This window comes from Synechococcus sp. W55.2, from assembly GCF_047461635.1.
GTDB lineage: Bacteria > Cyanobacteriota > Cyanobacteriia > Thermostichales > Thermostichaceae > Thermostichus.
The window spans coordinates 1-51,074 of record NZ_JANSHM010000013.1; the positions used below are offsets into that span (position 1 = coordinate 1).

The following is a 51,074-nucleotide window of genomic DNA, read 5'->3' on the forward strand; positions in this document are numbered from 1 at the left end:
CTGGTAGTAATCCGTACTGAACATATTATACATTATTTTCAGTATAGTTGAGCTTATTATTGACTAGAGTCATGCTCTCCCGGTGGTCTCTATGCTGAAATCGCTGCCTGCTCGCCCATTGTCCTGCTTTCTTGTAGCCGGCCTGCTGTTGGCAGGGGGCGTTGCGTTTTTGGCCCCCCGTTGGTTCCCGGCTCTGGCCAACGAACAGGCTGTTCCTGAGGCCGAACTGGCGCTTCGGCCCCTCTTGCCTCCGGGATCCCGGATCCTCAGCTCGCGGCGATTGAGCGACACAGAAGCGGAAATTTGGGTGGAGTCTCGGGGGGGAACCAGCCCTGTGATCATGCGGCTGAATGCTGCAGGGACTTGGGAACAGGATATGAGCGCCACCTTGGCCCGCGGAGCCAGCCAGATGCAAGCTCTCGCCCGGCAACAAACGGTGAACTTGCCTGCCGGCTTTGGCCAGACCGCCCCCGATCAACCCCCGCCGCCGGTGCCCTCCCTTCTGCAGGCTACCCAAGCTGCCTCTAGCCTGATCCCGCCAGTGGATCGAGAGCAGGAAACTCAGCGGGCCTTGAGTGGGGCTGGCCGTGTGGATCCCTTTGTGCCCCAGAACATTCGCGCTCCTGAACCGCAGATTGTCCTGCCGCCCCTGCCTCCACCTCCGGTTTTGCCCCCTCCTGGCAGCGGCAATGGCGCCCCTGTAGCCGTGGCTACCCCGATCCCAACGCCTACCCCTGACCCAGCTGCGTTTGCCCGCAGTGTACAGGTTTCCGGGATGATACAGATTGGCGGCGAGTCCTTTGCTCTGGTTTCTGGCCCAGGTGTCATTCCCGCTGTGGTGCAGGCCGGGCAAAACTACCAAACCGCCAAGGTGGCCGGAGTATCGGTGCCAGAGCGACGGGTTGTGCTCTCCGAAGGGGGAGAAACGGTCGTGAAGCAAATGGAAGACACCAGCGTGATTGTGGGTGCGCCCTAGCGTCAGCGGTAGCAAGACACCGGTGGTACAACAGGCTTATTTCCAGCAAAACGGTTAGCTGGGTTGATTCCCATTGAACGGGCTTAGAGCAGCCGTAGCTCTCAAGATCTGAGCTGGGAAGAGCGGAGTTGCCAGATCTCCAGATTTTGAGAAGATTTTGAGACCTGGGCAGCAAGGCCCAGAAAACATCAAAAGCGGGGTTCGCTGCTGAGGCGGGAGGGCTGCTGTTTTAGGTAGCGCAAAAACTCCCGCAGCTCGGCGTCGCTGAGTTGGTGGCGAGATTTCTTCTGAAAGCGACGTTCCAAAAACTCTTGTCCTTCCTTGCGGCCCCAGCCAATGCGCTGCATCTCCACATCCGTTTGGGCAATGATGTCCGATAGGTCATCCCCATAGGCCGCCGGCTCACTTAGACCGGGCAGCTCTGGGGAACTTGGCTTTGCAGGGATCCCTATCGACTCGGGGGCTGGAGAAGCAGGGGAAGACTGAGCGTGTCCGTTGGCCAACTCAGGAGTTGGCAGATAAGGCACCCTGGCGGCAGCAGAATCCATGCCCAAACTCAAAGAGGAAGTGGGGCGACCAAATCCTGCGTGGTGGAGGGCGCGCTTCAAGGCAGCATCTTCCGCCTCTTCGACGGTGTTCGAGCCAGCCATGCCACTGCCCAAAACCGTGTTGTTCACCACCACCTGGGCTCTGACAATGTAGATCCCTTCTTCCACCCGCAACAGATCGGTGAGCAAGCTGCCCATGGGGTACCGCTCTCGAAAGTCTTGGATCATGTTGGCGTCAGAACCTGTTGCTGCTGAAGCTCTGACTACAAGCTAGCCCGAAAGTTAACTTGGCATCCAGATCTCAATCCAATCCCACCCTCAATATCGACATTGAATTGATATAAAGCGAGAGATCTCAACAAGAGGGAGCTGTCCGAGCAGATAACATCCCGGCTGGTGAGGGTATGCTATGGCCAAGGAATCCAGTTATATTAAGCAAGCGTCAACCCACGTGGCTGGCTTGGAAAACCTGAATTATCAGCAGCTCAGCCTTGACTCTTAGCTCTATTGTCGGCGCCAAGACAGATGGGGGACTATGGCCAGCGATACCATCGGGGTCAGCTCAGCGAGTTTGGGACGGGCAGCCATTCGAGAGCGCAACTACGGCACTGCTTTGCAGTTGCTCCGGCGGGCTTATCGTGCGGATCCCAGCCCAGAGAATGCCCGTTGGCTGGCCACTGCCTATGAAGAAGCGGGGTACCTGCAATTGGCCGCTCTGTACCGAGAATTGGCCCAAGAGCGCAGGGAGACTCCCAAAGCGATTCAATTTCAAGCCCCCAAACCTCCCGGCATCCTTGAAGAGCTGAAACAGCCACCGCCTGAACCGCCGGATCGCAAGACCATTCCCTTGCCGCAGCCGATCCCACGCCCAACCCCGCCCGCATCTCCTCCGGATCAGCCAATTTGGGTTTACAAGCCCACCCCCATCGATCCCAAAAGCATCAGCCGCCAAGCGCCCCTTCGACCTCAAGCTGCAGAGCCTGCCCCTTCCCCTCAACCATCGGCGGAGAGGGACAACTATCTGCCGGTTCAGCACGCCCCGGATTTGAAAAACCCGCAGCAGGGATCCCCCTTTGTGCGGCGACTGAACCAACTGCATCGTCAGTTTAAGGATCAGCCCACAGCGGAACTGGCGCTACAACTGGCGGAAGCCTACGACGAGCAAAAGAACTTTAAAGAGGCCCAGCGCTACTACCGAGAGGTTTTGGATCTGGATGACTCTTGGCTGTTACGACCGATGGTGCAAGAGCGCCTAGAAGAGCTGCGGCAACTGCAGGAGCCAACAGCCGAACAGAATCCTTGGGCAGATCTCTCAGCCCAAAACTTGCTCAAGCTAGGAGAAAAGTTGGAACAGGAAGGGGAAGTGGCTCGTGCCGAGCAAGTTTACCGGCAGATCCTGAAAATGGATGTCACCCTGGATGTCCATGCTAAGGCTCGCAAGGGTCTAAACCGGCTCTATCCCGACGGAAAGCGGTGATTTGCAGGCCACTCCATTCCCCTCACTCGGCGCAATGGGGAAGCAGCTCACCCTTCCCGAGGATCGAGGGCGTCCCGCAAACCATCCCCCAGCAGGTTAAAGGATAGAGAGGTCAGCACCACCATCAAAGTGGGGGCCAGCACCAGCCAGGGCTGTAGGATGATCACCGAAGCGTTGGTGGCCAGCGAGAGCATGTTGCCCCAAGAGGCATCCGGCTGTTGGATCCCCAACCCGATGAGGCTCAGCACCGACTCTGCCGCAATGTAGCCGGGCACCGCCAAGGTTGCCGAGATCACCACATAAGTAGCTGTCTGGGGCAAAATATGCCGCACCAGCAGATACAGGGATCCCGCCCCGGCCACCCGCGCTGCCTGCACAAAGTCCCGCTCTCGCAAGGACAGCACCTGCCCGCGAATCACTCTGGCTAGGCCCGCCCAACCGACAAAAGAGAGGATCACCACAATCACCAAAAAGCGCTCGGCATTGCTGAAGGGCACCCCGGTCAGCGGATTTACCTGCAACACCGCTGCCAGCGACACCAGCAGATACAGCGTCGGAATCGACATCAACACCTCTGCCAAGCGCATCAGGAGCGTATCCACCCAGCCCCCAAAGTAGCCGGATATGGCTCCCACCAGCAGGCCAATGGGGAAAGAGATGCCAATGCCCACCAAGCCGATAAACAGGCTGACGCGCCCGCCATAGACCAAGCGACTGAAATAGTCCCGACCTTGATCATCGGTGCCCAGCAGGTGTAGCCGTGCCACAGAGGGCTCTTCGCCGATTGGGGATCCCACCTGTCCCTCTTCTGCAACAGGCCGCAGCGGGACGGTGCCGAACAGATGCCGATTGGAGGGGATCAACCCCAACCAACGGTAGGGAGTACCGGCCACAAACAAGCGGATCCCGGCTGGACGGCTGGTATCCACCAAGAGCGGGCGTTCTCCCGTTTCCAGATCCACTGGCCCCTGGCGGGTTGGATAAACGTGGGGCCCAATCCAAGCGCCCGATTCATCCCAAAAGTGAATGGCGGTGGGCGGCAGAAGGGATCCCCCCGGTTGAGATTCCAGTGGGCTGTAGGGGGCAACGAACTCGGCAAAAATGGCGCAGGCGTAGAAAACAAGAAGAATGTAGGCTCCTGCTTGGGCCCATCGATTGCGGCGAAGCCGTTTCCACCACTGCATGAGGCAAAGATTCCGGTCGAGTCCAGTTGAACCAACTGCCAACGCAAATTGGCTTTCAGTGTAGCTGATCGTGTCTCGTTCCAGTTGCAGAGAGGGCTGCAAGGTGTCACCGATTCATGCTGGCAGGACGAGTCCCTTCCCCAGTCCAAGACAAGCTCAGCCTGCCAAGGAATAGCTGGGGCTGTAGAGGGCCGTCATCTCCATCCGCACCGCAGCAATCGTCTGGGGCAGCACCCCCACCAGCCGTGCCAAAATGTCATCGGGCAATTGGCTAACCAAATCCGCAGAGAAAAATTCCTCTAAGCTAAAGAGCAAAACCCGCGCCCGCTGGGCCGGCAAAGGATTGTCGGTGATTTGCTGCAGCCAACGCATCCAGTGCAGCCGCTTGGCATAGGCATTTTGCCGCTCTTGGTGGTCTTGCGGATGCAGCAAAACCACATCCCCAATGGGGACAACGCCGCCGGACTCCACATCCAATGGCCCCCCAACAGCAGCACCCGGCCCGGCAAACTCGGCATGAAACGTCTTGCAGATGATCAGGGCGTTGTGCCGCTGGGGATCCACCATCAGCAATTGCCCACTGCTGAGGGTTCGAATCAGCTGGCCAGGCTCAACTCGCTGAACCAGACTACGGCTGGGGGGAAGCTCGCTCATAGATCTCAGGATATCCTAACCTTCCCTTGCCTTACATGGTATCTTTAACTTTCTCAGAGCTGCTTGACGCAATCTTCATACTGAGCCCTCTATCGAGACTTTGCATGAGACTTTGCATGGTGAGTATTGCCAGAGGGTCTTCTTCAGGCTGCCGCTGGGCTGAGGCTGATCTTGCCGGTAACATGGATTCTGGTGTCTCCAGCTTGGCAGCGGCCAATGCGACGGGCGTAGGGGTAGCCGGCACTGTGCAGCTCTTGCAAGAGGTCTGAGGTGTAGCCGGGATCCACCGCCACCAGCAAGCCCCCGCTGGTTTGGGGATCTGCCAGCAGCAGTTGCTGCCACTCGGGCAGGGATTCTGCCTGTACCCCCTCATAGCCCTGCCAATTGCGACGAGCCGCCCCTGGAAAGATCCCCGCCTCTGCCAGCGAGAGCGCTTCTGCCAAAAACGGAATGGAAGCCAGATCCAAACTGGCCCCCACCCCCGAGCCGCGACAGACTTCCAGCAAGTGTCCCACCAGGCCAAACCCTGTTACATCCGTCATGGCGTGAACTTGCGGTCGCCGAGCCAGTTGCGAGCCGATGCGATTCAGCTGGGTCATCACCTGCAAAACTTCCGCGTAGCCTGCCGCACTGAGCTGACCCTTTTTCAGAGCGGTGGTCATCACCCCGATCCCCAGCGGCTTGGTCAGGATCAGATCGTCCCCGGCTTGGGCCGTGGCATTGCGGCGAATGTGGTGTGGATGGGCCAAACCTGCTGCCACCAAGCCGAAGATGGGCTCCGGCGAATCGATGGAGTGCCCCCCTGCCAAAGGGATCCCGGCTTCTTGGCAAACCTGGATCCCTCCGGCCATGATCCCTTGGATGGCCTGCATCGGCAGGGTATTGACCGGCATGCCCAAAACTGCCAAAGCCAGAATGGGAGTGCCCCCCATCGCGTAGACATCGGAAAGGGCATTGGTCGCCGCGATCCGACCAAAATCCACCGGCTCATCCACAATCGGCATGAAGAAGTCGGTGGTCAAAATTAGGGCTTGGTGGTCGTTTAGTTGATAGACAGCCGCATCATCGCTGGTTTCAGCTCCCACCAACAAAGCCGGATTTGGGGATAGCAGGGGCACATCCCTGAGAATTTGTTGCAGCAGGGCCGGGGCAATTTTACAGCCGCAGCCACCGCCGTGGGAGTACTGGGTGAGGCGAATGGGAGCATCCATAGATTCAGGAAAAGGGAAAAAACATCAGCTGACTTTACTGTAGCGGCATCTGCAGGCAGTCGAGAAATGGACACGCTGAGTTAAGGTTAAAGGGATCCCACTATCCATAGCGTTGCCATGTCTTTTGTTCCTTTGCATCTCCACAGCGAATACAGCCTCTTGGATGGCGCCAGCCAATTGCCGCGTCTGATCGAGCAGGTGGTGGCTATGGGTTTGCCCGGGCTGGCCCTGACAGATCACGGTGTCATGTATGGGGCGTTAGAGCTGGTGAAACTGTGTAAAAGCAAAGGGATTACTCCAATCATCGGCAATGAAATGTATGTAATCAACGGCGATATCCGCGACAAAAGCCGCAAGTACCCCAAGTATCACCAGGTGGTTCTGGCCAAAAATACCCAGGGCTACAAAAACTTAGTGAAGCTAACCACCATTTCCCATCTACATGGCATTCAAGGGAAAGGGATTTTCTCTCGCCCCTGCATCAACAAAGAGTATTTGGTGCAATACAAAGAAGGGCTGATCGTCACCAGCGGCTGCTTGGCAGGAGAAGTGCCTCAAGCTATTTTGCAGCGGCGGCCAGAAATTGCCCGTGAAGTTGCCGCTTGGTACCAAGAGCAGTTTGGGGATGATTATTACATCGAGATTCAGGATCACGGTTATCAAGAAGATCGCTTTGTCAATGTGCAGTTGGTGCGCATTGCCCGCGAATTGGGGATCCCGATCATCCTCACCAACGATAGCCATTTTATTTCCTGCTGGGATGTAGAGGCCCACGATGCGCTGCTCTGCATTCAAACAGGCAAATCCCTTACTGAAAAAAATCGCCTTCGCTACACCGGAACCGAATACCTGAAAAGCCCAGAAGAGATGCGCCGTCTCTGCTGTGACCATTTGGAACAGGAGGTGATTGACGAGGCCATCGCCAACACCCTGAAGGTGCTGGAAAAGATCGAGGGCTATGACCTATTTGGGGAAATGCGCATGCCCGACTACCCGGTTCCACCGGACCATTCTGCCGATAGCTATCTCACAGAATTGGCCTGGCAGGGGCTGGCGAAGCGCTGCGGTGTTGCTCAGCCGGATCAGATCCCCCAAAACTACCAGGAGCGCCTGCGCTTTGAGCTGAACATCATCCAACAAAAGGGCTTCTCCAGCTATTTCCTGGTGGTCTGGGACTATGTTCGCTATGCCCGCGAGCACGGGATCCCGGTGGGGCCGGGGCGAGGCTCGGCAGCAGGATCCCTGGTGGCCTATGCCCTACAAATTACCAACATTGACCCGGTTAAATACGGCCTACTGTTTGAGCGATTTCTCAATCCAGAACGTCAATCGATGCCGGATATCGATACGGATTTTTGCATCGAGCGGCGGGGAGAGCTGATCGACTATGTGACCCGCAAATACGGCCAAGAGCGAGTCGCCCAGATCATCACCTTTAACCGCATGACCTCTAAAGCCATTCTCAAAGATGTCGGTCGAGTCTTAGACATTCCCTACTCAGAAGCCGACAAAATGGCGAAATTGATCCCGGTATCCCGAGGCAAGCCCGCAAAATTGGAAGAGATGATTGGCGAGGATACTCCCGCTCCAGAGTTCAAAGAAAAATACGAGAAAGACCCAACCACCCACCGCTGGATCGAGCTGGCACGTTTGTTGGAGGGCACCAACAAAACCTTCGGGGTTCACGCTGCCGGTGTGGTGATTGCTAAGGATCCCTTAGATGAGATCGTGCCTCTGCAGTACAACAATGAAGGCCAAATTATCACCCAGTACTCGATGGAAGATATAGAGTCTTTGGGCTTGCTGAAGATGGACTTTTTGGGTCTGCGCAACCTGACGATGATTCAGCGGGCAGTGGAACTGATCCGAGAACACAATGGCGTCAATATAGATCTGGATAACCTACCCCTAGACGACAAGAAAACCTACCAGCTTTTGGAAAAGGGAGAGCTGGAAGGGATCTTCCAACTGGAATCTTCTGGCATGAAGCAGGTGGTGCGGGAGCTCAAACCTTCCAACCTGGAAGATATTTCTTCAGTATTGGCCTTGTACCGGCCAGGCCCATTGGATACGGGAATGATCCCCGACTTTATCGATCGCAAGCACGGTCGCAAACCGGTAACCTATGCCCACGAACTCCTCAAGCCCATTCTTCAGGATACCTACGGAGCCATCCTCTACCAGGAACAGATCATGCGCATTGCCCAAGACATGGCCGGATACACCTTAGGCCAAGCCGATCTGCTGCGGCGAGCGATGGGGAAAAAGAAAGTCTCCGAGATGGAGAAACACCGCGAGCAATTTGTGCAGGGGGCAGCCAAGCGGGGTGTAAGCCAAGAAGTTGCCACAGAATTGTTTGATCAAATGGTTGCTTTTGCCGAGTATTGCTTCAATAAATCGCATTCTACTGCCTATGGGTTGATTACTTTTCAAACAGCTTACCTCAAGGCCAATTACCCAACGGAATATATGGCAGCCTTGCTCTCTTCTGTGGGGGGAGATCAGGACAAGGTACAGCGCTACATTACCTATTGCTTGTCAATTGGGATCCAAATTCAGCCGCCGGATATCAACCGTTCTGGAATGGACTTTACTCCCCAGGGATCCAGCATTTTGTTTGGTCTGGGGGCAGTGAAGAATGTAGGGGAGGGGGCCATTCAAAACATTTTGGCTGCCCGTCAAGCTGATGGCCCCTTCACCTCTCTGGCGGATTTTTGCCAGCGGGTGGATCTGCGCATTGTTAACCGTCGTGCCCTGGAGGCCCTGATTTGTGCGGGCGCTTTTGATTGTATTTCTGGAAATCGTAAACAACTAATTGCCGATTTGGATCCCATCCTCAGTTGGGCAGCGCAGCGAGCCAAGTCCAAAGCCATCGGCCAAGCCAGCTTGTTCGATCTACTGGGGAGCAATAGCAGCGCCGGCAATGGATTTGTGGAGGCTCCGCGTGGGCCGGCTACTGAAGATTTTCCACCCCAGGAAAAGTTGAGGCTAGAACGGGAGCTGCTGGGGTTTTATGTCTCGGATCATCCGCTGCGGCGCATTCAGGAGCAAGCGCGGCTGCTGGCCCCTGTAAACCTAGCTGACTTGGGCGGCTGCGCAGCCGATGCCTCTGTGGGCGTTCTCGCCCTGGTGACTGCTATTAAAAATGTCACAACCAAGAAAGGGGATCGCATGGCCATTTTGCAACTGGAAGATCTCACCGGCAGTTGTGAAGCAGTGATCTTCCCCAAAACCTATGAACGTTTGCGCGGTTGCCTGGAGGTGGATCAACGGCTATTGGTTTGGGCCAAAGTGGATCAGCGGGATGAACAGGTGCAACTGATTGTGGAAGATTTACAACCGATTGAATCTGTTAGTTGGGTAACGGTGGAGATCCCTCTCGACTCTGCTGGGACACTGGAGGATCGATACCGTTTACAGACGCTAATTGCTCGCCAACGCTCGGAAATTAAAGAAGAAAATCGCATTCCTGTCGTGGCTGCCATCACCGCCCATCCCCATACCCTTTGGGTGAGAATGGGATCCCAATTTTGGGTTAACAATGCCCAAGCCGCCGTTGAAGCCCTGCGTCAAGCCGGCTACACCGCCCGCAGCGAATCGCTGCTCTCTCCATAGGCATGGCAGAGAAAGCTCCGGCAGCAGCAGGAGAAATTCAACGGAGCTGTTTCTCAAGCCAAGCCCGCAACTGGCTCACCGTCAGCCGAGGGGAAGGACGTGGCAAAGGTCGCTCGGGATCCCCTGCCAGGGTGAGCACGGGAACTTCCAGTTGGTATTGCTCCCACCAACTCGGGTTGGAGGTGATGTCGCGGACTTCCAGATCACGGATTTCGGGGATCTGCCGCAACTTATCGGCCAAGCCTTCGCACAGGTGGCAGCCGGGCTTGCTGTAGAGAATCAGCGCAGGCCAAGGGGATGGCATAGCGGATCCCTAGCGGGTGACGCTACAGGCCAGCCGCCGGTGTTGTAGGGAAGGCATCTGCCGCCTGACCAACTGGAAACGCTCTGGGTTAATTTCAGCAATGGCCACCCCCGGTTTTTCGCCACCCGCATCCGCCAAGATAGTCCCCCAGGGGTCCACGATCATGGCATGGCCGTGACACTGTCGCCGCTCGTAGTGGGTGCCCACCTGGGCGGGGGCTATCACGTAACAGGTGTTCTCAATGGCCCGGCATTGCAGCAAAACCTGCCAGTGATCCCGACCCGTGTAGGCCGTGAAGGCGGCAGGGATGAGCAAAATCTGGGCTCCGCGATCCACCAGGGATCGGTACAGCTCTGGAAAGCGTACGTCGTAGCAGACCGACAAACCGAGGTTCCCCAGTTGCTCTTGCTCGCAGGTGACCACCTCATCTCCGCTGACCACCGTGTTCGACTCGCGGTAGGTATTGCCGTCGGGCAGATTGACATCGAACAGGTGGATTTTGCGATAGCGGGCCAGCTCTTTGCCGTCAGGGCTGTAGAGGGCAGCGGTATTGTAAACTTTGCCCTGCCCGTCCGGCACAGGATACCCTCCTCCCAAAATAAATACTTGGTAACGCTGGGCCATCTTGGCCAAAAACTCCTCCGCCCGCTCCGCAATCTCAGGAGCAAGGCGGGCTTTCTCGGCTTCCGGCCCCATGAAGGCAAAGTTTTCTGGTAGCGTCACCAGCTCGCATCCCTGGCGCACTGCAAAGTCGATCCACTCTTCCGCCTGCTGCAAGTTGCTGGCCAGATCGGGAATGCTGGTCATTTGAATGGCGGCTGCCAGATAAGAGCGCATAGACGGAAACTCCAAAGGATGCTAAAGGGGATCCGGCCGGCTAGCCGACCAGATGCCACCAGCCGAAGGCAGGCCCTACAAATCGGATCACCACCCAAATGATGGCCAGGAGAATGATGCCTGCCCAAGCGCCACGGGTTGTCCAATTGTAGATGGCGCGAGCTTGCCCTTTGGTGAGGGGAATATCCTTGAGGTTGGGAAACACCAGCTCTTGGTCGGGATCTTGGCTGATGCGGGTTTTACGGCGCTTCGCTTCGCCCATGGGGTGGCCTCCAAGTTCTTCGCTGGGGTGGCGACTTTTATCTTAAGGCCTTCTGCCTTGGTCACAAGACTGGGTTGACATCCATCTGCATCACAATCGCCTACTTGTGCCATCGGGCCACGCCAATCCATCCCTAGCCGGAAATCCACAAAGGGGATCCCTGGTGCTCTTGGGGACGATTGCCATCCTCTTCGGTAATGGCCACAGCCCGCACCCATTCTGTAGATTCAAACACCGGCGGTAGGCGCAGCTCCTGTTGGCGATTTCCTGTTTCATCCACCGGAAAAGCTGCCACGAGAACGGCCCCCGCCCTATCGGTGGTGAAGGGCGCCTCCGGTTCCAGCACCACCCACAGGGCATAGACCCGGCCTTCCGGCAAAGGCGGCAACCCTTGGGCCACCAATCGCCCTTGCAGGCGCTGGGGATCCACCTCAAGCTTGACCGAGCCGGCCAGGTTCTCCGCAGTCGGCTGCAATTCATAGGTCAACACCTCGCCAGGGATCCCTTGCGTCTGGGCTAGCTGCAGCCTGCGCCACAGGTAGAGGTTCCCCAGCCCCAAAGCGACGATCAAGCCTGCGGCCACTGCCCCCAAGCCCCGTTGCCAGAGACGGGATCCCTTGGCAATCCAGGCGGGGGTGCGCATCGGTTGGGCTGCCTGCTCCGCATGTGCCTGCAACAGAGAAGCCCGCAGGGCGGGGGGAGGTTGCTTTTCCTCCACGCCGTAGGCTGTCTCCAACGCCCGTTGCAAAGCCTGCAGTTCTCGGTGCAGCTCCGGGCGCAGCTTGAGCAATGCCTCCAGCCGGTCGGCCTCTTCCGGGGAGAGATCCCCCAGCACATAGCCTGCCAGCCACAGTTGCAGTTCTTCGGGAGACACAGATTCGGCTTTCATGAGGGGCCTCCCAACAACTCGCGCAGCCGCAGCAGAGCCCGCCGAGCTCTGGCTTTGACCGTTCCCAAAGGCAGATCCAGTTGCTTGGCAATTTCCGTTTGGCTCATGCCTTCGTAATAGGCCATCTTTAAGACTTGCCGTTGACTTTCGGACAACTCGGCCAAGGCCGTTTGCACCTCGGCCACCCGTTCCGCTTGGGCCAACTGCTCCAAGGTGGGATCCGCAGCAGGACTACCCTGCAATTCCACTCTGCCCTGTTCCAGGGAGCGCTGTCGATTCCGCCAAGAGCGCAGCCGATCCAAACAGCGAGAGCGAGCCAAGATGCTCAGGTAGGTGCGCAGGGATCCCCGTTTGGGATCAAAGGAGGAACGAGCCAAGTTCAAATAAAATATCCTGGGTGAGATCTTCGGCTTCGGCAGTACTGCCCAGCATTTTGCAGGCAATTCCGTACACCAAGCCGGCATGTCGGTCGTAGAGAATGGCCAGAGCTTGTGACCGGCCTGCTTTTAGGGCTGCAAACACCTCTGCATCGGTTTTTTCCTGCAGGGATTCCTCAGCTTTGTCACCCTCGATCTTCATGAGTGGGAAGAGGAAACGGGATGGAAAAGAGAAAGAAACTGCAGAGGCACAAGCATCGCCCAGAGTAATCCAAGCAGGGCAGCGGCTCTCATAATTTATCGTCTGCATAGGCGGAGGTCAACCCCGAGCTAAGGGGAGATAGAAGACCCAATCCTGAGCTGGGATCGGGCCGGGTCAAGGATCAACAGCAGCAACGATCTCAAAACGATTCCAACAATTGGTTCCAAATCAATGAATCCAAAACATTGATTAATGTTGATTAACCTTGATTTAGATAGGCAAATGGGAATCGGCTTTCCTAGAGGGCGGCCAAGCCAAAGAACGGCCCACCCGGCAGGGTGCCCAGGGATGTGGCCCGACCGGTGTTGAGGTCAATTCGATACAAGGTGGAGCCGCCGATGGCAAAGCCGGTATCCACCCCATCAGCAGTACGGATGTCAAACCCGCCCACAGGGCCGAAGTTCACCCCCAGGGGGCCAATGGGCACCTGAACCCCATCGTTGGGGGGATTCTGCAACACCAGCAGGTTCCGTTGCCCGTCGATGTTCAGCAGCCGCGTGGATTGGGCACCCGCCACATTGTTGGTGTAGGCGGCGGCGGTGATGGCCGGCTGGGATCCCTGTAGTTCCATTGGGCCAAAGGCCAAAGGTCTATCTTGGATCACTTCGCCCGTATCCACATTGATGCGGAAGTTCTGGCCATTGGCTCCCACCAAGCGCAGCCGATCCGGAACAGGGTTGAAGTCCATGCCAGAAAGCGTGCCCGCGGTGAAGGGAACCGACAGAGTGCTGGCCACGGTAGCGACACCGGTCTGCAAGTTGATGGTGTAAAGGATGCTGGTGTCGGTCAGCCCGTAAAGCAGCCGGTTGGCAGGACGCACATCGATACCAATAAGGCTGCCGTTCACTCCTGTTACCGTCAGGGATCCCTGCACAAAGGCATCGGCAGAGCGGATGAAAGTGAGGCGGTTGCCGCTGCTCAAAGCCACCAAATCCGCTTGGGAAGGCATCATCGAAGACGAAGTGCTGCTGCCACAGCCCAAGAGAGCAAAACTGCCGGCTATCACAGATGCTGCTACAAAGCTTGTGTGTTTGTGCATTGAACAGGCTCCTCAAAAGATCGACAAACCATCAAAACCACTGACAGACAAGCCCCCCTAAACCACAGAGCCTGTGGCTGCAAAGCGCTGCAGTGAAAACTTTTTTGCCCTCAACCCAGAGAACTCTGCGATTCCCTCTGCCTTGTACTGAAGGCAGTTGTTCTCCGCGATGGCAGCGCATGGGGCGCGTCTGTAGAAATTACTCAACTCCTGGAAACTCGGATGCGTGGGATCCAAGCTTTTTGGCCCAGACTTTAACTGGAAGCGCTGGTGTAAAAGCGCAGGGCAAAGCGCCAGAAGAGATGGGATCCCCACAACAGCCCTGCCGCCAGCAGAGCGGATCCCAGCAGCCACGGCCATTGGGCTCGCCCCAGCAGGGTCTCCGCCGGGATCGTTGTCAGGAAAGCCACCGGCACGACGAAGGTGAAAAACACGCGGTAGGCCACCGGATAGGCCACTATCGGAAATCGTCCTGCCTCTACTAGGCCCCGCAGCACCTCGGTGACGTTGTAGATTTTGACAAACCAAATGCTGGTGGCTCCCAACATAAACCAGAGGCTGTAGAGGATGATCAGCCCCAGCAGCAGAGGCAGCAGCCCCAGAGCATAGGCCCAAGCAGGCAAATGGAGCTGGATCCCGGCGTAGAGAATCAGCAACAGGCCAAAGCCGATATCCACCAGGCCCCAGGGGGAAAACACCCTGGCCGACAGCCAAAACTGGCTGCTTATTGGCTTTAGCAAAACAAAATCCAAGGTGCCTTCCTGCACCTGCTGCACAATGCGATTGAGGTTGACGTTAAAGAGACTGGCCGACACCCCCTGCAGAATGGTGAACACCCCCAACACGATGAGGGCTTCCGGCCAACTCCAACCGCCCAGCCGGTGCCCCTGCTGGTAAAACAACGACAGCCCAAACAGAGCGGATCCCAAGCCACCCAGACTGCTGAGGCTGGCAAAGAAAAAATTGGCACGGTACTCCATTTCTGCCGCGATTGAGGTGCTCCAAAACAGCCACAGTATCCGCAAATAGCGCAGCACCTTGGTTTTCTCCAATCTCAGCTTTTATCCCACTTGCGGTAACAGCGGGCGGTAATGAAATAGGGGTGAAACACCTCCAAAAAACAGCTTTGCAGCACCTGAAAGAATTGCTCTACCTTTTGCGGGTCGTCCAGGTGAAAAGGAAACTCGCCGTTAAACCCCTTGAAAAAGTACCAGTTGATCAAAAGCTTACCTGACGGCTTGAGCCAGTCGTAAAACTGCCGCAACTGCGCTGCCGGATCCGCCAGATGTTCCACCACATCGAAGCAGATGACCGTGTCAAAAAAGATCTCTTCTGGGAAGTTTTCTGGACAGTGGATGCGCTCGGTTAAGCCCAGCTTTTCCGCCCGCCGTTGCACAAACTGCCGATGGATGGGGTTGATATCCCAGAAGATCACCTGATCCACCGCTGCGCAGAGGGCCGCCCCGATAGCATGGGTGCCGATGCCGCCGCCAAAATCCAACACCAACCCGCGGGCATGATCCGCCACCAGGCGTAAGGTATCGCCGATGTAGTCGGTGCTGCTCAGGTGCCAAGCCGCCAAATCCAGCAGATAGGCGGATCTCACCTGATCCCGATAAAACGCATCTGCCCGATCCCAGCCAAAGTCTCGCCGGCCCAACTCCGCCAATTGCTGCTGCCCTGCCCGCAGTTTCTCCCGCAGATCGGCAGCCCCAAGGCCCAGGAAGGATCCCAGATGGGCTTCTAGGTCAAAGGCATTTTGCCAGTAGCCGCTCAGAGCAGGTGGGATGGGGGGCACAGGAGGATTCAGAAGACTGGTTGGGTTGGCTTAGGCAACAGTGAAATCCTCTTCCTCTGGCTGAGCCAGGTTTTCCGGGTTCGGCTCCGTGTCTTTATTAAAATCAAAGGTGGATGGGGATGTAGAGCTAGCAGCATCCAGAGGCTGCAATAACTTGGCTAGGGTTTCCGGGCTGAGTCGATCCGTTGTCTCCACAATTGCTGTTACGTTCGGCCCAAACCTTATCTTATCTAGGAGCTGAAGGCGATGGGACAAAACCCGTTTTCCGTTGACGAATAGGCCATTGGTGCTGGGCCTGGATCCCGGACTGCCATCGAATACCATGTAGCTGTACTGCAGGGATCCCTGTGCAGTTGGCCCTGAACCTGGGATGCGGATGAGGGAAGCGTGTTTCCGAGAGACGCAGGGATCGTAAAGGCGAATATGATTGTCTTTAGACCGTCCCACTGAGTAATAGATACTATCCAGAACAACCCCCCTCTGCCCCAATCGATCCCTGAAGATCAAGACCCAGTGAACAGGGACAGGCTGAGTACTGCAGCGAGCAGAAGAGGCCATGATGAATCAGGCTGCACCTAGAGTCGCTGGTGTCAACAAAAGGGAAACTCAATAAAGGTGGGTAGTCACTTAGCTCTTAAAGGCCAAAGCAGCAGCTGCTTTCCCCATTATAAGTAGCCATCCCCCTGAGTCCAAAAGCCCAAGTTCAGCTAGGAGTAGGGGTGTTGCCGAAACAGAAACCGGCCCAGAAAACCCATTCTTATTGGTCTAAGATGCATCCAGAGTTACCCCGTTTTGGGGAAGAACCCTGAGAGCTCAACTCTCGGCAGGCTGGCGAGCAGTCTAGCATGCCCAAAGTCTTTTAGACTAGAGCGCAGGGAGGTAGGTTGCAGGTTTGGCTTGGACAGGAGATCATAGAGTTTCGTCGAAACCCAAAGCTCCCATTGACAGCGTGACGGTGGAACACAAGCACATTCAGTTAGACAGTCGGCCCGTTGGCCTGAACACAGCCACCGGTACCATCAAAGCCCAGTTGGACTTGCTACTGCTGGGGTTGGAGTCCCTGAGCGGAGAAAGTTCCGAAGCGGTTCTGGCCGCAGCCAAAGCCCTCAACTTGGAAGAGCAGATTGGCGACCGGGTGACCCTCTGGCGACTGCGCAATGCTAACCCCTTGCGCCGCAGCAGCGGTGGGCGCAAAAAGGTCGATATCGAAGAGGCCCGCGCCCTGGTGATGGTGATTGCCTATCTGGCTGCTCAGCAACAAGCCCGTATCCGCAGCACCTTGGAGCAACTGGAAGCCGCTGTCGATCAAGAGCTCAGCCCCTTCCGTCAGCCGCTGGTGGGAGATTACTTGGATGAATTCCTCTCTCACTACCGCAGCCGCATGGTGGATGGGGACGTGCGCGATGAGAATAGCCTCACCGAGCTGGCCCTGCGCATCTTGATTGAGCTGATGTTCTACAGTAGCCCGAAAGGCGCTCAGCGCCTGTGGAAAGCCTTGCTCAGCCGTCCTGAGATGGATTTGCCCGCCGGCAGCGATCTGGAGGAAGAGGGGGTAGCCCACAGCTCCGGCCCCGATGCCTCACCCTCTTCTTGAGGCAGTTTTGTCAATTATCACCTCTGTTATCACCTCTGTAGCCCTCTACCCGTGTTGTTTGCCCGCAGTTGCCATGCCCAGCCTCACCCTGATTAGCCACACCTATCAACAACCCACTTCTACGCTGACTGTACGGGGAGAAGCCCCCGCCCATTCCAATTCTTCAGACTCCTCTGCAACGCCGCCGCTGCAAGCCATCCAGCGCAGCTTCGAGTGTCAGTTGGAAATCCGCCAGGGGGAAACGGTCAAAACCTTACACGGAGATAACCTTTGGCTCAACGATTTGATCACCGTAATCGACCGCTACGTGGGATCCCACTTGAGTGGGGAACCCAAGGGAACCTTCAGCGGTACCGTTGCCATCCGTCCGCTTGATTTTATTTTTCATCGCCTCACGGTGCGCCAAGGGGAAGATCGCATCGCGCAGGTGGATTTGTCGATGACGCAGTTGTACGACCTGCTGGAGAACCTCTCCCAGGTGGCCGACGATATTCCTCAACTGGCCAGTCTGGGAACTTCGGTGGCGCGGGCTTGGTATCGACAGCCCACTGGGATCGCGGCCCTGCTGGTGGGAGGGATCGCAGTTGTGGCCGGTGTTGGGATCTGGGCCAGTCGCCCCCCTAGGGATCCCACAGCTTCCCCTTCCCCGCAAGAGCAGCTCACCATCCCTGCCTTGACGGGTCAATCGCAGCCTTTGGCCACATCCCTCCAAGAATCTGACCCAACAGCGGGAAGAGAGGCAGCAGGGGCGGATCCCCTTTCCCGTCTGCGAGACATTTTGGCAGAGCAGTGGCAGTCTCCCCCCGATTGGCCAGAGAGCTTGGTCTACCGGGTAACGGTGGATAGGACGGGATCCCCCCTGGCTGCCGAGCCGGAGAATGAGCTTGCCCGAGAGCGCCGAGCCGAAACCCCATTTGCCGACCTGCCGGAGCTACCGCCGGATCCCTTGCCAACAGGCGCACAACAGTTCCGCGTCAGCCTAGAGCCGGGCAACCAGGTGGAAGTAACCCAGGACAGGTAGGCATCCCGACAGGCCAAGCTGGGGTGGGTCAGCACTATAGTCTACCTAGGGATGTTATCGATAGTCACTTCAGGTTAGGGTGAGACCCGTGGGCCACTGAGAACAGCTCTCTGGCCCCCTGCGTTCAACGTTTTAGGTGTTGGGTGCATTGTCCCAGTTTGAATCGAAATAACCCTACTTTCAGGGCCAGGGGATTAGAGGAAGCAATCTGACCCTGAAGAGTAAGCCAGAAAGAGAGAGGCCGCCGAGTTGGGAGAGCCAGGGCCACACTGGCGACGCCGCCAATGCCGAGGCGCAAAGGCTCTACTGATCGCATCTGAAGGGTTTAATCGGCTTCAGACAGCTAGGGCAATGAGGACAAGAGGATAAAGTGGAAGAGTTCCCTCTATATCGGATCGCTGCCACTCTATGACCGCAACCATCGAAGTGCCTAAGCGAGGCTTACCTGTCACCATCATCACAGGTTTTTTGGGCAGTGGGAAAACCACCCTTCTCAACCACATCCTCAACAACCAGAAAGGGATGCGCACAGCGGTGCTGGTCAACGAGTTCGGCGAGATCAGCATCGATGCGGAACTGATCGTCTCCAGCGAAGAAGACTTGGTGGAGTTGAACAACGGCTGCATTTGCTGCACCATCCGAGATGACATCGCCGAGAGTGTTTTGCGGCTGATGGAACGCTCTGACCACATCGACTACTTGGTGGTGGAGACCACGGGATTGGCCGATCCCTTGCCGGTGGCCCTCACCTTTTTGGGGCCAGAATTGCGAGATCTGACGCGGCTAGACTCGATTATCACCCTGGTAGATGCCACCAACTTTGCCCCCGATCTGTTCAACAGCAACGTGGCCTACAGCCAAATTGCCTATGGGGATGTGATTCTCCTCAACAAAATCGATTTGGTCGAGGAAGCCGAGATCGAGCGTCTGGAAAAACGCATCCGCGAGATCAAAGAAGATGCCCGCATTTTGCGCACCGTCAACAGCGCAGTTCCCCTGGAGCTAATCTTGGATACCGATTTGTTTCAGGCCAGTTCCTTGCCCCGAGAAGAGGCCCACGTTCACGACAGTCACGACCACCATGACCATGAGCATGATCATGACCACTGCGAGCACCCTGACCATCACCACTCCCATCCCAGCCACATCGAGGCTGACGGCTTTAACTCCCTAGCCTTTGAGAGCGATCAGCCCTTCTCTTTGGATGCTTTCCAAAATTTTCTCAACGAGTTGCCCGATGCAGTCTTTCGTGCCAAAGGGGTGTTGTGGTTCGAGGAAAGCCCAGAGCGACATATCTTTCACCTCAGCGGTCGGCGCTATACCCTCAGCAGCGATGAGTGGCCTCGCCAGCCCAAAAACCAGTTGGTGCTCATCGGTCAGCGGCTCGATACAGCCCGGTTGCGGGAAAAACTCCAGGCCTGTATTGCCCGTCCGGCCACGCGGGGTCGAGGGTTTGGTCGCTGAATCAGGGATTGGCGGCAGTCCAGGCTCAAAACAGTCGGGCAATGTTCCAGCAGCCTCGATCATGAAGCCCTGAGGTGATGGCCCACTCTCCATGTCCGACATCTTTGTGATGATCCGCAATCAGGCCAACAACGCGCTCACCTCTATCGATGGGATCCCTTTTCTCAGTTTCCTGGAGCGAGAGGGGCAGTTGATTGCAGAAGAAACCATTGAGTTGATCTATGCAGATGCTGGATTTGATGACCTGCCAATTGGAGAATACACTGTGGGGGTACGGCATGAACGGGTGGAACCCCCGAAAGCCACCTGCCCGGTCAGTATTGCCTCTGAGGACGAGGTTGTTTTGGTAACATTTGTTTACCTTGAGCCCGAGCGGGTTCTGCTGACTATTCACGTCTCTGTGGAGAAGAGGTTGTAGCCATGACTGTCAAGGTCATCCCATCGCGCTCGATCAAAGCCTTTCGCTATCGGGTGTTTTGTTTGGGACAGGATCTCTGGAATGCCCGGGATCCGATTAGCCGTGCCAACCTTGCTCTGCAACTGGCGGATGCCGCTACGACTTTGGCCCGAATGGAAGTCCAAGCCGCTCAGCCCTTCAGCTCAAGCCCTTCCTATTCCCTGCCGGAAGCTGGCCATAGGTAGCCATCGATCCAGCCGGGAATCGAGGCCAGACGCAAGGGATCCCGCCTACTCCCACTCGATGGTGCCAGGGGGCTTGGAAGTGATGTCGTAAACCACGCGGTTAACGCCGGGCACCTCATTGACAATGCGGTTGGAAATGGTGGCCAAGAGATCGTAGGGAACCCGCGCCCAATCGGCGGTCATACCGTCTTCGCTGGTAACCAGCCGCACCACCACCGGGCAGGCATAGGTGCGCTTATCCCCCATCACCCCCACCGACCGCACCTCTGGCAGCAGCACGGCAAAGGCTTGCCAAAGTTTGGGATAGTAGCCGGAGCGGTTGATCTCCTGCCGCACGATCATGTCCGCTTCTCGCAGGGTTTCCAGCCGTTCTTTGGTAACCTCGCCTACAATGCGGATGGCCAGCCCCGGCCCCGGAAAAGGATGGCGGCCCACAATCTCTTCCGGCAGACCCAAAGAGCGGGCCAGTTGCCGCACCTCGTCTTTGAAGAGCTTGCGCAAAGGCTCTACCAGCTTAAAGCGCAGATTTTCGGGCAGGCCGCCGACATTGTGATGGCTTTTGATCTTGACGGCAATGCGTTCTCCAGTAACCGGATCCACATGGGTATTGGCAGACTCGATCACGTCTGGGTAGAGAGTGCCTTGGGCTAAGTACTCAAAAGGACCCAGCCGCTGGGATTCTTCCTCAAACACGCGAATAAACTCTGCCCCAATTCGTTTGCGTTTTTCTTCGGGATCGGTAACCCCCTGCAACTGCCGGAGAAACCGCTCCTGGCCATCCACGTAGTGGACGGGAATGTGAAATTGCTCTTGGAAAAGGCGCAGCAGCCGCTGGGGCTCTTCCTTGCGCATAAACCCTTGGTCGATGAACACGCAGGTGAGCTGGTCGCCGATGGCCTTGTGCAGCAGAAAAGCCAAAGTAGAGCTGTCTACCCCCCCCGAGAGGGCCAACAGCACCTTCTTATTGCCCACACGGGCACGTACCTCTCGAATGGCTTCCTCCAGAAAAGCTGCCGTTGTCCAGGTGGGCTCGCAACCGCAGATGTGATAGACAAAGTTGCGGATGAGAAAGGCGCCAGCCTCTGAGTGGGCCACCTCCGGATGAAATTGCACCCCGTAGAGACGACGCCTTGGATCGGCAATGGCGGCACAGGGGGTGTTGTCGGTAGAGGCCAAGGTGTGAAAGCCCGGCGGCAGTTCGGTAACCGAATCCCCGTGGCTCATCCACATGATGCTGTTTTCCGGCAGGTTGGTGAGCAGGTCGGTGGGATCCAAAATGTGCAGAGCGGCACGGCCATATTCCCCCTTCTGGGCTGCTTCCACCTTGCCCCCCAACTGCTGCACCATGAGTTGCATGCCGTAGCACACCCCCAGAACCGGGATCCCTAGGTTCCAAATCTCGGGGTCACACACCGGAGCGGCTGGCTCATACACCGAGTTGGGGCCCCCGGAGAGGATAATGCCCTGCGGTTGCAGTTGCCACAGTTGCTCAGCAGTGGTGCGATAGGAAAGGATTTCCGAATAGACGTGGGTTTCGCGGATGCGGCGGGCAATGAGCTCAGAGTACTGGGATCCAAAATCGAGAATGACGATCATCTGGCGCTGCACTTCGAGGGGGGAAAGGCCGGAACTGGGAGGAGATGCAGAGGGGATCACAAAACCTGGCACAGTGCACAATAAAAAAGCCGGTCCAAGAGACTAGCTTGGCTATGGATACGATGGATACGAAAGAAACATTAAGGGCTCTTCCATGGTAACAGGGGTGGAGAGCTTGCACGCGGCTGCCTGCTCTAAAAAGCCTCTGTCAGGCTTGCCGAGAAAACAGCGCTTCTCGGAGAAGTCTCGCCGAAAAACCGCCTGATGAGCCCCTGAAAAAGCTGGCCACCGGCTGGGCATGACTCCCGCCAACAACGCAATACAGAAGCCAGATGACCTAGCAAAGTTAAGACTTATGATCGTGAAGGAGCGCTCCAGGCCGGTGGGGGTATTGGTAGGGATCCGCAGTGCCATTTTTTTATGTCGATTGTTGCCGAGTCCTTTCAAACCTATCTGCGCCGCCGCCGTCGTCTTCTAGCCCGCCGTCTCAAGCGACAGCAGGGCTGGGTCGTGGTTTTGGCTCTGCTGGCTTTGTACTTGCTCAGTTGGGATGCGCTGGGCGAAGATGGGTCACTATCGCACCTGTGGAGGGGACAACCCCTGTGGCTGGTGGTGATCCCGCTGTTGGGGGGAGGGCTGTACAGCTTGGGCGCCGGGGTGATCTGGATGCTGCGCCAGCGCTGGTCTGCCCAGCTGTTGGCCGAGATGATCAGCTTGCCCCATTTGACTTTGGCTGCCCTGATCTGGCTGGGGTTAGCCGTTTGGGGAGAGCACCTTTCGCCTTTCCTGTTGCGACAAAAAAACCAATTGTTGGCGGGCCTGTTGATCAGTTGGCTGTTGGCCCAGGGGTGGAGTTTTTTCCAGACAGGTTGGGTAGTAGAGGCTGGGCAACTGTGGGCCGACTATCTGCAGGAGCTGCGCGGTTCTGTATTACAGCCCTGCTACCAGCGCCTGGAAACCTGTCGTCTTTCGCTCCATCTTTACCACGCCATTTGGCAAGACCTGCAACTGGAAGAACTGGAGGCCCAGCACCTGATTCAACTGTTGTCTGAGTCGTTGCTGCCGCTGACCCTGCCGCTCAAGGTCTATGCTCAGCGGGTTCACCATTGCTGTCAGCAGTTGGCAGCCCTGCTGGCGCAAATGCAGGAGCGGGTAGAGCGGTTGGAGCAGGTGCTTTTGAATGTAGAGCTGGAGTTGGCCTCTCATCAGTTGCTTCAGGCTCAGCCGCAGCCGGTTAACTTGCTGGCGGAAGATTGGGCCAGCTGTCAGGAGCTGGATTTGCAGGAGTTGGTTTGCTTAAACCAAGAGCTGCTGGGCACCGACCGTTCTTTGCAGGGCTTGACCCAAGAGCTGAAAGGCTGGGCCGACAGAGCCATCCCCGCTGGATTGAAACTGGGATCCCTGGGATGAACAAGGCTGACGCTTCTTCCTCTGAGCCCCCACAGCTCAAGACGCTGTGGGAAAGCTGGCTGGCGGAGCTGGGTTGGCAGCCTTCTGAACAGCAGCAGCAACAACTGCAACAGCTCTATCCGCTGGTGATGGCCGGAAACCGAACCCAGAACCTGACCCGCATCACCGATCCCATCGACTTTTGGGAGAAACACCTGTGGGATTCGCTGCGGGGCCTGCGCCTGCTGGGATCCTGGGAGGCAATCCAAGCTCAGCCCTGGCGGGGGATCGACATCGGCACCGGGGCAGGGTTTCCAGGGATCCCGGCCCAAATTGCCCTGCCCCAAACCCGCTTTACCCTGCTAGACAGCACCCAACGCAAGATTGCCTTTGTACAGGACACCTTGCAAAGGCTCTCCCTCACCCAAGCGCGGGCAGTGGCTCAGCGGGCCGAAATTTGGGGGCAAGACCCGCAGGAACGGGGCAGCTATGATATTGCTCTGGCCAGGGCCCTGGCCTCGGCGGAGACCTGCGCTGAGTATTGCCTGCCTCTGCTCAAGGTGGGGGGACGCGCCATCCTCTATCGCGGCCATTGGACCGAGGCAGAAGCCCAAACTTTGGAGCAGGCCCTTGAGCTCCTGGGCGGAAAACTGATCCATGTAGAAGCCTTCACCACACCCCGCAGCCGTGGGGTGCGCCACTGCCTACTGCTGGAGAAAGTAGCCCCCACGCCGCCTCCTTATCCCCGCTCTCCCGGCACTCCCAAACGCCAACCGTTGGGCCAAAGCAATCGCCCATGAAGGTTAGGATCCTGAGTTTCCATCTTGCTACAAAAGCTTCTCCCAATTCTCGGACAAAAAGCTGCAAGGATAGCTTTGCAAATGCCATTGGGAAGACTAAGATGTGGTTGGCATGAGGTTCGGATTGAGCGAATGGTTTAACCAGGTGAGCCTCCGAACTGAACGCTAAAGGGTAAGGTTCGGAGTGTGCTACGCCATGACCATTTTTGTGGGTAATTTGTCCTTCAAGGCCAGCGAAGAAGATCTGCGGCTTGTGTTTGCCGAATACGGCACCGTTAAGCAAATTAAGCTGCCAGTGGATCGGGAGACTGGCCGTAAACGGGGCTTTGCCTTTGTGGAGCTGGAAAACGAAGCTGATGAGCAAAAAGCCATCGACGAGCTGGATGGCGCTACTTGGATGGGCCGGGATTTGAGGGTCAACAAGGCGTTGCCTCGGCAGGCCGGTGCAGGCGGCAGTCGGGATGGCCGCTCTTCCCGCTTCTGAGTTGACTACCTACCGCTTTCTACCCTCTCTCAGATGAGGTTCGAACCAGGGATCCCGACCTGCGATCCCTGGTTTCTAGCGCGTTCCTGAGAACACTCTGCCCAGAAAGGCCAGGCTAAACCAGGCGGAGGCCACCAGGACGATGGCCGGGCCGGAGGCCACATTGAGGTAGTAGCTGGCGTACATCCCCAGCAGGCTGGCGCTCACCCCAAATAGGGATCCCAACAGCATCACCTGGTGCAATCGAGGCACCACCAGATAGGCGGTTGCCGCTGGCGTGATCAGCATGGCCAACACTAAGAGCACGCCCACTGCCTTCATGCTGGCCACCAACGTCAGGGAAGTGAGCACCATCAGCCCCCACCCCAGCCGCTCGGTGGGCAGGCCGGCTGCTTTGGCCCCCAAGGGATCGAAGCTGTAAAAGGTCAATTCCTTGAAGAAGAGGGCCACTAACCCCAACACCAAAAGGGTGATGCCCACCACTGTCAGCACATCGACAGCATTCACCCCCAGGAGGTTGCCGAAGAGGAAGTGGTTGAGATCGATGCGAGCCCGCCGTTGGATCAAAGTGATCAACAGGATCCCCAAGGCAAAAAAGGCCGAAAAGACGATCCCCATGGCTGCATCCGGCTTGAGGGGGCTGGCGGAGCGGATCCATTGAATTAAGAGGGCGCTGAGGAGACCGGCCACAAAGGCTCCCACAAACAGGTTGAGGCCCAGCATGTAGGCAATGGCCAGGCCCGGCAGCAGCGAATGGCTGATGGCATCCCCCAGGAGGGCCAAGCTTTGCACCAGCAGATAGCTGCCCACCACGGCACAGAGAATGCCGACGGCCACCGCCACCAGCAGAGCCCGTTGCATGAAGGCAAAACTCAAGGGATCCGCCAGGCTGTGCCAGAGCCATTCCATAACGTTGTTGACCTCAAACTCTCCCTAGGCAGCTGAGTCCAGCAGCAGGGCTCGGCCATAGGCCCGCTGCAACACCGCTGGCTGCAACACCTCCCGCGGGGATCCCTGGGCAATTAAGACACGGTTGAGGAGGAGCACTTCGTCGAAGTAGGCCCGGGCCTGCCCCAAATCGTGGTGCACCACCATCACGATGTGGCCGGCATCTGCCAGCTCCCGCAACACCTGGAACAAAATAGCTTCGCTGGGCTGGTCGATCCCGGCAAAGGGTTCGTCAAGGGCGTAGATCTCCGCTTCTTGCGCCAAGGCCCGCGCCAGGAACACCCGCTGCTGTTGTCCCCCCGACAGCTTTCCAATGGGGCGATCCCGGTAGGCCCCCATCCCCACCCGCTCCAGGGCTTGAGCAGCCCGCTGCTGCCCCTTTTTCCCGATGCGGCGAAACCAGCCAGCAGCTCTCACCTGCCCCATCAACACCACATCCCACACCGTGGCGGGAAACGACCAGTCGATGGCCGAGCGCTGGGGTACATAGGCCACTTGCTCTCCCCGCAGCGCTTGTCCGCCGTAGCGCACTTCCCCCCGTTCCAGCGGCACCAACCCCAACAGCCCCTTGAGAAAGGTGCTTTTGCCGGCCCCGTTGGGCCCGAGGATGCCCGTGATGCGCCCCGGCGCGATTTCAGCCTGGATCCCTTGCAGCACCTGCAGGCTGCCGTAACGCACCGTCAGATCCCGCACCACCAGGGATCCCCTGGCCGGGCGAAGAGGGAGAGGAGCAGATTGCTTTTTCATTTTGCTTTCATTTTCGGGTAAGTCCAGTGTACCCTAAAGGGGTACCTAAATCATGAAACGATAATGAAAAGTCCTGTCTTCCTTTGGGGGCGGCGCCGTTGGGTAGCGGCCTTCGGCTTGGCGATCAGCAGTTTTCTGGCCCTAGCCGGTTCGGGTTGGGCGCGTCCCCGCGTTGTGGCCACCACCACACTGATCGCCGATTGGGTGGAGCAGGTGGGCCAAGATCGCATCCAGCTCACCAGCCTGCTGCAGCCGGGGATGGATCCCCACATCTACGAGCCGGCACCGGCGGATGGGATGGCCCTAGAGCGGGCAGACTTGGTGTTTTACAACGGCTACAACCTGGAGCCGGGGTTGATGCGCCTCATCGAGGCCACAGCCCAAGGAGCGCGGCGGGTTGCCTTGGCCGAGATCCTTGAACCTATTGTTGCCAACGAGGACGGGATCCCCACTCCCGACCCCCACGTGTGGGGCAATGTGGAAAACGTCATCCGCATGGTGGAGCGCATCGCCCAAGAGCTAGCAGAATTGGCCCCTGGCGAGGCGACCTTCTTCCAAACCAATGCTGCTGCCTATCGAGCAGAGCTGGAGGAGCTTCATGCCTGGATTGGGGAGCAAATTCAGACCATCCCCCCTCCCAACCGGGTTTTGGTGACCACCCACGATGCCTTTGCCTACTACACCCAAGCCTACGGCCTGAAAATGGGGGGATCCCTGCTGGGGATCAGCACCGAAGAACAGCCCAGCGCCCAGACAGTGGCCCGCTTAGTGGAGGAGATCCGCGCTCTGCGGGTGCCGGCTATCTTTGCTGAGACCACCCTCAACCCCGCTCTCCTCCAAACGGTGGCCACCGAAGCCGGGGTCAAGGTAGCGGAACAGGAGCTGTACTCCGATTCTTTGGGGGAAGCAGGCAGCGGTGCTGAAACCTACATCGCCATGATGCGCCTCAACACCTGCACCATCGTGGCAGCCTTGGGCGGATCCCCTGAATGCTCTTGAGAAGCTGAGTCGAGGCAGGAGGTCTGAGTTTTGTATGATAGGGGCTCAGACCCTTGTTCTCTCACCTCTTCCATGCCTGCTGCCATCCATCGCCCGGCCCGCACCCTCTACTGTGGCGAAGTCCGCCCGGCCCACATTGGCCAGACCGTCACCCTCTACGGCTGGATCGACCGCCGCCGCGACCACGGGGGGGTGATCTTTCTGGATTTGCGGGATCGCTCTGGCATTGTGCAACTGGTGGCGGATCCGCAGAAAACTCCGCAGTCATATCCACTGGCGGGGGAAGTGCGCAACGAATATGTGGTGCGGGTAACGGGAACTGTCCAGCAACGGCCCCCCGACTCCTTCAACCCTCGCCTGGCCACCGGCGAGGTCGAGATCTACGCCGAACAGTTGGAAGTGCTCAGTCCAGTCGGCAAGCAGCTCCCCTTCAGCGTCTCGGGAGAAGAAGCAGAGGAAGTGCGGGAGGAGATTCGCCTGCGCTATCGCTACCTGGATTTGCGGCGGGAGCGCATGTCCCGTAACCTGCAACTGCGCCACCGGGTCATCCAGGCCATCCGCCGTTTCCTAGAAGACGAGGAGGGCTTTGTCGAGGTGGAGACTCCCATTCTCACCCGCTCCACCCCAGAAGGGGCCAGAGACTACCTGGTGCCCAGCCGCGTCAACCCCGGCGAGTGGTTTGCCCTGCCGCAGTCGCCCCAGCTCTTTAAGCAGCTGCTGATGGTGGCTGGCGTGGATCGCTACTACCAGATCGCCCGCTGCTTTCGGGATGAGGATCTGCGGGCGGATCGGCAGCCGGAGTTCACCCAGTTGGACATGGAGATGAGCTTCATGGATCAAGAAGGGATCCTGGAGCTCAACGAGCGACTGATCTGCCATATCTTCAAAACTGTCAAAGGGATCCACCTGCCCCGTCCCTTCCCGCGCCTGACCTATGCCGAGGCCATGGCCCGCTACGGCTCCGACAAGCCTGACACCCGCTTTGGGATGGAGTTGGTGGATGTTTCGGAGGTGTTTCAGGGATCCCGATTCAAAGTCTTCGCCAAAGTGCTGGCTGAGGGCGGTTTGATCAAAATCCTGCCAGTGCCCGGCGGCGATGAAAAGATCTCCAACACCCGCATCAAACCAGGCGGGGATCTGTTCAAGCTGGTCACCCAGTATGGGGCGGGCGGCTTGGCCTTTATCCGGGTGCGGCCCGACAGCCTCGATACCATCGGCGCCCTGAAAGAGAGCTTGAGCCCCGAGCAGGAGAAGCGGTTGCTGGATCTCACCCAGGCCAAGCCAGGGGATCTGTTGCTGTTTGGGGCAGGGCCGGCGGCAGTGGTGAACGAGTCTTTGGGCCGGCTGCGGCTGCACCTGGGCCAGGAGCTGGGTTTGATCCCAGAGAACGCCTTGAATCTCCTCTGGATCACCGACTTTCCCATGTTTGAGTTCAACGCCGAAGAAAATCGCCTGGAAGCCCTGCACCACCCCTTTACCGCCCCCCACCCCGACGACTTGGCCGACCTGAAAACGGCGCGGGCCCAGGCTTATGACCTGGTGTGGAACGGCGTGGAAGTAGGAGGGGGATCCCTGCGGATTTACCAGCGGGAAATTCAGGAGCAGGTTTTTCAAGCGATTGGCCTCACCCCCGAACAGGCGCGGGACAAGTTTGGCTTTTTGTTGGAAGCCTTTGAGTATGGCACCCCGCCCCACGGCGGCATTGCCTACGGCCTGGATCGGCTGGTGATGTTGCTGGCCGGGGAAGATTCCATCCGGGATGTCATCGCCTTTCCCAAAACCCAGCAGGCGCGATGTTTGCTCACCGGCGCTCCTTCCAGCGTTGAGGCGAAGCAGCTCAAGGAACTGCACGTTGCTTCCACCTATCAGCCCGGTTGAGGGAGGTATCTTCCAACGACCACGGGTGCTCGATGATTTCGGCACGGGTAACAGGGCTGCGGAGATCCAGCAGACAATATTCCTTTTCAACCAAAAGGACTTTCATTGTGGAAGCCGGGCCTTTTTAACGGGAGTTCAGGAGTGCCTGGGATCCCTTCTCCCAGCCCCAGATCCCACCTGTGGGAGGATAGAAAGGAATACACCCCTACTTTTTTTGCCATGCTACAGCTGACGGGAAAGAAAGCCTTGGTAACCGGCATTGCCAACGAGCGCTCCATTGCCTGGGGCATTGCTCAGCAACTGCACAAAGCGGGGGCCAGCCTAGGGGTTACCTATCTGCCGGACGAGCGGGATCGCTTCAAAACCAAAGTTCAGCAACTCACGGATCCCTTGCAGCCAGATTTTCTCCTCCCCTGCGACGTGCAAAGCGATCAGCAGATCAGCGATCTGTTTCAGGGGGTAACCGAAAAATGGGGTCAGGTCGATATTCTGGTTCACTGCCTGGCCTATGTCAAAAAAGAGGAGCTGAGCGGCAACTTCAGCGATATCTCGCGGGAGGGGTTTGCCCTGGCCATGGATGTGAGCACCTACTCCCTGATCGCCCTCTGCCGGGCTGCCAAGCCCCTACTGAGATCCGGCAGCAGTGTCCTCACCTTGACCTACTTGGGAGGAGTGCGAGTGGTGCCCAACTACAACATGGCTGCCGTCACCAAAGCGGGCCTGGAAACCTGTGTCCGCTACCTGGCTGCCGAGCTGGGCCCTGCCGGGATCCGGGTGAACGCCATTTCTGCCGGCCCAATCCGCACCTTGGCCTCATCGGCCATTTCCGATTTTCATGCCATGCTGCATGCTGTGGAGGAGAAAGCTCCCCTACGGCGCAATGTCACTCAAATAGAGGTGGGCAATGTGGCGGCTTTTCTGGCCAGCGACCTGGCCAGCGGCATTACCGGCCAGGTGATCTACGTGGATAGTGGGTATAGCATCCTGGGTTTTTAAGCGCTTTGGGATCCCTTGGGGATGGCTCCGGCATGAATCGCTTCTCACCCTTGCAGCGGTTGCTGCTCACCTGGATCTTGATCGTCATCAGCGGCTGGCTGGCCATACAGGTGGGTCGGCTGTTTGGGCATTTGCTCACCACCATCCTGACAGCGGCGGTGCTGGCCTTTTTGCTCAACTACCCGGTGCAGGTGCTGCGGCGCTATCGGGTCAGTCGAGGTTTGGCGGTCACCCTGGTCTTTGCTCTCTCGGTGGTGCTGCTGGTCTTGGTGGGGATCGCCGTGGTGCCGGTCTTGGCCAAGCAAGTGGTGCAGCTGGGGGCGCGGATCCCAGAGTGGGTGGACACCTTACAAAATTGGCTCGACCAGATTAGCCTTTGGGCCGCCGAGCGCAACATCAACCTTGGCCAGACGGAGCTGGTCAATACCCTTCTCAACCGCCTGCAGGCCAGCGCCGAGAAAATTGCCGGCCAATCCCTGGATCTCCTTCTGGGTACGTTCAACCAGGTGATCGACTTGGTGCTGGTGCTGGTGTTGGCCCTCTACATGCTGCTCTACGGGGGCCAGTTCTGGCAGGGGTTGCTCAGCCTCTTCCCCAAACCTTGGGGGCCGCGCATTGGCGAAGCCCTAGCCCTCAGCTTTCAGAACTTCCTCATCAGCCAGTTGGTGTTGGGGTTCATCATGGCCCTGATGCTGGTGCCGGTTTTTGGGTTTTTGCGGGTACCTTTCGGGCTCCTGTTTGGCCTGCTGATCGGCCTGCTGGAGGTCATCCCCCTGGTGGGGGGGGTGATTGGCATTGGGGCGGCGGCGGTGTTGCTGGCCTTTCAGGACATTTGGCTCAGCCTTAAAGTGGTGCTGGTTTCCCTGATCGTGCAGCAGGTGAAGGATCGGGTCATCGCCCCCCGCCTGATGGGAGAGCTGATCGGGCTAAATCCAGTGTGGATCTTGATTGCCCTGTTGGTGGGGGCGCAACTGGGGGGCATCCTGGGCGTGATCGTCGCCATTCCCCTCAGCAGTGTGGTGAAAAGCCTTTACGAGATCGCCCGCTCTGCCGACCTGGCCGCCGAAGATGGGTTGGGTTCCGGTGTAAAAGGATCCCCGCAAGGGCTCCGTCCGAGTAGCGCCAACGGCGAACCCCGCCGGGATCCTACCCTGCCCAAGCCGGAGACCCAGCAGATCTAGCCACCCGAAAAAGGAAGAAGCTCTGTCCATGCGCTTCAGGAGATCACCCTAACCGGCAGCGAAGCAGAGGCTCAATCCTGGTGAACCCAGTTGCTGTATCGATGGCTACCCTTTCCCTCGGGGAGAGGGGCCGAGGGTGTTGGGTCCAGGAAACGGTCTCGAGCTCCCTAGGGATCCCGGCTAGCGAATTTTGCCCTCGATAAAGGGCACCTCCAGCACCTTTTCGTGGTGGATAGGGCCGTGGCCGAAGTAGCCTCCCTCCCCAAACAGTTCGCCGTGATCGGCTGTAACCGTGATGTAGGTGTTTTTGGGAACCAGGTCGAACAGCTGTTCAAAGATCCCATCCAGGTAGCGCACCGCCTGGATCTGTCGCTGCCGTAGCTCTTCCAACTGGGCCGAATCGAAAAAGGGGATCCCGTCCTCTTCTCCTTCATCCAGCCGCTTCAACACCCCATTCACCCCCGAGATGCGGGGCCACAAGCTGGGATCCTCATCGGGCAGCGCGTAGGGATAGTGAGTTTCGCCCACGTTTAACAGGTAAAAGCTGGGGCGATCCGGCTCGAAGCGCAACTGTTCCACCATGGCCGCCATATCGTTGTGCTGGGGCATGAGGCGGTAGGAATCGAAATCCCGATTCAGCAGCGTGCTGGGGTTGAGCACCGGCATGGAGACCATGGCGTGGGTGGTGTAGCCCAGTTGATGCTTCAGCAGCGTCGGCAAATAGAGATGAGGCAGCAGATGCTTGAACTCAATGGGTTGCCGGGTGCCGAGCCGCTCGTTGTAGCGCAGATAATCTTGCTTGTAGTGCTCGGACGCAAAAACGTGGATGGGGCTGGTGTGGGGCAGCAGGCCCATGAGCAGGTTGTAATGGGCAGGGGCCGTCCAGGAAGCATAGCTCCAGCGCTTTTCCAGAGGGCCCAACTTCAGCAAGTGCTTGGGGTTGGCCGCCAGCAGGCTGTCGAAGCGGCAACTGTCCAAGACGATCAACAGGTAGTGATTTTGTCCCTGCGGCTCAGGTCGGGGAGCGGGCTCAGGCAAGGAAGCCGCAGAAGAAGATTTCCACCAGTTTAAGAGTCCCATTCTTCCTCCTCGTCAGAGCGCCAGTTGGGAGCAGAAGCATTGCCGACCTCCTCCTCCCGAATGCGTTCCGGCGGGATGTTGGAATAGGAGTATCGGCCTGCGTAGGGATCCGGAGCATATTCTGGCTCTGGCAGATCTTGAGGCAAATAGTGATCGGGGGAGATCATCTGGGCTTCCAAAAAGCGAACTCGGTCGCTCAACTGATTTAACTTGCGGATGGCCTGTCGCTGGAACACCCGGTCGTGCAGCCGCCAAGAGCCTACATACAAAAATCCCAGCCCCATCCCTGCCCCATAAGAGGCCAATAGCACCAACGATAGAGGAAGCGGGGATCCCGATTGCCCACCCACCACAACCCTTGCCGGGGATCCCCAGTTTTGGATGAGGAGAACGAGCAGGCTCAAGATCCACAAGCCCAGGAGTATGAAGCGAAGGTTTCTGATCGCGTTAGCGGGACGAAATTCTTGCATGGCCTCAACCCTACCCTTTATTAGGCTACCATTCTTCCCTTTCTCCACTGGCCTGGCAGCAAAGACGCTGGAAGCTCAAGCGGAGTTGTTCTCAACAGCCATTAGCCCTCTCCCTAAGGCGCGCTTCAGGGAGACCCCGGGGCGGAAAAAGTCGTTTCTAGCCGCCTGTATCTCTCCTCCAGGAGAAGGACTTGGACTGTTGAAGCTCGCTGCAGGAGCAGGTTTGCGGGTATGGGCGGTACAAGATTCGAACTTGTGACCCCTTCCGTGTGAAGGAAGTGCGCTACCACTGTGCTAACCGCCCGCAGATACCACTCTAGCAGCTATCGACTAGAGCAGGATCTCTATATTACCACGTCAGCGATTGAGCCAGAGGATTCGGATCGGCATGGGAGATGGCTAGAGATAGCCGGGATCCGGCCTGAGGGCTACAGTAAGGGTCAGGGAGCTGTGGGGTGCTATGGCCTACTCACCGACCGAAGAGGCAATTGCTCTGCTCATTGATTTGGCAGAACGAGGCGAGATCGATCCCTGGGATGTGCAGGTCATCGAGGTTATCGATCGCTTTCTGGCCCGTATGGCTCCCACCAGCAGCAGCCATGACCTGTCTGAGTCGGGACAAGCCCTGCTCCACGCTGCCATGTTGGTCTACCTCAAGGCGATGGCTTTGGCAGAACCAGAAGCAGAAGAAAGTGAGCCCAGCCCGGTGGAGGTAGAAGTGGATCCCTGGCCAAGCTGGTCTTTGGCGCACTTGGATCGCGTGTTGCAACCCAAGGCAGCACCCCGTCTTCAACGTACCCGGCCCATCACCCTCAAAGAACTCATCGCCCACCTGCAAGAGCTGGAAACCCTGCTGGAACACCAGCCCGAAGCTGCCCCAAAGCCGCTGGCCCAACGGATTTCTCGCCAGCAAGCGCTGTCGGCCATCACTCAGCTAGCCCACCCGGAAAACCTTTTGGAAACCACCGCCGAGCTAGAATCTCTGCTGGCTCAGCTTTGGCAGCAGGGTCTGACCCAGATCAGCTTTGTCGATCTCCAGCAACACTTTTGCCGAAAAAGCTATCAAAACGCCGGCAGCGGGGCTCTTCACCCCATTCAAATCTTCTGGTCATTGCTGCTGATGGCTGCCCGCTCTCAGGTAGAGCTGTGCCAAGAGGAGTTCTACGGCCCACTGACCATCCGACCCTGCACAACTGAGGGCCTGGCAAAGTAGATCCCGCCCTTGGGATCCCCTTCATCTGCCAAGGTGAACTCTAGAGAACTTTTTTGGCCGTGGCCGGGCCATCCACCTCTAGGCTTCTGAGCTGGCGTCTGAACCTGAGGATGTCAAGCGCTCTTCTGCGCCGCTCTGGCAAACGGAGAACTCAATCCGTGCCTTCAGCATCGTGCCGGGCACGATCCGCCCGTTTGAGATCTTCCCCACTGGAGCGCACCGGCAGCTCGGCAGGAGCCTCCCGATCCAGGTAGTAATCCTCCACGAGGCGCTCGCTGCTGGGATGATCTTCTCCTTCGGTAGGCAACAGTGGCGGATGCAGCAATTCAGCCGGAGGGCAGTCTTCTGAGGTGAGCAAATCTGACGTGCTGAGCATCCCCTTGGGAATGGTGGAAAGGCGCTGAGCAACAGCTCCAATGCTTTCCAGGCGAATCATCTCCTCCCAGGAGCAGATCTCCTCCTCATCTTCTGTCTCGTAGCGAACTAGGATGGTGTCCCCTTCGATATCGAGGATCTTGGCCCGTTCCAGCCAGCGTCCCTGATCCCGCAGATAGATCCACACATCCTTGCCTTCGCGGCTGAGTTGATAGATCCTACGATGAAGCACGGTCCCCTCCTGAAGTGAAAGATCCGAGTGAGTTGTGGGGGCTACCCAGCTCATCCCTCCATCTTAGCGGCTGGACACCGAGGCTGTATGCCTTTCCCGAGGCCAGACAGAGTCTCTTTAGGTTGGGTCGGTTTCGGCCAGAGAGACCCCTTCCATCGCCAAGGCTGTCTCCGCTTCTTCTGCCTGCACATCCCGCAGAAAGGATTCCAGAGAGGCATGGGCTTCCGCCTCCAGTTCTGCTCCGCCAAGGGTTATGCTCTCTTCCGGCAGCCAGCCCAAAAACGGCAGGGGCAAGAGGGTAGAAAGGTTGGTCAGGATCAGCAGCAGCCCCAGCCGGCTGAAATCGGTCTCCGTTACCCCCAGCCCATGCATCAGCAGGGATCCCAGCTCTTGGGAGAGAAACCCCGCCAAATTAAAGGCCGACATCAGCAGAGCAAAGAGGGTGGCCTCGATCCCAGGGGGGCAGAGGCGGGCGGCCAAGACCAGCACTGGCATAAAGGCAATTTGTCCTGCCACCGTCAGCACCAGGCTGTCCCCCAAGCTAAACCAATGATCGTCGATACCCCAATCCCGGTTGAGGTGATAGACCAAGATGAGGCTGGTCAGGCCCAACCCTGCCGAGATCACGGTCATCCAGCCGAACAGGGGCCGCAGTGGGATCCGCCGCAGATACACCTGGAAGATCCCTACCCCCAGCAAACTGGCGATGCTGGTTACCAAGCGCACCTGACCCAAAAATTCCGGCCCAAAGCCGAGATCGTTGGTGACAAAGTAAAAAAGAGCCGCATCGGCGCTGGGAGTGGCCTGCCAAACGAACACAAACAGCACCGGCAGCAAAATGCTGGGTTGCCGCAGCGCCCGCCACACCTGCCCCACCTGTTGTTGCAAGGGATCCCAGCCCTGAGACAACACCACCGGTTGATCGGCGATAACCCAAGCTGCCAGAGCGATGAACAACGGCAAAAAGGCCGTCAGGCCAAACACCACCTGCGGCGGATAATGGGCTAAGAGCGCTCCTCCCAAATAGGCGGTGAGCAGGGATCCCAAGGCCGTTGCTCCCCAAGTTAAAGATTGCAGCGTGCCCGTCCCCGCCCAGTCACTGCCGTGTACCCGCTCCACCACCAGCGAATCTACGATTACATCCCCTACCGCCACCGCCAGGGATCCCAAAACCATCCACAGGGTGGCCAGACCAGCCGTCGGTGCCCACAGGGCCATCCCCAGCCAAGCCCCACACCCCAGAAGCCCTGACAACAAGAGGTAGGGACGACGCCGATAGCCCGCTACCGGTACGGCATCCGACAGCAGGCCGTAGAGGGGCTTGAGGATCCAGGGGCTCATGGCAACGCCCATCAACGCCGCCACCTGAGACGGGCTGAGGCCCAAGCTATCCTTCAGGTAAAAGCTGGTGGCCAGCCGTGCCAGCCCCACTGCCCCCTGCACAAAGTACACCAAGAGGATTCCGAACAATTCCGGCGTCCAGTGGATATCCCGCAGCGGGGTCAGGGTGGATTGGTGCAGCCGTTGCAGCAGAGGATGAATCATGAGCGGTCGCAGTGTAGCGAGATGTTAGTTGGTGCGGTGTTGCCTTGGCAACAGCAAAACCATAAGAATCTTAACAGTCTCTTCACCTTAACCTGTCCAACTGGCTTCCGGCTCCGACCTCCTTGGACGGGTTGCGCTTACCAGCGCTCTTTCTGCTCAACCCAGCCGAGCTACAAAATCTACAAAATAATGAGGTCGAAATGAGGTCGAAAGCTGATCCCCGGGTGCTATGCCATCCAGCCAAGGGCGGGGATCCCAAGAAGTCCAGCATGCTTTCGTCCCATGTTGACCGGCCCAACCCCACCTCGGCGGCACCTGAACCCGCAACTGCAGCAGCAGGCAGGGCAGTAGAGACGGGAGACAAAAGCATTCCGAAGCTATGATGAACAGGGATGGCTCTGAGTTTCTACCTACATCTTTAACTGGGTCTGTTTTCAGGCTGTGCTGACTGCTTCTTCTGCCGGTTCTGCGGTTGATGCCATTGCTCCTTTTGCTCCCCAAGTCTGGAGCTGGCGCGGACATGCCATTCGCTATGTGGTGCAGGGATCCGGATCCCCGCTGGTCTTGGTGCATGGATTTGGGGCTTCCATCGGCCATTGGCGGCACAACATCCCCGTGATAGCTGGGGCAGGATACCGGGTCTATGCCCTGGATTTGCTGGGGTTTGGCGGCTCGGCCAAGCCTGCTCTCCCCTACACCTTGGATCTGTGGGCGGAGTTGCTGGTGGATTTTTGGCAGCAGCACATTCAGCAGCCTGCTGTGTTTATCGGCAATTCCATTGGTGCCTTGCTCAGCTTGATCATGGCTGCCCGGCATCCCCAGTTAACAGCAGGGGCGGTGCTGCTCAACTGCGCCGGGGGATTGAACCATCGCTCCCATGAGCTCAGCCCGATGTTTCGCCTTTTCATGGGTGTTTTCACCGCTCTGGTGGCCTCTCCGGTGACGGGGCCGTTTTTGTTCGATCGGGTGCGGCAGCGGCAGCGTATTCGCGCAACTCTCAAGCAGGTGTACCGCAACCCCGCCGCCATTACGGATGAGCTGGTGGAGATTCTCTATGCCCCTTCCTGTGATGTGGGCGCTCAGCAGGTGTTTGCCTCGATTCTCACCGCTCCCCCTGGCCCAACTCCTGAAGCCCTATTGCCTCAGGTGCGCTGCCCGCTGTTGGTGCTCTGGGGAGAGGGGGATCCCTGGACACCCATTCAACGGGGCCGCGGCTTTCAAAACCATGTGCAAGGGATCGACTACCAGTTTCTCCCCATCCCCGATACAGGCCATTGCCCCCACGACGAGCGCCCAGAGGTGGTCAACCCTCTGATTTTGGGCTGGCTGCCCAGGGCCTTTGCGGCGGTCTAAGCTTTTTTGGAGGTTCCTTTGCCGGAGAGGCCCAACCAACCTCGGATTTTGGCCATCCAGACTTGAAGGGGTGAAGGCTGGGGACGGATTGCCACCTGGATCGGCTCGTCTTGGAAGTCCTTGTCCTTGAGGCGAAACCCAAACTCCAGGTCATCTTTCACCTTGCCGAGACGGGGAAACAGCCTGACGGCTGCTTTTTTGAGTTCTTCTTCGTTTTGGAAAATGGCCTGGTGAATGGCGCTGGAACGCCCCACTGCTAGGGATCCCACCGGCAGCCAAGGGTTGGGCTGGCCAGGCGCGGGCTGGCGACGGCGGGCAAAGATGTTGAACTCCGGCATCCCCTTGGCTTTCAGCTCGTCGTACCGTTTGGCGGCTTCCTTGCGCTTGGCAGTGTTGGAGCTGGCCGGTTTTTTCTCAGGCTTGGATTTGCGGAAACCCTTAGACTGACTCATACTTGGGCTGACGAGAGGGGGGATTTTTTGCAGCTTAGCGCAGATCGGATCCCCTTCTCTGCCGGGGATCCCTTGTCCTCATTGTCCGTAGCTGGCGTGCTATACTTGTTGAGCTTCGGCGGGCGGTTAAAGAGGCCTGTCAGTCGGGATGTAGCGCAGCTTGGTAGCGCACTTCGTTCGGGACGAAGGGGTCGCAGGTTCGAATCCTGTCATCCCGATGGCTTTAAAGTTCACTGAGCTCTCAACTTAATCTTGGGGGTTTAATTTTGGGGGTGTAGGTGACGCAGCCAGGCATTGACGTTGACCCGAATTCGCTGCCCAACCTGTAAGAGGCGGTGCAGGTTTTCGGCAGAAATGTCTCGGCAGTCTTCTTGGGGCCAAGCTGGGCAACGCGGGCCAATTTGACGCTCCAGCGCTGTCAGATAGAGCTCTTGCAGGCGATCCAAGTTGATGGGCAGGCGCAGGTCTGCAGCCAATTGCAGCCATTCTTCCAGGTTGTAGAGCTGTTCGCCGAAGGTCTCCGGCTCAAAAGCGTGGGCAAGGTGCCACATCCCCCGCTGTAGGAGCCGATCCAGAACCCGGGCTGCCTCTTCCCGCCGCAACTGACACCCCAACTGCTCGGCCTCGCGCACAATTGCCCGCAATTCCAGCAGGTGATCCCGCTTGCCCTCTTCCATTTCCATCGCCCGCAAACTGGTCAACAGGCGTTGGTTGAGGGTGATCTGAGCGGCAGCCAACAACTCTTCCGGGATCGGCAGGCCGTCGGCCCGAAAGGCCATCAAGACCCCGTAATTGTCCAGGTAGGTTTGGCGGTAGAGCTGGGCCAGGCGGTCTAGGGTATCTTGAGTGAGCCAGCGCATCATCTGCTGCCGATCTTCGTCGTCGAGGGCGTTCAAGTCGAAGGTTTCCGGCCCAAATAGGTCTTGCAGGGTCAGGATCATCTGTATCCGACTGTGGGATCCGGCCAGCAGCCGCGCTTTTATCTGCTCGTAGATGCGCCGCCCAGCAAACGGCTTGACGCCACATTGAAAGTCCCAGCCGCCAAGGTGGAGCACGGCGTAGATTAGATCGTGCTCTTCGCGGGTGGTGGGAAAAGTGAGCTTCACCCGCCCGATAGCCAGTGTCGACCCGCCTATCGTCAGGCGCTCTTGATCCACTTGATCCAGCACATATCCTTGGGAACGGGGGATCCCGTTAAACAGGGAAAACATGGCGTGCTGAGCCACCAGCCGCTGCGGGCTGATCAAGCTGGGGCGCACCAAGGCGCAATAGACCCCCTTGCCGTCTCTGTAGAGGTCGAGGTTGCTGGGGGCCTTGCTCAGGCGCTGCAAAAACTCCTCTTCTAGGTTGACATCCGCCACTGCTGCTGCCAACTGGATAGCCCGTGCCGCGTAACGCAGGATCTGCACCCCTTCAGGACGGGATAGCTCCTCGAAAAACCAGCCACAACTGGTGAACATCAACTGGCTGTAGCGCTGCATCTCCAACAGGCGCAGCACTTGCACCCGATCTTCGGCGGTGAGGCGGTGGCTTTGGTGCTCCTGCAAAAAGGCATCGCAGCGCTCCCGATCCAAAATCACCTCGATGTAACGATCCCGCGCCAGCCAGGGATCCCGCAGGTAGGCTCTGGCTTCTGTCTCGTAGATCTCGGCTAGCTGATCCCGCAGCCAGTTGAGGGCCTCCCGCAGCGGTTGCCGCCAGCGTTGGTGCCACCCTCCCACCGCTCCACAGCCACAGTCTCGCGACCACCGTCCTACCCCGTGGGCACAGCTCCAGGCGGTGACCGGTTTCAGTTGCACCTCCCAAGTGGGGGGATGTTGGCTGAGAAAATGGCTGTAATTGCCCACCTGCCAGCCCCGGCGGGGAAATTCCTCGCAAAAGGCATAGGCCAGTGTGCGTTCTACACCCCGCTTGTGGTGGCCAAAAGTCTCGCCATCGGTGGCACAGTTGATCAGATAGGCTTCCCCCTCTTTGTCCGGGCGCAGAGCGGAACGGATCCGCTCCGCCAGAGAGTGGGTGCTGTAGACGATATCCCCAAAGCCCAAGTCACGGGAAATGGGGCCATCGAAAAAGAAAATATCCAAGTACCCCTCCCGATCGGGGGTAAAGCAGCGGTAGGGCCGACGGGGATCGATCTGGCCTTGGCTAACGTCGATCCACTCCGTTTGTCCCAAGGGGCGAATGCGCTGCGCTTGGCTGGGGGCCAAAATGACGAAGCGGATCCCACATTCGACCAAGGCTGTGACCGTTGCTGCATCAATGGCGGTTTCGGCCAGCCACATCCCCTGGGGATGGCGCCCAAAGCGGTGTTGAAAATCGGCAATTCCCCAGCGGATCTGGGTGTACTTGTCTCGCTCGTTGGCCAGGGGCAGGATGACGTGGTTGTACACTTGGGCAATGGCATTGCCATGACCCTCAAGCCGCTCGGCGCTGAGACGGTCGCCGGCCAAAATGCGTTGGTAAACTTCAATGTCATGCTCCTCTAACCAAGAGAGGAGAGTGGGGCCGAAGTTAAAACTCAGGAATTCATAGTTGTTGACAATACGCACCACCCGTCCTTGGTCGTCCAGAACGCGGGCAAAGGCGTTGGGGCGGTAACATTCCGCCCAAATGCGTTCGTTCCAGTCGTGAAAGGGGCTGGCGCTCGGCTGTCGCTGAATGCGGTTGAGGCAGGGATCCTCCCGAGGCGGCTGATAAAAATGGCCGTGCAACACCACGTACGGCCGCGCAGAGGAAAGCTCAGCAGCACCTGCCGGAGAAGGAGCCGCTTGCATCGGCGGGTCGGAGACCAAATCGCTGTGCCCTGACTGTGCCGCTGGCCTATCGGAATTTTTGGAGCCACTCGGCATCATGAGATTACACTCCTTTTAGAGGCCTCCAACTGGGTTACAGGGGAAGGCAATGTTAACTTAAGTTCATATCCATACGTTACAGCGATCCCCGATCTGCAACGGTGAATGTAAAAGATTCAGTTGGAAATTTGACAGGGAACAAACATCGGTCAGTAATCTTTGCGTTTTCCTCACAACAGAAGGGATCCCGGGACTTAGCGGGTGGGGGTCGATCTGCCGGTGGCCATTTCCCACGCCGAACAACCCGTTTGAGGTCAGGCCCCCATTGGAATCCCGGTGGATCCCCAGCTCGAACTCACATTCCGGTCCAGTGCCACCAGGCCCAGCCCAGCCCCACCAGCAGCGCCGTTATCCCATAGAGGGATCCCACCACCTGCACCTCCGACCAGCCCCCCAGCTCCAGATGGTGGTGCAAGGGCGACATGCGCAACAGCCGTCTGCCTGTGCCGGTTTTGCGTTTGGTGTATTGGAAGTAGCCCACCTGTAGCATCACCGACAGCGCCTCTGCCACCAGCACTCCCCCCATCAGGGCCAAGGCCCAGAGCTGATCCCCCAGCAGCGCCAACCCGGCCAGAGCGCCCCCCAACCCCAGGGATCCGGTATCGCCCATGAACAGCCGCGCCCGGTGGTGGTTGTGAACCAGGAACCCCAAGCAGGCACCGCTCAGGGTGAAAGCCAACACCGATAGCTCTGGATCCCTGTGAAGGAGCCCCAGCCCAATCAGCAGGATGGCCACCACCCCTGCCGCCAAGCCATCCATGCCATCGGTGAGGTTTACGGCATTATTGGTGCCCACCAACACAAACAGGGCCAAGGGCCAGAACAGCCAGCCCAGAGAGAGGGTGCCTATCCCCGGCAAGGTCAGACTGGTCGGGATCCCCTGCCAGGCCAGGTAGACACAAAACCCAAGGGCAACTCCCACCTGGAGCAACAGCTTGTGTTTGGGAGACAACCCCTTGTTGGATTGCTGTCGGATCACCAGCCAATCGTCCAGCCAGCCGACAAAGCTGTAGGCCAGCGTGAGCAGCGCGACGGCCAGCCAATGGGGATCCCAGCCGTTCGCGTAAGCGGGCCGTAGGCCTTTCCAGATCCCGGCCACCAGTAGCCCCACGGGCAAAAAGCTAATCCCGCCCATGGTGGGTGTGCCTGCTTTTTTCTGGTGGGATTGGGGCCCCTCCTGGCGGATCACTTGCCCCGCCTTCCAGCGCCGCAATCCGGGGATGAGCAGGGATCCCAGCAGGGCCGAACCCAACGCGCTCAATCCAAAAGGAACAAACACCTGGGGGCGGATCCCAATCACAAGGGTCGAGAGGGCCAAACCCAGCCCCAGCGAGAGCGCCATCCCTCCCCACTCCGTCTCTTCCACCTCCAGATCGGGAAGTGTATCCGCATCCACCCTTTCTGAACCCCTCACACCCTCAACCTCTAGACTTCAGAAAACTCCGGCAGGCAGAGCCCAAGAAAACTCTATCCTGCCAGAGCCCAGAGGCGAAAGTTAGTTGAGTGGGGATCCCTTCAATAGGGCCACTTCCAGTTGCGCACCTCCGGCAGATCTTCTCCATGCTCGCGGATGTAGTGTTTGTGCTCCACCAGCTTGTCCCGGATAAGCTGCTGGACGTGATCCCGCCGGTACTTGAAGCGATCCACCCGCTCCAAGACGTCGTTGGCCAAGTTAAAGCGATCCACCTGGTTGAGAACGCACATGTCGAAGGGGGTGGTGGTGGTGCCCTCCTCCTTGTAGCCGCGCACGTGCAAGTTGTGGTGGTTGGGGCGACGGTAGGTGAGGCGGTGAATCAGCCAGGGATAGCCGTGGAAGGCAAACACGATGGGCTTGTCGGGGGTGAAGATACTGACAAACTCCTTGTCGCTGATGCCGTGGGGGTGTTCGCCGGGCGGCTGCAGCTTCATCAAGTTCACCACATTCACCACCCGGATCTTGATGTCCGGCAGGTGCTGCCGCAAAAAGTCCACCGCCGCCAGGGTTTCCATCGTCGGCACATCGCCGCAGCAGGCCATGACCACATCCGGCTCTGAACCCTGATCGTTGCTGGCCCATTCCCAGATGCCCAAGCCCTGGGTGCAGTGCTTGATGGCCGCATCCATATCCAGGTACTGCAGGGCCGGCTGTTTGCCCGCCACGATCACATTCACGTAGTGGCGACTGCGCAGACAGTGGTCGGCCACCGAGAGCAAAGTATTGGTATCCGGGGGCAGGTAGACGCGGATGATTTCGGCCTTTTTGTTGACCACGTGATCCAGAAAGCCGGGATCCTGGTGGCTGAAGCCGTTGTGATCCTGCCGCCACACGTGGGAAGTCAGCAGGTAGTTGAGGGAAGGGATGGGCCGCCGCCAAGGAATGTGCCGGGTGGTTTTCAGCCACTTGGCGTGTTGGTTGAACATGGAGTCCACCAGGTGGATAAAGGCTTCGTAACAGGAGAAGAACCCGTGTCGCCCGGTCAGCAGATAGCCTTCTAGCCAGCCCTGACAGACGTGCTCGCTGAGGATCTCCATCACCCGTCCATCGGGGGAGAGGTGCTCGTCGCAATCGTAGATGGGAGCTACCCAGGTGCGGTCACTGGCCTCAAACACAGCATCCAAGCGGTTGGAAGCCGTCTCGTCGGGGCCAAAGAGGCGGAAGTTGTGGGGGTTGAGCTTCATCACATCCCGCAGAAATTGCCCCAGAACTCGGGTGGCTTCGGCTTCGGTGGTGCCGGGGCGGGGGACAGGGACAGCGTAGCGACGGAAATCCGGCATTTTCAGCTCCCGCGTCAGCAGGCCGCCGTTGGCGTGGGGCAAAGCCCCCATGCGTTTTTCCCCTTTGGGGGCCAGCTCTTGCAGCTCCGGCAGCAGACGGCCATTTTCATCGAAGAGTTCTTCCGGCTTGTAGCTGCGCATCCAGTCCTCCAGAGCCTTGAGGTGCTCCGGTTTTTTGGCCAGATCCGCCAGGGGCACTTGGTGGGAGCGCCAGAAATCTTCCACCTTTTTGCCGTCCACCTCTTTGGGGCCGGTCCAGCCTTTGGGGGTGCGCAGGATGATCATCGGCCACTGGGGACGAGTGGGATCCCCTTTGCTGCGGGCATGCTGCTGGATTTCTTGGATCTCGTGGATCACCGTGTCCAAAGTGGCGGCCATCAACTGGTGCATCTGGGCCGGCTCGGAGCCTTCCACAAAGTAGGGCTTGTAGCCGTAGCCCACAAACAGGCTTTGCAGCTCTTCACGGCTGAGGCGGGCCAAAACGGTGGGATTGGCGATCTTGTAGCCGTTCAGGTGCAGAATCGGCAGCACTGCTCCGTCGTGGATGGGGTTGAGGAACTTGTTGGAATGCCAGGAAGCGGCCAAGGGGCCGGTTTCCGCTTCTCCATCCCCCACCACACAGGCCACCAGCAGATCGGGGTTATCAAAGGCAGCCCCAAAGGCGTGGGCCAGGGCATAGCCCAGTTCTCCCCCCTCGTGGATGGAGCCAGGGGTTTCCGGAGCCACGTGGCTGGGCACGCCGCCGGGGAAGGAGAATTGCTTGAACAGCTTGCGCATGCCTTCGGCGTCTTGGCCGATGTTGGGATACACCTCGCTGTAGGTGCCTTCCAAGTAGGTGTTGGCCACCAGAGCAGGGCCACCGTGGCCGGGGCCGGTGATGTAGAGGATGTTGAGGTTTTCCCGTTTGATGATGCGGTTGAGATGCACGTAGATGAAGTTCAACCCGGGTGTGGTGCCCCAGTGCCCCAGCAGGCGTGGCTTCACATGTTCCAGTTTTAGGGGTTCTCGCAGCAGCGGGTTGTCCATCAAATAGATTTGCCCGACCGACAGATAGTTGGCGGCCCGCCAGTAGGCATCCATTTTGCGAAGCTCGTCGGCGGTGAGCGGTTTTGTCGAGAGCTGTTCTGCCAGAACCATAGCTGTACCCCATAGGTATCTCTACTCCTATGGTGATCCGGGTTTGCCCAATTGCCGGGGGATCTTGGGATTCCTTTGGATTTGGCTCATTGGGTGAGCGGTAGGCACCTGTTACCACCACCAGGGCTTGATCGGGGTGCCGTCGGGAAAGATCAGGCCGGCAATCCGGGATCCGCTGTGCTTTAACCCTTCGATCTGAGCTCCTTCCAGGTTGGCTTGGGTTAGGTTGGCCCCGCTGACATCGGCCCGCCGCAGGTTAGCCCCCTGAAACTGGGCCTGACGCAGCTCGGCGCCGCTGAGATTGGCCCCTTCCAGGTCGGCATTTTGCAAGTTGGCCCCCCGCAAGTCCGCCCGCTGTAGGTTGGCTCCCCCCAAGTCCGCTCCCTCCAGGTTGGATCCGCGCAGATCGGCCCGGTTCAGATCCGCTCCCCTCAGCCGGATCTGACAGAGCACCAGTTCTCGCAGATCGGCTTTGCTCAGGTCTTGGCCGGAGAAATCTTGCCCCTGTCCCCCCCAGTTTTGCAACTGCCAAATGTGGCGCACCCGTTCTTCCAGGTGGGTCTCTTCCGAAAGCTGGGATCCCCGCAGGCTGGTGCCGCTGACCTTGGCCCCTCTGAGGTCGGATCCCCGCAGGTCGGCTCCCTGTAAGTCGGCTCCGCTCAGCTTGGCCCCTTGCAAATCCGCTTGGCGCAAATCCGTTTGCCGCAGCCGGGCGCCGTTGAAGTTGCAAAAGCGCAAGTTGGCCCGCCTCAGGTTGGCCTCCCACAGGTTGATCCCCCCCAGCCGTGCTTCTTGAAGGTCGGCTCCCTCCAGGTCTGCATAGGCAAAATCCCGCTCCCCCCGCCGATAGGCCACGATCACCCCTTGCGCTCCCCCCACCGGGCGAAAAGGGCTGTAGGTGCGACAGGCCCGTTCTGCCTCCGGCTGGCCAAGCTGAGACAACAGCCGCCAAGCTGCCAAGCGGACTGCCCAAGAGCTATTGCCGGCGAGGGCTTCAATGAGTTCGGCCAGGCCCGCCGACCCGTACTGCAGCAACTGGGGCAGGGTGGCCAAGCGCACGGCTTCATCGCTGTGGGTGAGTCGTCTCCGCGCCCCCTCGATACCTCCCAACACCAAGGCGTGGGCAGGGGCGCTCCCGGTTGCCGTTTGCCCCCCCAACACCAGATCCCAAGGTTGGGGCCGGGATCCCTGGCCAGTTCTGACAGCCGGCTGAGGCTTACCTACCATGGGCAGATCCCGATGAACCTGGCTTATAGCCAACGCCCCACCACCACGCGGATGGTGCCATCCTCCAGCACTTCTTCGGCCTCGATGGTATAGCCCTGCTCACGGGCTGAGCGCAGCAAACTTTTGTGGGCGTAGCGCTGCAAAATCGGCTCCAGGAAGGTCTTGGGATCGATGCCCGCCCCCCACAGATCGGCCACCAGCTCGTAGTGATCCCCGTTGCGACGAAACCCGATGTCGAAGCCATTCTTTTGCCGGATCACCAGATCGGCGCGGGTGCGGTTCCAGAGATAGCCCCGCAGGCTGGCATTCCGCTGCACAGCGTAGCCCAATTCCTTCAGAGTCTCTTCCAGGAGATCGGCGTCTTTGATTTGCACTTGCAGGGTGGTGAAGTGAGACATGGCCCTTCCAATCCTTTGACCGATGGAGACCGGATCCTCACTATAAAGCGCCCTTGGGGTGGTGGAAGAAATGTAAACCATCCTGCGGTGGGTTGAGCGAGCGGAACGCAGCTCCCCCTTTCTCCCGCAGGAGTGCAACACACCCTGGAGGGTCGCTGGGCTGGCCTGACCTGCCTTCTTATGTAGGCGCGCGCTGCGGCATTCGCGATAGCGGTACGGAGCACCAAGGCTGAGGCATCCGCGCCTGGCGTGTTCGGTAACACAGAAATCTTGGATCTACATCTAGCGTCTAAAGTCAAGAATTGACGATAGTCTCCACTATTTTTGGAGGCAGCAGCAAAAATCTGTCCCACAGGGATCTGTTCTCGTCTGTCTCCGGCTGGAATTGCCGGCGATGAGGTACCAAACCAGCCCCAAGCCGTTCCAAAAACCCGCCGATGACCCTTGCTGTGCCTTGCCAAGTAAGCTTTTCCGATGGCTCTGCGAACAAAAATACTCATCTCTAGTCCCACAAATTGGATGAAAAAATTGCTTTTTTGTCTCTTGAAGATCTCTTGAAGATCTGATTTGGTACCAAAAACTGGTCAAGCAAGTGGAATAATTTTTTCAATCTATCTAGAACTTAAGATTGAGTTTATAAAATAGTTGATCTCTTCCCTCCTACTTAAGGTAGAGTTACTACTCAATAAAAAAGGACTTAAAGCACTGCCGGTAGTGTCTAGTGAAGCGGCCTCAATAAATTTAGTGAGTCAAACACCGAGTTCTGGATTAGATTTTTCGAAGTCAAAGCCTTTACGAAAAGGCTTTTGTGCTGGTATGAATAAGGTGCTGTTTGCAGAAAGGTCAGCTTCGTGTGTAGGAAGAGGGCCCGATGCAGCAGGAGAAGTAGAGATTCTGACAGGACATGAATTTATGGTGTGGGGTTTGATATGTCAGAAAGTCTTGACTTGCAAGATGCGGTGGGGCGTTTCTTAAAGACGATTGGCCGCTACTCGTTGCTCACCGCTGAAGAAGAGCTCCGCCTGGCTCACCAGGTGCAGCGGATGGTGACGCTCTTGGAGCAACGGCAGCCCCATGAGTCTGTGGAAGGTTGGAGCCAGCGGCTGGGGATCCCCTTGGCAGAGCTGCAGCAGATCCTGCGGCAGGGGGAAGCAGCCAAGAAACGAATGGTGGAGTGTAACCTCCGCTTGGTGGTGTCGATTGCTAAGCGCTATCGCAATCGCGGCTTGCCGTTTCTGGATCTGATTCAGGAAGGCACCATCGGCCTCACCCGCGCCGTGGAAAAGTTCGATCCCACCCGTGGCTACAAGTTCTCCACCTATGCCACTTGGTGGATCCGGCAAAGCGTGAACCGGGGCATCCAAAACAAGGGGCGGATGATCCGTCTGCCGGCCCACATGTACGAAAAGGTCTCCCAGGTGAAGCGGCGCTACCGCGAGTTATCTGCCGAAAGGGGATCCCGTCCCCAAGCGGAAGAAGTTTTTGATTCTCTGGATATTGGCGATAACTACCGGGAGCTGATCACCCGCCACATGGCAGAGATGCGTTCCTTGAATGTGGGGGTAGGGGATGAAGACGGCACCGAGCTGCAGCACTTCATCCCAGATGAAGACAACGACCCTGTTGAACACCTAACCCAGCTTGCCCGTCGAGAGGAAGTCCGCGCGCTGGTGGGCCAACTGAGTGAACGAGAACGACAGGTGATCGTGGCTCGCTATGGGCTGGATGGATCGAGGGGCCTAACGCTGCGGGAAATTGGGGAGCACATCGGCCTTTCGCGAGAGCGAGTCCGACAAATTGAGCGGCGGGCCTTGCGGAAATTGCGGCGGCTGCAACAGGAATACTCCACGCCCAAAGCTGCCAAACCCTGGGTTAACGGGAACCTGTAACCGTTTGCGTCAGCGGTGCGCAGCACTGTAGAAAGGTTTTTTCACCACTTCGGCAGGCTGGCGCTGCCCCCGAATTTCAATTTCCAGCCGGGATCCCACCTTGGCCCAAGCCGGAGCGACATAGCCTAAGCCAATGCCATAGCCCAAGCTGGGAGAATGGGTGCCGCTGGTTACCCGTCCGATCGGCTCAGGGGAGTTGGGAGCGCAGATGGCATAGCCGCTGCGGGGAATGGCCGGATGCAGCATGCGGAACCCCACCAGTTGGCGAGGGATCCCTTGCTCCCGTTGGCTTTCGATGGCGGGCTTGCCGATGTAGTCCCCTGGGTTGTTCACCAACCAGCCCAAGCCGGCTTCTAAGGGAGTGGTGCTCTCGTCCATGTCCTGCCCGTAAAGATGGAAGGCAGCCTCCAGGCGCAGGGTATCGCGGCAGCCCAGCCCACAGGGTTGTACGCCGGCCTGAATCAGTTGCTCCCAAAGGCGGATGCCGTCTTCGGGGCTGAGCATGACTTCAAAGCCATCTTCTCCGGTGTAGCCAGTGCGGGCCACGAAGATAGACTCTCCCAAGGCTCCCGCCGCTCCGGCAAACTGACCGTGCTGAAACCGGCGCAAAGCCTTCAGGGATCCCTCCAAAAAGGGCTGGAGAACCTGTTCGGCTGCCGGCCCCTGCACCGCCAACAAGACCCGAGTGTCGGAGTGATCCTGAAGGTTGACTCCGGGGATCCCTTGGAAGTGGTGGTTGAGCCAATCCCAATCCTTCTGCCGGGTAGCTGCATTGACGATCACGCTCCAGTGCTCCAGCTCACCCTCCGGTGGATGCCGGTAGAAGATGACATCATCCAAAATGCCCCCCAGTGGATTGAGCAGGACGGTGTAGCGACCGGATCCCACAGGAACGGCGCTCAGATCGCTGGGAACCAGACGGCTGAGGTGGGATCCCAGCTCCGGCCCCCAGAGGGTGAACTTGCCCATGTGGGAAATGTCGAATGTCCCCACCCTCTCCCGCACTGCCCGATGTTCTGCTATCACTCCCCGATACTGCAGCGGCATTTCCCAGCCGGCAAAAGAGACAAATCGCGCCCCCAAAGCTTGATGAAGGGAGAACAAGGGGGTGCGTTGCAGAGGCGTTTGGCTCATCAAGGGATCCTCAGCGGTCTAAAGACTAAAAGGTCAAAGACTAAAATAAGTGCAGCATCGCCCATTTCTCGGAGCTTGTGCCATGCGCCTTCTCCACACCATGATCCGCGTCGGCAACCTGGAGCGCTCCCTGCGGTTTTACCGAAAAAACGCCGTAAAGCCCTGCCCTTGAGGGTAGGGATGTAAGGCGCAGACCGTTTTATCCCTTCAGGAACGCTGTTCGCGGTAGCGGTGCGTAGCACTTTAAAATAGCAATATGTTGGTCAGAGAAGCCAAGCTGCTCAACGGCACAGCAGAGCAGTACCAAGCTCTGGATGAAGCCATTCGCACTACGCAGTTTGTGCAAAACAAGTGTCTACGGTACTGGATGGATAACCGGGGCGCGACCAAAGCGGTTCTGTATTCCCTCTGCAAGGACTTGGCCAAAGAGTTCCCCTTCGCCCGCCAGCTCAACTCTGCCGCCCGTCAAGCTAGTGCCGAAAGAGCTTGGTCTGCCCTCTCCAACTTCTACCGCCGTTGCAAGAACAAAGAGCCAAGGAAAGGCTATCCGCAGTTCAAGAAGAACTGTCGGTCGGTCGAGTACAAGCTGTCCGGCTGGAAGCTGTCTCCTGAGGGCATGTCCATCACGTTCACCGACGGCTTCAACGCAGGAACATTTGCCTTGTACTGCAATGGTGAGGCAAGACACCATATCCTAAACTCCAAAATCAATCGGGTGCGGGTGATACGCAGGGCAGATGGGTACTATGCCCAGTTCTGCTTGGATGTGGAGCGCAAGGAGCAGGGAGAATACACAGGCAATGTTATTGGCATTGACTTGGGCTGGAAGGCTTTCTACACCGACCAGAACGGCAACTCTGTAGAGTGTCCAAAGTTTCTCAGACGCAGCGAAAGGAGGTTAAAGCAGCACCAGCGCAGATTAAGTCAGTATCGGGAGGAATACACAACTTCACTTGCCTTGTGATATAATAATGTGATATAATAATACTGCGGACACCAGAAACGGTTGTTTAAGGCACTGGTAACGGTCGATTGGGGGTGTCGTAAACCATCCCAGAGGTCCGTGGTTAGTTTACTAACTGCAGGGCTACTAAAAGCCTACTCTGTACCGCGAAGCAGTCAGGGTCGGGTAGTTTACTTGGCGGATCCCCCTACAGTCAACTGGCCCAGCACGTTGATATCGAAGGTGAAATTAATTGTCACCGAGTTGCCCTCGTAAGCCTCAGGCAGCGGCAGGAAGGGAGCTGCCCTCTGGATAGCCGTCAGCGCTGCATCGTCTGTTTGTTGGCTGCCGGACGTGCGCCCCAGGCGAATGCTCTGCAGATCGCCAGCTCGACCCACTGTAAAGATCACCACTGTGCGGCGCGAGGTACCGGTCTGCCCAGGTATCCAATTTTGCTCCACTTTCCGCTGCAAAGCGGCCAGCCAAGGACCCCAATCCACATTGGCCCGCGCTGCCACACTGGGGGGATTGGGAGCGGATTGGGTGGGGTTGGCCAATCCACTAGCTCCACTGCCCTGGATCCCGGCTCCATTGCTGGGAGCAGAAGCGCTGACCGGAGGTCCCAACTGGGAAGAGTCAGAGGGCCGCTGGGCGGGAAGAACCTCTGTCACCGGTTGCGGAGCGGGCGGAACGGGAGCCAATTGGCTGGGATCCGAAACCCGCTCGCTTGGCTGCACGGGCAAGGGCTCCGCAGTTGGCGGGGGAGTGGGCCTTGGGGAGGGAGCAGCCGCCACAGGCGGTGGAGTTTGGGTCGGAGTAGGTCTGGGGACAGGCGTGGGAGGGGGCGG

47 protein-coding genes, 2 tRNA genes and 1 pseudogene are annotated in these 51,074 nt (G+C 58.1%); 20 read left to right on the forward strand and 30 right to left on the reverse strand.

Translation table 11 applies throughout. The annotated features are described in order from the left end of the window. Window positions 1-91 precede the first annotated feature (91 nt). On the forward strand, window positions 92-976 hold the full coding sequence (locus tag NW828_RS04440; RefSeq protein WP_414381889.1) for a hypothetical protein: 885 nt from the start codon (window positions 92-94) through the stop codon (window positions 974-976). Window positions 977-1,164: 188 nt separating this feature from the next. Here NW828_RS04440 and NW828_RS04445 read toward each other — a convergent pair whose 3' ends face one another. After that, complete coding sequence (locus NW828_RS04445) at window positions 1,165-1,752, reverse strand: hypothetical protein (RefSeq protein WP_414329849.1); 588 nt, start codon at window positions 1,750-1,752, stop codon at window positions 1,165-1,167. A gap of 307 nt (window positions 1,753-2,059) precedes the next feature. On the opposite strand from NW828_RS04445, the gene NW828_RS04450 reads away from it, so the two are divergent. After that, window positions 2,060-3,001 (forward strand): hypothetical protein, encoded by a 942-nt coding sequence (locus tag NW828_RS04450; RefSeq protein ID WP_414381892.1) that lies wholly within the window; start codon window positions 2,060-2,062, stop codon window positions 2,999-3,001. A gap of 47 nt (window positions 3,002-3,048) precedes the next feature. Here NW828_RS04450 and NW828_RS04455 read toward each other — a convergent pair whose 3' ends face one another. The 3 genes from NW828_RS04455 to selD form a co-directional block, all read right to left on the reverse strand. Then, window positions 3,049-4,185, reverse strand: a complete 1,137-nt coding sequence (locus NW828_RS04455) for an ABC transporter permease (protein ID WP_414381895.1) — start codon at window positions 4,183-4,185, stop codon at window positions 3,049-3,051. A gap of 156 nt (window positions 4,186-4,341) precedes the next feature. Beyond that, window positions 4,342-4,839, reverse strand: a complete 498-nt coding sequence (locus NW828_RS04460; RefSeq protein ID WP_414381897.1) for a hypothetical protein — start codon at window positions 4,837-4,839, stop codon at window positions 4,342-4,344. A gap of 143 nt (window positions 4,840-4,982) precedes the next feature. Next, window positions 4,983-6,050 carry a selenide, water dikinase SelD gene (gene selD, locus NW828_RS04465; protein ID WP_414329229.1) on the reverse strand — a complete coding sequence of 356 codons (1,068 nt, stop codon included), beginning with the start codon at window positions 6,048-6,050 and terminating at the stop codon, window positions 4,983-4,985. Window positions 6,051-6,167: 117 nt separating this feature from the next. Between selD and NW828_RS04470 the strand changes: the two genes are divergently transcribed. Then, complete coding sequence (locus NW828_RS04470) at window positions 6,168-9,665, forward strand: DNA polymerase III subunit alpha (RefSeq protein ID WP_414381899.1); 3,498 nt, start codon at window positions 6,168-6,170, stop codon at window positions 9,663-9,665. A 37-nt stretch (window positions 9,666-9,702) separates the two neighbouring features. Here the strand turns inward: NW828_RS04470 and NW828_RS04475 are convergent, their stop codons facing one another. The 10 genes from NW828_RS04475 to NW828_RS04520 form a co-directional block, all read right to left on the reverse strand. Continuing rightward, window positions 9,703-9,969 (reverse strand): glutaredoxin family protein, encoded by a 267-nt coding sequence (locus NW828_RS04475; protein ID WP_414381901.1) that lies wholly within the window; start codon window positions 9,967-9,969, stop codon window positions 9,703-9,705. A 9-nt stretch (window positions 9,970-9,978) separates the two neighbouring features. Then, on the reverse strand, window positions 9,979-10,806 hold the full coding sequence (locus NW828_RS04480) for a carbon-nitrogen hydrolase family protein (protein WP_414329233.1): 828 nt from the start codon (window positions 10,804-10,806) through the stop codon (window positions 9,979-9,981). 40 nt (window positions 10,807-10,846) lie between these two features. Continuing rightward, the gene (locus NW828_RS04485) at window positions 10,847-11,068 is read right to left on the reverse strand and encodes a DUF2839 domain-containing protein (RefSeq protein WP_414329235.1); all 222 of its coding nucleotides are present in this window, start codon (window positions 11,066-11,068) and stop codon (window positions 10,847-10,849) included. A gap of 133 nt (window positions 11,069-11,201) precedes the next feature. After that, window positions 11,202-11,957 (reverse strand): anti-sigma factor domain-containing protein, encoded by a 756-nt coding sequence (locus NW828_RS04490; RefSeq protein WP_414381903.1) that lies wholly within the window; start codon window positions 11,955-11,957, stop codon window positions 11,202-11,204. Continuing rightward, entirely contained in the window at window positions 11,954-12,340 is a 387-nt protein-coding gene (locus NW828_RS04495; protein WP_414381906.1) for a sigma-70 family RNA polymerase sigma factor, read from the reverse strand. The genes NW828_RS04490 and NW828_RS04495 overlap by 4 nt, the downstream gene beginning before the upstream one ends. Then, window positions 12,315-12,536 carry a sigma factor gene (locus tag NW828_RS04500; protein ID WP_414381909.1) on the reverse strand — a complete coding sequence of 74 codons (222 nt, stop codon included), beginning with the start codon at window positions 12,534-12,536 and terminating at the stop codon, window positions 12,315-12,317. The genes NW828_RS04495 and NW828_RS04500 overlap by 26 nt, the downstream gene beginning before the upstream one ends. A 298-nt stretch (window positions 12,537-12,834) precedes the next feature. Further along, on the reverse strand, window positions 12,835-13,548 hold the full coding sequence (locus NW828_RS04505; RefSeq protein ID WP_414381912.1) for a DUF4394 domain-containing protein: 714 nt from the start codon (window positions 13,546-13,548) through the stop codon (window positions 12,835-12,837). 341 nt (window positions 13,549-13,889) lie between these two features. Further along, entirely contained in the window at window positions 13,890-14,672 is a 783-nt protein-coding gene (locus tag NW828_RS04510) for an ABC transporter permease (RefSeq protein ID WP_414349888.1), read from the reverse strand. A 17-nt stretch (window positions 14,673-14,689) separates the two neighbouring features. Further along, entirely contained in the window at window positions 14,690-15,433 is a 744-nt protein-coding gene (locus NW828_RS04515) for a class I SAM-dependent methyltransferase (RefSeq protein ID WP_414381914.1), read from the reverse strand. Between the two features lie 30 nt (window positions 15,434-15,463). Further along, window positions 15,464-15,991 carry an FHA domain-containing protein gene (locus NW828_RS04520; protein ID WP_011432802.1) on the reverse strand — a complete coding sequence of 176 codons (528 nt, stop codon included), beginning with the start codon at window positions 15,989-15,991 and terminating at the stop codon, window positions 15,464-15,466. A gap of 391 nt (window positions 15,992-16,382) precedes the next feature. Between NW828_RS04520 and NW828_RS04525 the strand changes: the two genes are divergently transcribed. The 5 genes from NW828_RS04525 (at window position 16,383) to NW828_RS04545 (ending at window position 20,154) form a co-directional block, all read left to right on the forward strand. Next, window positions 16,383-17,027 (forward strand): DUF3038 domain-containing protein, encoded by a 645-nt coding sequence (locus tag NW828_RS04525; protein ID WP_011432801.1) that lies wholly within the window; start codon window positions 16,383-16,385, stop codon window positions 17,025-17,027. Window positions 17,028-17,100: 73 nt separating this feature from the next. Further along, complete coding sequence (locus NW828_RS04530; RefSeq protein WP_414381917.1) at window positions 17,101-18,048, forward strand: DUF4335 domain-containing protein; 948 nt, start codon at window positions 17,101-17,103, stop codon at window positions 18,046-18,048. A gap of 408 nt (window positions 18,049-18,456) precedes the next feature. Next, window positions 18,457-19,512, forward strand: a complete 1,056-nt coding sequence (locus NW828_RS04535; RefSeq protein ID WP_414381920.1) for a CobW family GTP-binding protein — start codon at window positions 18,457-18,459, stop codon at window positions 19,510-19,512. A 91-nt stretch (window positions 19,513-19,603) separates the two neighbouring features. Beyond that, entirely contained in the window at window positions 19,604-19,930 is a 327-nt protein-coding gene (locus tag NW828_RS04540; RefSeq protein WP_238376924.1) for a hypothetical protein, read from the forward strand. A gap of 2 nt (window positions 19,931-19,932) precedes the next feature. After that, window positions 19,933-20,154 carry a hypothetical protein gene (locus NW828_RS04545; RefSeq protein WP_011432797.1) on the forward strand — a complete coding sequence of 74 codons (222 nt, stop codon included), beginning with the start codon at window positions 19,933-19,935 and terminating at the stop codon, window positions 20,152-20,154. A 45-nt stretch (window positions 20,155-20,199) separates the two neighbouring features. Here the strand turns inward: NW828_RS04545 and guaA are convergent, their stop codons facing one another. Then, window positions 20,200-21,750, reverse strand: a complete 1,551-nt coding sequence (gene guaA / locus NW828_RS04550; protein WP_414381961.1) for a glutamine-hydrolyzing GMP synthase — start codon at window positions 21,748-21,750, stop codon at window positions 20,200-20,202. A gap of 420 nt (window positions 21,751-22,170) precedes the next feature. Between guaA and NW828_RS04555 the strand changes: the two genes are divergently transcribed. From NW828_RS04555 to NW828_RS04565, 3 genes are all read left to right on the forward strand, one after another. Further along, entirely contained in the window at window positions 22,171-23,160 is a 990-nt protein-coding gene (locus NW828_RS04555) for a hypothetical protein (RefSeq protein WP_414381923.1), read from the forward strand. Beyond that, window positions 23,157-23,939, forward strand: a complete 783-nt coding sequence (gene rsmG / locus NW828_RS04560) for a 16S rRNA (guanine(527)-N(7))-methyltransferase RsmG (protein WP_414381926.1) — start codon at window positions 23,157-23,159, stop codon at window positions 23,937-23,939. The genes NW828_RS04555 and rsmG overlap by 4 nt, the downstream gene beginning before the upstream one ends. Before the next feature lie 196 nt (window positions 23,940-24,135). Beyond that, window positions 24,136-24,423, forward strand: coding sequence for an RNA recognition motif domain-containing protein (locus tag NW828_RS04565; protein WP_414329140.1), 288 nt, complete (start codon window positions 24,136-24,138; stop codon window positions 24,421-24,423). A gap of 75 nt (window positions 24,424-24,498) precedes the next feature. Here NW828_RS04565 and NW828_RS04570 read toward each other — a convergent pair whose 3' ends face one another. Together NW828_RS04570 and NW828_RS04575 are read right to left on the reverse strand one after the other, a co-directional pair. Then, entirely contained in the window at window positions 24,499-25,332 is an 834-nt protein-coding gene (locus tag NW828_RS04570; protein WP_011432792.1) for a metal ABC transporter permease, read from the reverse strand. Window positions 25,333-25,356: 24 nt separating this feature from the next. After that, window positions 25,357-26,118, reverse strand: a complete 762-nt coding sequence (locus tag NW828_RS04575; RefSeq protein WP_414381929.1) for a metal ABC transporter ATP-binding protein — start codon at window positions 26,116-26,118, stop codon at window positions 25,357-25,359. 63 nt (window positions 26,119-26,181) lie between these two features. On the opposite strand from NW828_RS04575, the gene NW828_RS04580 reads away from it, so the two are divergent. The 4 genes from NW828_RS04580 (at window position 26,182) to NW828_RS04595 (ending at window position 31,172) form a co-directional block, all read left to right on the forward strand. Next, window positions 26,182-27,117, forward strand: coding sequence for a metal ABC transporter solute-binding protein, Zn/Mn family (locus NW828_RS04580; RefSeq protein WP_414381931.1), 936 nt, complete (start codon window positions 26,182-26,184; stop codon window positions 27,115-27,117). Between the two features lie 72 nt (window positions 27,118-27,189). Continuing rightward, window positions 27,190-28,995: an aspartate--tRNA ligase gene (aspS, locus tag NW828_RS04585; RefSeq protein WP_011432789.1), complete on the forward strand. Its 1,806-nt coding sequence runs from the start codon at window positions 27,190-27,192 to the stop codon at window positions 28,993-28,995. 219 nt (window positions 28,996-29,214) lie between these two features. Beyond that, on the forward strand, window positions 29,215-29,991 hold the full coding sequence (gene fabI, locus NW828_RS04590) for an enoyl-ACP reductase FabI (RefSeq protein WP_011432788.1): 777 nt from the start codon (window positions 29,215-29,217) through the stop codon (window positions 29,989-29,991). Window positions 29,992-30,023: 32 nt separating this feature from the next. Next, a complete protein-coding gene (locus tag NW828_RS04595) occupies window positions 30,024-31,172 on the forward strand; it encodes an AI-2E family transporter (protein ID WP_414341734.1) in 1,149 nt (382 codons plus the stop codon). 180 nt (window positions 31,173-31,352) lie between these two features. On the opposite strand, the gene NW828_RS04600 is transcribed toward NW828_RS04595, so the two are convergent. The 3 genes from NW828_RS04600 to NW828_RS04610 form a co-directional block, all read right to left on the reverse strand. After that, the gene (locus tag NW828_RS04600; protein ID WP_414381933.1) at window positions 31,353-32,252 is read right to left on the reverse strand and encodes a sulfatase-like hydrolase/transferase; all 900 of its coding nucleotides are present in this window, start codon (window positions 32,250-32,252) and stop codon (window positions 31,353-31,355) included. Next, window positions 32,240-32,656: a hypothetical protein gene (locus NW828_RS04605; protein ID WP_414381936.1), complete on the reverse strand. Its 417-nt coding sequence runs from the start codon at window positions 32,654-32,656 to the stop codon at window positions 32,240-32,242. The genes NW828_RS04600 and NW828_RS04605 overlap by 13 nt, the downstream gene beginning before the upstream one ends. A gap of 298 nt (window positions 32,657-32,954) precedes the next feature. Next, window positions 32,955-33,026 (reverse strand) — tRNA-Val (locus tag NW828_RS04610). 156 nt (window positions 33,027-33,182) lie between these two features. On the opposite strand from NW828_RS04610, the gene NW828_RS04615 reads away from it, so the two are divergent. Beyond that, a complete protein-coding gene (locus NW828_RS04615) occupies window positions 33,183-33,935 on the forward strand; it encodes a segregation/condensation protein A (protein ID WP_414381939.1) in 753 nt (250 codons plus the stop codon). Window positions 33,936-34,251: 316 nt separating this feature from the next. Here NW828_RS04615 and NW828_RS04620 read toward each other — a convergent pair. Together NW828_RS04620 and NW828_RS04625 are read right to left on the reverse strand one after the other, a co-directional pair. Beyond that, window positions 34,252-34,542, reverse strand: a pseudogene (locus NW828_RS04620) (DUF6679 family protein); the annotation flags it as partial. A 117-nt stretch (window positions 34,543-34,659) separates the two neighbouring features. Further along, the gene (locus NW828_RS04625) at window positions 34,660-36,087 is read right to left on the reverse strand and encodes a folate/biopterin family MFS transporter (protein WP_414381942.1); all 1,428 of its coding nucleotides are present in this window, start codon (window positions 36,085-36,087) and stop codon (window positions 34,660-34,662) included. A 441-nt stretch (window positions 36,088-36,528) separates the two neighbouring features. On the opposite strand from NW828_RS04625, the gene NW828_RS04630 reads away from it, so the two are divergent. Further along, window positions 36,529-37,440 (forward strand): alpha/beta fold hydrolase, encoded by a 912-nt coding sequence (locus tag NW828_RS04630; protein ID WP_414381945.1) that lies wholly within the window; start codon window positions 36,529-36,531, stop codon window positions 37,438-37,440. On the opposite strand, the gene NW828_RS04635 is transcribed toward NW828_RS04630, so the two are convergent. After that, window positions 37,437-37,892, reverse strand: coding sequence for an HHL1-like protein (locus tag NW828_RS04635; protein WP_414381947.1), 456 nt, complete (start codon window positions 37,890-37,892; stop codon window positions 37,437-37,439). The genes NW828_RS04630 and NW828_RS04635 overlap by 4 nt on opposite strands. Window positions 37,893-38,036: 144 nt before the next feature. Between NW828_RS04635 and NW828_RS04640 the strand changes: the two genes are divergently transcribed. Then, window positions 38,037-38,110 (forward strand) — tRNA-Pro (locus NW828_RS04640). Between the two features lie 42 nt (window positions 38,111-38,152). Here the strand turns inward: NW828_RS04640 and NW828_RS04645 are convergent. From NW828_RS04645 to NW828_RS04665, 5 genes are all read right to left on the reverse strand, one after another. Further along, complete coding sequence (locus NW828_RS04645) at window positions 38,153-40,744, reverse strand: DUF3536 domain-containing protein (protein WP_414329859.1); 2,592 nt, start codon at window positions 40,742-40,744, stop codon at window positions 38,153-38,155. A gap of 295 nt (window positions 40,745-41,039) precedes the next feature. After that, window positions 41,040-42,086, reverse strand: coding sequence for a phospho-N-acetylmuramoyl-pentapeptide-transferase (mraY, locus tag NW828_RS04650; protein WP_414381964.1), 1,047 nt, complete (start codon window positions 42,084-42,086; stop codon window positions 41,040-41,042). 173 nt (window positions 42,087-42,259) lie between these two features. Then, entirely contained in the window at window positions 42,260-44,635 is a 2,376-nt protein-coding gene (locus NW828_RS04655) for a phosphoketolase (protein WP_414381950.1), read from the reverse strand. 111 nt (window positions 44,636-44,746) lie between these two features. Next, window positions 44,747-45,862, reverse strand: coding sequence for a pentapeptide repeat-containing protein (locus tag NW828_RS04660; RefSeq protein WP_414381952.1), 1,116 nt, complete (start codon window positions 45,860-45,862; stop codon window positions 44,747-44,749). Window positions 45,863-45,885: 23 nt separating this feature from the next. Then, a complete protein-coding gene (locus NW828_RS04665) occupies window positions 45,886-46,260 on the reverse strand; it encodes a DUF1257 domain-containing protein (RefSeq protein WP_011432773.1) in 375 nt (124 codons plus the stop codon). Between the two features lie 929 nt (window positions 46,261-47,189). On the opposite strand from NW828_RS04665, the gene NW828_RS04670 reads away from it, so the two are divergent. Next, window positions 47,190-48,149: a sigma-70 family RNA polymerase sigma factor gene (locus tag NW828_RS04670; protein ID WP_011432772.1), complete on the forward strand. Its 960-nt coding sequence runs from the start codon at window positions 47,190-47,192 to the stop codon at window positions 48,147-48,149. Window positions 48,150-48,158: 9 nt separating this feature from the next. On the opposite strand, the gene gcvT is transcribed toward NW828_RS04670, so the two are convergent. Continuing rightward, window positions 48,159-49,283, reverse strand: coding sequence for a glycine cleavage system aminomethyltransferase GcvT (gene gcvT, locus NW828_RS04675; RefSeq protein ID WP_414381955.1), 1,125 nt, complete (start codon window positions 49,281-49,283; stop codon window positions 48,159-48,161). A 256-nt stretch (window positions 49,284-49,539) separates the two neighbouring features. On the opposite strand from gcvT, the gene NW828_RS04680 reads away from it, so the two are divergent. Next, the gene (locus tag NW828_RS04680) at window positions 49,540-50,247 is read left to right on the forward strand and encodes an RNA-guided endonuclease InsQ/TnpB family protein (protein WP_414381957.1); all 708 of its coding nucleotides are present in this window, start codon (window positions 49,540-49,542) and stop codon (window positions 50,245-50,247) included. A 170-nt stretch (window positions 50,248-50,417) separates the two neighbouring features. On the opposite strand, the gene NW828_RS04685 is transcribed toward NW828_RS04680, so the two are convergent. Then, on the reverse strand, window positions 50,418-51,074 hold a 657-nt coding region (locus tag NW828_RS04685; RefSeq protein WP_414381959.1), incomplete at its 5' end, for an energy transducer TonB.

Coding starts and splice junctions, on each gene's coding strand:
- NW828_RS04440 (WP_414381889.1), top strand. CDS start 92: ATGCTGAAATCGCTGCCTGCTCGCCCATTGTCCTGCTTTCTTGTAGCC.
- NW828_RS04445 (WP_414329849.1), bottom strand. CDS start 1,752: ATGATCCAAGACTTTCGAGAGCGGTACCCCATGGGCAGCTTGCTCACC.
- NW828_RS04450 (WP_414381892.1), top strand. CDS start 2,060: ATGGCCAGCGATACCATCGGGGTCAGCTCAGCGAGTTTGGGACGGGCA.
- NW828_RS04455 (WP_414381895.1), bottom strand. CDS start 4,185: ATGCAGTGGTGGAAACGGCTTCGCCGCAATCGATGGGCCCAAGCAGGA.
- NW828_RS04460 (WP_414381897.1), bottom strand. CDS start 4,839: ATGAGCGAGCTTCCCCCCAGCCGTAGTCTGGTTCAGCGAGTTGAGCCT.
- selD (WP_414329229.1), bottom strand. CDS start 6,050: ATGGATGCTCCCATTCGCCTCACCCAGTACTCCCACGGCGGTGGCTGC.
- NW828_RS04470 (WP_414381899.1), top strand. CDS start 6,168: ATGTCTTTTGTTCCTTTGCATCTCCACAGCGAATACAGCCTCTTGGAT.
- NW828_RS04475 (WP_414381901.1), bottom strand. CDS start 9,969: ATGCCATCCCCTTGGCCTGCGCTGATTCTCTACAGCAAGCCCGGCTGC.
- NW828_RS04480 (WP_414329233.1), bottom strand. CDS start 10,806: ATGCGCTCTTATCTGGCAGCCGCCATTCAAATGACCAGCATTCCCGAT.
- NW828_RS04485 (WP_414329235.1), bottom strand. CDS start 11,068: ATGGGCGAAGCGAAGCGCCGTAAAACCCGCATCAGCCAAGATCCCGAC.
- NW828_RS04490 (WP_414381903.1), bottom strand. CDS start 11,957: ATGAAAGCCGAATCTGTGTCTCCCGAAGAACTGCAACTGTGGCTGGCA.
- NW828_RS04500 (WP_414381909.1), bottom strand. CDS start 12,536: ATGAAGATCGAGGGTGACAAAGCTGAGGAATCCCTGCAGGAAAAAACC.
- NW828_RS04505 (WP_414381912.1), bottom strand. CDS start 13,548: ATGATGCCTTCCCAAGCGGATTTGGTGGCTTTGAGCAGCGGCAACCGC.
- NW828_RS04520 (WP_011432802.1), bottom strand. CDS start 15,991: ATGGCCTCTTCTGCTCGCTGCAGTACTCAGCCTGTCCCTGTTCACTGG.
- NW828_RS04530 (WP_414381917.1), top strand. CDS start 17,101: ATGCCCAGCCTCACCCTGATTAGCCACACCTATCAACAACCCACTTCT.
- NW828_RS04535 (WP_414381920.1), top strand. CDS start 18,457: ATGACCGCAACCATCGAAGTGCCTAAGCGAGGCTTACCTGTCACCATC.
- NW828_RS04540 (WP_238376924.1), top strand. CDS start 19,604: ATGTCCGACATCTTTGTGATGATCCGCAATCAGGCCAACAACGCGCTC.
- NW828_RS04545 (WP_011432797.1), top strand. CDS start 19,933: ATGACTGTCAAGGTCATCCCATCGCGCTCGATCAAAGCCTTTCGCTAT.
- guaA (WP_414381961.1), bottom strand. CDS start 21,750: ATGATCGTCATTCTCGATTTTGGATCCCAGTACTCTGAGCTCATTGCC.
- NW828_RS04555 (WP_414381923.1), top strand. CDS start 22,171: ATGTCGATTGTTGCCGAGTCCTTTCAAACCTATCTGCGCCGCCGCCGT.
- rsmG (WP_414381926.1), top strand. CDS start 23,157: ATGAACAAGGCTGACGCTTCTTCCTCTGAGCCCCCACAGCTCAAGACG.
- NW828_RS04565 (WP_414329140.1), top strand. CDS start 24,136: ATGACCATTTTTGTGGGTAATTTGTCCTTCAAGGCCAGCGAAGAAGAT.
- NW828_RS04570 (WP_011432792.1), bottom strand. CDS start 25,332: ATGGAATGGCTCTGGCACAGCCTGGCGGATCCCTTGAGTTTTGCCTTC.
- NW828_RS04575 (WP_414381929.1), bottom strand. CDS start 26,118: ATGAAAAAGCAATCTGCTCCTCTCCCTCTTCGCCCGGCCAGGGGATCC.
- NW828_RS04580 (WP_414381931.1), top strand. CDS start 26,182: ATGAAAAGTCCTGTCTTCCTTTGGGGGCGGCGCCGTTGGGTAGCGGCC.
- aspS (WP_011432789.1), top strand. CDS start 27,190: ATGCCTGCTGCCATCCATCGCCCGGCCCGCACCCTCTACTGTGGCGAA.
- fabI (WP_011432788.1), top strand. CDS start 29,215: ATGCTACAGCTGACGGGAAAGAAAGCCTTGGTAACCGGCATTGCCAAC.
- NW828_RS04595 (WP_414341734.1), top strand. CDS start 30,024: ATGAATCGCTTCTCACCCTTGCAGCGGTTGCTGCTCACCTGGATCTTG.
- NW828_RS04600 (WP_414381933.1), bottom strand. CDS start 32,252: ATGGGACTCTTAAACTGGTGGAAATCTTCTTCTGCGGCTTCCTTGCCT.
- NW828_RS04615 (WP_414381939.1), top strand. CDS start 33,183: ATGGCCTACTCACCGACCGAAGAGGCAATTGCTCTGCTCATTGATTTG.
- NW828_RS04625 (WP_414381942.1), bottom strand. CDS start 36,087: ATGATTCATCCTCTGCTGCAACGGCTGCACCAATCCACCCTGACCCCG.
- NW828_RS04635 (WP_414381947.1), bottom strand. CDS start 37,892: ATGAGTCAGTCTAAGGGTTTCCGCAAATCCAAGCCTGAGAAAAAACCG.
- NW828_RS04645 (WP_414329859.1), bottom strand. CDS start 40,744: ATGATGCCGAGTGGCTCCAAAAATTCCGATAGGCCAGCGGCACAGTCA.
- mraY (WP_414381964.1), bottom strand. CDS start 42,086: ATGGCGCTCTCGCTGGGGCTGGGTTTGGCCCTCTCGACCCTTGTGATT.
- NW828_RS04655 (WP_414381950.1), bottom strand. CDS start 44,635: ATGGTTCTGGCAGAACAGCTCTCGACAAAACCGCTCACCGCCGACGAG.
- NW828_RS04660 (WP_414381952.1), bottom strand. CDS start 45,862: ATGGTAGGTAAGCCTCAGCCGGCTGTCAGAACTGGCCAGGGATCCCGG.
- NW828_RS04665 (WP_011432773.1), bottom strand. CDS start 46,260: ATGTCTCACTTCACCACCCTGCAAGTGCAAATCAAAGACGCCGATCTC.
- NW828_RS04670 (WP_011432772.1), top strand. CDS start 47,190: ATGTCAGAAAGTCTTGACTTGCAAGATGCGGTGGGGCGTTTCTTAAAG.
- gcvT (WP_414381955.1), bottom strand. CDS start 49,283: ATGAGCCAAACGCCTCTGCAACGCACCCCCTTGTTCTCCCTTCATCAA.
- NW828_RS04680 (WP_414381957.1), top strand. CDS start 49,540: ATGTTGGTCAGAGAAGCCAAGCTGCTCAACGGCACAGCAGAGCAGTAC.